The organism is Bradyrhizobium cosmicum, from assembly GCF_032290525.1.
GTDB lineage: Bacteria > Pseudomonadota > Alphaproteobacteria > Rhizobiales > Xanthobacteraceae > Bradyrhizobium > Bradyrhizobium cosmicum_A.
Genome location: NZ_JASXTA010000002.1, coordinates 393,087 through 450,581, shown reverse-complemented (window position 1 = coordinate 450,581; position 57,495 = coordinate 393,087). Strand labels below are relative to the sequence as shown.

Sequence of the window (57,495 nt, the reverse complement as noted above, 5' to 3'; positions counted from 1 at the left end):
TTCCTGTCGAGGCTGAGGTCGAGCTTGAGCCGCGTCGCGCCTGCTAGTGGCGGGATGGCGTCGAACCGTGCGCGCACCGAAGGCGCAAACGGCTCGATCAGCGCGGTGAGCTCGCGCAGTGAATTGGCGGAGGATTTCAGCGCGAGCTTGCCGGTGGCATGAGTGCGGTCGAAGCTGCCGGTCGCCTCCGTGGTCACGCCGCTAGCCTGGCCGAAGCGCAGTTGCTCCAGCGAGAGCGCCGCCGGACCGTAGCCGAGCTTTGCCGTGAACGGCCGCAGCTCCTGGCCGGCGGAGATCGCGCGGCCGACATCGAGCGAGAGTTTTGCTTCCTCCGGCCATTCGCCTTGCGGTCCCGCGAGCGCACGCACAAAACTTGCGGCGGCATCGAGGTCGAGACGGTCGGCCTTGAGCTCGGCATCGATCCGCGAGCCCTTGCTCGCGCCTGTTTGCACGAAGGCGATGCGGCCCTCCACCGCGCCGCCCTCGATCTCGGCTTTCAGCCTGTCGACGGCGAAATGGTTGGCGGCGATGGTCACGTCGGCGGCAAGGCGCAGCGGCCGCGTGCTGCGGCGATTGACCTCGGTGCGGCCCTGGAGCCAGGCCACCAGTGTGTCGGGATCGGAGGATTCGACGCTGAGACGGCCGCTGAAGCTGTCGGCGCCGGGCGCAGAGCCGTTGAGCGAGAGCTGCGTCATGCCGGGCGCGCGCAGTTCGAGCCGCTGGAACGTCCAAGACCTTCCGTCGGTCGCAAGCTCGGCCGTGATGTTCTGGAGCGGACGACCGCCGAGCATGATCTGGTCGGAGTTGAACTCGATCTGCGCCGGGATCGGTGCCTGCGGGATCGCCGCCAGTCCTGCGCGTAGCGCCGACATGACGCGCTGCGGATCGGCATCGTCCTTGGCCGCGAGTTTGTCGGCGTCGACCTGCCGCGCCGACAGCACCGCGCGCAGCAGCGGCGAGGCGCCGAACCTGAGATCGCCGACGCCGCCGAGCTTGAGCGCATTGTCCTCCGCACCGAAACTCGCGTCGATCTGGTCGAATTTGGCGCCGGCCGGATCGGCCTTGAGCTTGGCCGTCAGCTTCCAGGGCATCGGCCCGGCCTCGCCCGCCTTCTTCGCCGCGGGCACGGCGAGGGTCAGCGCGCCGTCGAATTTCGGCAGGCGATTGTCGAACGCGAGCACGCCTTCCAGATCGGCGAGGATGGCGCGCTCGCCGGGATCGATGTTGAGGTGGAGGCGGGTGGCGCTGCCGTCGGCGCTCGGGCCGGAGGAGATGCGGAACGGGTAGCGCGTGCCCGCGGCGGTGAAACGGCCATCGCCCCGCACCGAGCCGGCCAGCGAGCGGACGTCGCCGGAGAAGGCGATGTCGCTCAGCTCGAGCGTCGAGCGGCTGGCGGCATCATGCAGGGCGATGCGGCCGGCAAGATTCAGGCGCTCGATCGCGAGCGAGGCCAGATTGAAGGTGCCGCTCGCGGTGGAGGGCAGATCGACCCGCCCCCTGGCATCGAGGCCGAGATCCACCGCCATGCCGTTGACCGAAAGCTCGGTCGCGCGCCATTCGCCGCGCATCAGCGAGCCCAAGCTGAACTCGACGTCGAGCTTGTCGGCGCGCAGCCGGCCGAGATCGTTGTTGCCGCCGAAGGTCACCGCGCGCAGCCGCAGCGTCGGCGCCGGCAACAGCCGCGCATCCAGCTCGCCCGCCACCCGCACCGGTACGCCGATGATCCTGCCGGCCTCCGCCTCGAACTGGGGCCTGAACTGGTTCCAGTCGATGAAGTAGGGCCCGATCAGCGCGGCCAGAAGCGCAATGATGAAGGCAATCGCCAATCCGAGCAGCGTCGTCTGCACGGGTCTCCCCTCGGCCAAACCGGCACCCGGGCCAAACCCTGACCTTGAGAGGCTTCAGGCGTACCGGAACAGCCCCTTATATAGAGGCAAGTGTGGCGAAGTCACAGCGACTGTTGCGCGCGGAGGTTAACGCGTCCCCCGTCCCTACCAGCTCGCCGGCAACCTCTTGAGGCCGCGCAGCACGAAGGTCGGCCGCCATTCCGGGTTCTCGACCTCGTCGATCCGCAAGCCCGGCAGCCGGCGCAACAGCGTCGCGATGGCGATCTCGGCCTCGATCCGCGCCAATTGGGCACCGAGGCAGAAATGGATGCCGCCGCCGAACGACAGCGGCTTCACATTCTGGCGGGTCACGTCCAGCCGGTCGGGCCGGTCAGGATAGACCGCCGGATCACGGTTGGCCGAGCCGAGCAGGCAGAGCACGGTCTCGCCCTTGGGGATGCTCTTGCCGCAGAGATCCTCGATGTCCTCCAGCGCGACGCGGCCGGTCATCTGCACCGAGGAATCGTAGCGCAGGAACTCCTCGATCGCGCCCACCATCAGTTCCGGCCGCGCTTTCAGGAGCGCGAGCTGGTCCGGATTGCGGTGCAGCGCCAACAGGCCGTTGCCGATCAGGTTGACGGTGGTCTCGTGGCCTGCGCCGAACAAGAGGATGATGTTGGCGGTCAATTCCTCGTTGGTGAGCTTGTTGCCGTCCTCCTCGGCCTGCACGAGCTGGGTGATGAGATCGTCGGCGGGCTTGCGGCGGCGCAGCTCGAACAGCTGCTGGAAATACATCTGCGCCATCATGTTGCCAGCATTGCCCTTGGCGATCTCCTCCGGCGTGAGCGGCACGGGATCGAGCAGCCGCCCGCCGTCGCGCGAGCTGTTGTAGAAGACCTCGCGATGGTCCTCGGGAATGCCGAGCATGTCGCAGATGATGGTGACGGGCAGGCGGAAGGCAAAATCCTCGATCAAGTCCATGTGGCCGCGATCGATCACGGCATCGATGGCCTGGTCGACGATCTCCTGAATCCGCGGCCGCATGTCCTCGACCCGGCGCGCGGTGAACGCTTTGACGACGAGACCGCGCAGGCGGGTGTGATCGGGCGGATCGGCCTGCAGCATCCAGTGGCTCATGCTGCGGAACACCGGCTCGTCCATAATGGACGGGCTGTAGCGGCGCTTGGAGCGCTCGACGAAATCCTTGCCGAAGCGCCTGTCGCGCATCACGAGGCTGACATCGGCATGGCGGCTGGCGACGAACTGGCCGAACGGCGTCACGTGGATCGGATCGATCGCGCGCAGCCGCTCGTAATGCGGGTAGGGATCGCGGATGAAGTCCGGCGACAGAGGGTTGAACAGCGGATCGCCGCCTGCGCCTTGCACTTGCTCGTTCATGGTGACCTCAGATCGGTTGCCGCATGACACGCATACGCCGATCGCAGCCCCACTGCCCGGCGTAACCATCCCCTGAAATTATCAACTCGATACATTGTTGTATCGAGTTGCATTCTGCCCTAACCTGGCGCGATGTCAAGGGTGAGAACCAGGCCGACCAGGGACGATACGCGCGAGGCGCTGTTCGAGGCAGCAGCGCGCGTCTTCGAGCAGGACGGCATCGGCGGCGCCAGCATCGAGGCGATCGCGGCGGCGGCGGGCTTCAGCCGCGGCGCGTTCTATTCCAACTTCAAGAGCAAGGACGAGTTGATCATCGCCATGCTCGAGGACCATGTCGAGCAGTCGATCCGGCGCAACATGGACATCCTCGCGCAGCACGACAATCTCGACGATTTCATCGCCGCGCTGAAGGCGATGGACCGCACGCGGCAGGATCCGCTCGGCCGCTCGCCCCTGCTGCACATGGAGATGATCCTGTTCGTCGCACGCGCCGAGAAGCGCCGCCCGGAGCTTGCCAAGCGCCTGCGCGCGCGGCGCAAGCTCATTGCCGACATCATCGAGGCGACATTGAACAGCAACGCGAGAGGCGACACGCTGAACCCGCCGTGGATGGCCTCCGTCGTGCTGGCGCTGGAAGACGGCTTTCGCCTGCACCGGCTGATCGATCCCGAGACCACGCCGGCCGACAGCTTTCTGCGCGCGATCACGGATTTGCGGCGGAGGACGGGGTTGGCGTCGGGCTAGCGTCAAGGACCCTCCATCGCCCGCCCCCATCGTGCATTCGTGAAAACGCACGCCTGCCTGGAGCAGGATCAGGCAACGCAAAGCCGTTTCAGGCAAGACCACGGGCCATTGCAGCGCATAGAAGGCACCCTGGTCCGTACAAACACGGACGACAAATCAGCGATCAGGTGGAGCCACGCAATGACCGGGAGCACCGCACCCATGCGCAATCCCTCGCACGAGGGCTTGCCACCCACATCCAGCGCACATCAGGACGATCGCGCAACGTCCGAGCGGCGCGCCGCCGATTTGGAAATGGCGCGCGTGCTCAGGACCGAACCATTGCGCATCGCATTGGACTCCCGGGGTGTCGGGATCGCCCACTGGAAACACGATCCCTTGCACGACGTCGTCGAGCCCATGAGCCACCACGTGATCATGGCCTATAACGGCGTGATGCAACGGATGGAGCGGCGGTCCGGAAAATCGGTTGCGATCGGCACGTTTCGTCCCGGGGTCGTGATCATCATTCCGGAAGGATCAAGCTCCCGATGGGACATTCCGAAGCCCGTCGACGTGGTTCAGCTCTATCTTCCCGACGCAACGCTGAAGCGCGTTGCGGACGAGGCCGGGACCACCGGGCCGGCCCACCTGCTGGAGCGAACGGCGCATCCCGACCCCATTACGTCCCGTCTGCTTCTCAGCGCGGCGGATTCGCTGGAGGGCAATGGACCCCTGGATGCGCTGTTCAGGCATCAGCTGACCGATCTTCTGGCCACGCGCGTGCTGGCCGCGCACACCGGTTCGCCAACCACGTTCCAGCCGACCATGGGCGGGCTGTCGCCGAAGGTGCTGCTCCGCGCGATCGAACGGTTGCGCTCGGACAGCGATGCGGACGTGTCACTCGATGCGCTGGCCTCCGATGCCGGTCTGTCCCGCTTTCACTTCTGCCGCGCCTTCAAGGAAAGCACCGGGCTGTCGCCGCACGCCTGGCTGCGCCAGCACCGGCTCGAGCAGGCCATGAACGTGCTGCGGGACACCGACGAGCCGATCGTCTCGGTCGCCGCGGCACTCGGCTATGCCTCGCAGACCGCCTTCGCCGCGGCGTTCAGGAAGCTGACGGGCGAGACGCCAAGCGATTGGCGCAGGCGCGTGCGTTAGCAGCAATCTCTCGACAGGGACGGCAATCGCTCTGGGGCAGTCGACGATCCGGTTCGCTACACATCACAACGTCAAATGATGCGGACGGAGGCGAACGATGAACTGGAAACGTCTTGCGATTGCACCGCGGCGGAAGGCCGTCTCGACGGCGCTCATATACGGGCTCTCACTGACCGTACGCTTGACCTCGCCAACAGCGGAGGAGGCCGGGCACCAGGCAGCGCAAAGCGCCAATCCGTCGCCATCGATCCTGATCGATCGGAGCTGGCCCAACAAACCCTCGCTGCCGGTCGCCCTGCGCGGCTGGCCAGCGAGCCCGCGAAGCTGCCGCGCTGGATGTGAAGGCCCGGCGCTGCTGTCCTCGCTGCCGAACTGCACCGCGCCGTAGCGGCTAGGTACTCTCCGTCTCACCTCTCCGCGTCATCATCGTTTGCACCAGGCTTTGCTCGCATCGGGCGGCGGCGATGACGCGCGCGTTTCGAACCAGCAAACTCAAGGAGTCTATCACATGCGACTGCTCATCATCGGCGCCGGCTTCGCCGGCATGTACGCCGCCCTCTCCTCCGCCCGCCTGCGCGACATCCAGGGCGCTACCCCGCAAGACCTCGAAATCGCACTGATCGCACCGGAGCCGACCCTGGTGGTCCGTCCGCGGCTCTACGAGCCGAAGCCGGAAACCTTGACGGCGCCGCTGCTCGACCTCCTCAAGGCGATCGACGTCGACTACATCAGGGGCAGCGCCGAGACCGTCAACACCGAAGCGCGAACGGTGCAGATCGCGACTGCAACGGGCACGCGAAAGACGCTGTCCTACGACCGTCTCGTGGTCGCCACCGGCAGCCGCCTGTTCCGCCCCAATATTCCCGGGCTTGCCGAGTACGGTTTCAGCGTCGACTCGCTCGATGACGCCATCGCGCTCGACAAGCATCTGCATGGTCTCGCCGAGCGGCCGGCCGTGAACGGGCGCGATACAATCGTCGTCGCCGGCGGCGGCTTCACCGGCATCGAGGCGGCAACCGAGCTGCCCGCACGCCTGCGCGCCATCTTAGGCAATGATACGCGGGCGCGCGTCATCATCGTGGACCGCAACAGCGCGATCGCGCCCGACATGGGCGAAGGCCCGCGCCCGCTGATCGAGGACGCGTTGCGCAAGCTCGGCGTCGAGACGAGGCTCGGGGCCGGCGTTGCCTCGCTCGACAAATCCGGCGTCACGCTGTCGACTGGCGAGCACATCGAGACCGAGACCGTGGTGTGGGCCGCCGGCATCCGCGCCGCGCCGCTGACGGCGCAGATCCCCGCCGAGCGCGACAATTTCGGTCGGCTGCTGGTCGATCGCGACCTGCGCGTATCAGGCGTCGCCGGCGTCTTCGCCACCGGCGATGCCGCGCGGGCCGCATGCGACGACAACGGTAATTACGCATTGATGTCGTGCCAGCACGCGACACGCATGGGCGCCTTTGCCGGCAACAATGCCGCGGCCGAGCTGCTCGGCGTTCCGACCAGGCCATATCACCAGAAGGCTTACGTCACCTGCCTCGATCTCGGCGAAGCCGGCGCGCTGTTCACGCGCGGCTGGGAGCGCACGGTCGAGATGGTCGGCGAAATCGCCAAGAAGACCAAGCGGGAGATCAACACGGTCTGGATCTACCCGCCCCGCGCCGAGCGTGCCGCGGCGCTCGCGTCAGCCGATCCGGAACGCGTGACCAGCCTGTAACGCACGAAACGACGGCCGCGCTCCCCTGGCTGCGCGAACCGTTCAACCACGACCAGCCAGAACCAGAACTGAAACCGGAGACCAACATGAACCTGCACAACACCTCCTATCCCGTCGCATCGAAGCCCGAAGAGCTCGTTCCGTCGCGCTACGCGCTGAAGGTCGGCGAGATCGACGTGCTGGTGGTCAGCGACGGTGTGCTGCCGCTGCCGACCGCCATGCTGGCGCACAACGCCGCCCCGGCCGACCGGGCAACCTGGCTGCACGACATGTTCCTGCCGCAGGACGCCTTCGACTGGGCGCTGAACGCGGTCATGGTCCGCAGCGGCGACAAGACCATCCTCATCGACGCGGGCCTCGGGTCCGATCCGGACCTGCACCTGCCGCGGGCCGGGCAGCTGATCAAGCGACTGGCGGCCGCCGGCATCGATCTGTCGGCCGTGACCGATCTGGTGCTGACCCACATGCACATGGACCACGTCGGTGGGCTGCTCGTCGACGGGGTGAAGGAGCGGCTGCGCAAGGATCTGCGGATCCACGTGGCGGCCGCCGAGGTCAAATTCTGGGAGGCGCCCGATTTCTCCCGCGTCTCCATGCCGCCGGGATTCCCGGATGCGCTTCGGGCCGCCGCCAAGCAGTTCGTGAAGGAGTACGGCAGTCACCTGCGGCCTTTCGATGAGCAGCACGAGGTCGCGCCGGGCGTCGTGGTTCGTCGCACCGGCGGTCACACGCCCGGACACAGCGTGGTTCGCATCGCCTCCGGCGGCGAGGCGCTGACATTCGCCGGCGACGCCGTGTTCGCCGTCGGGTTCGAGCAACCCGAATGGTACAATGGCTTCGAGCACGACCCCGAGGAAGCCGCGCGGGTTCGCATCCGCCTGTTGCGACAGTTGGCCGAGACCGGCGAGATGCTGGTCGCCACGCACCTGCCGTTCCCGTCCATCGGCAGGGTCGCGGCCGACGGCGACGCCTTCCGTTGGGTCCCGGCGTTCTGGGACTATTGATCGCTTGGTGAGCTAGGACCGTACCGGGGCGCGGACTCATGGTCGATGAGTTCGCGCCCTGGTTCTGTGCGGCCGATCGAGTCAACGAATAATCGCTGGCGTGCAGTCGAGCACCGTCAGCGCGAGTCCAGGCCCTGCTCTCTATTTCCTGCCCGCGAGACGGCTCTGGATTCACCACTGGCTCGGTCGGAGGCGACCAAGACACTTTGCCGGAACGGCGGATGGGCAGGCTGCGACACCGACAATTCCTGGCAATACATTCGATCGATGTTGTGCTCCATGAGCGCATAACAATCGCATGCGACCATCTCAAGCCGAGCGCGATCTATCTTGATAAACCCGCGCCGGTCGGACGGGACGGCACCGGCCTCGCGTAGCTTGTTCATCGTCAGAGTCACGGTCGTGCGCCGCACCCCGAGCAATTGCGCAAGGGCGTCCTGCGTCACCGGAAGAGGATCATCGGGAACGCGGTCATGAAGCTGCAGGAGCCAGCGCGCCAAGCGGCGATCCACCCGGTGCAGCGCGTTGCAAGCGGCTACATGCTGGAGCTGCAATAACACCGCGCGGACGTGGACCTGCACGACATGCCTGATGGCTGCGCTTTGTGCATAGGCAGCCCTGAATTTGGCGGCGGAAATCAGCGACGCTGTGCCGGCCACGCGAGCAATCGCGGTCACGGATGAAAGCGACGGGCCGAGCGCGGAAAACGAGGCCAAAGCGCCTTCCCGTCCCATCAAGGTGGTTGCGACCGATTGCCCGTCCGGCATATCGAGCATGAAGGCGATCGCGCCGCTATGGGGAAAATAAACCGGGTCGAGCTCATCGCCCGACCGCACCAGGACGGCATCGGCTTCGAACGAGACCTTCTGAAAGTAGGGCGTCAGCAGACCGAGATCCGCCGGCGGCAACGCCGCCAGAAGCCGATTCCCGATGCCAGTGGGGTGGACGGTCGCGCTGCTTTCCCGGGAACGAGCATCCAATGAACGACGGAAACCGCTGATTTCATCCACTATGATTTATCCGAAATACGCCTGCCGAACTGAATCCATCCAAACAGAGCCATCTGGCGAGATCAAGCACGGATAATTGCGGAAAGCTGATTGCGTCTTTGCAGCGAACGCATCTTGCATACATCATACTATACGATCTTTGGCACCCGCGAGGTGCCCGCGAAATTGGACAGGCCGCGGCCTCGGTCGCCCCGAGCAAGCAATCCGGTACGTTCCCGCAACCGAATGCCTGAGCCCGGACATTACCGGCCCAAAGCAGCACCCTGCGCCGACCGCTTCATGGCGCCGCGTCCCGTGGGCGCAACATCGAGCCTTCCCAGCATCGCCCTCGCCTGCTCGGCGCAGTGCTCGATCAGCCAACGCTCGAATGCGACGGGGGCGAGCGCGGGGGCGTAGAGGAAGCCCTGCACGACGTCGCAGCCGAGTTCGGCCAGCGTCTTGCGCTGCCCTTCGGTCTCGACGCCTTCGGCGACGACGGTCATGCCGAGACCCTGACCGACGCGGACCACGGCGGTGGCGATGGCGAGCGCGCCTGCGTCCGTCTCGATGTCGCGCATAAAGCTGCGGTCGATCTTGAGCTCTCGGATCGGCAGATGCGCGAGCCGGCTGAGGCTTGAATAGCCGGTGCCGAAATCGTCCACCGAGAGCCCGACACCAAGCTCGCGAATGGCGTTCATGGTCTCGAGCGCGGCGACGCTGTCCTGCATGAACGCGCCCTCGGTGATCTCCAGCATCAGCGCGTCCACCGGCAGGTCGTACTCAGAGAGAATGTCCTTGAGCCGCGCGGCCAACGCGACATGGCGGAAATTGATCGGCGACAGGTTGACCGAGACGGACGGAATATCGAGCCCGGCGCGGCGCCAGCTCGCCATCTGCCGGCAGGCCTCGCGCACCGACCAAAGGCCGATCTGCTCGATCAGGCCGCATTCCTCGGCGAGCGGGATGAACTTTGCCGGTGAGACGTCGCCCAGCACAGCGTCGTGCCAGCGCGCCAGAGCCTCGACGCCGTGGATCGCGCCGTCGCAGCTGCGGATCTGCGGCTGGTAGCTGAGCGTCAGCGCGCCCTCGGCGATGGCGCGGCGTAGCGCGGCGATCAGCGTCAGCCGCTGCTCGGTAAGGCCGTTCATTTCGGCGCTGAAGACGCGGTGAGTCGAGCGGCCGGCCTGCTTGGCCATGTACATCGCCGCGTCAGCCTGCTGCATCAGTGTGTCGATATCCGTGGCATGGTCCGGATAGAGGCTGATGCCGACGCTCGCGGACATCTGAATCTGCCTGGATCCGAGGCGAAACGGCACGGCCAGCGCATCGATGATCCCGGCGGCGGCGCGCTCGGCGCCTTCGGCGTTGCGTTGCGGCAGCAGGATGACGAATTCGTCGCCGCCCAGCCGACCAAGCATGTCCTCGGGACCGATATGCTCGCGCAGACGCTGTGCGAGCTGGACCAGAAGCTCGTCGCCGGCGGCGTGACCGAGGGTGTCGTTGACGTCCTTGAAATGATCGACGTCGAGAAAGGCCAGCGCGACGTGGCTGCCGGTCGGACAGGCATCGATCGCAGTCGTGATCAGGTTCCGCAGCTGCGCGCGGTTCGGCAGGCCGGTGAGGATGTCGTGATAGGCGAGCCGCGCGATCTCGGCGCGCGCCTCCTTACGCTCGATCGCGAACGCGCCGAGGTCGACGCAGGCGTCGACGATGCGCCGGTGCCAGTTGCTCGGCGCGCGCGGCTCCCGATAATAGAAGGCGAAGGTGGCGATGACCCGGCCGTCCTTGGCCTTGACCGGGGTCGACCAGCATGCGCGCAGGCCAATCCCGAGCGGCATCGCCTTGTAGGGCTGCCAGCGCGGATCGGTGTCGAGATCTTCAGCCAGGACCGGCTCGCCATAGAAGGCAGCCGTGCCGCAGGAGCCGACGTTGGGGCCGATCGCAACCCCATCCAGTGCACGGGAATAGTCGTCGGGCAGGCTCGGACCGCCCAGCGGGTGGATCAGGCCCGCGGCATCGATGTGAAGCAGCGAGCAGACGACGTCGGGCGCGATCTCCTCGACGCGGCGGCATAGCCGGTCGGCGATCTCGGCGATCGGAACCTCGTCGGCCAGCGCGCTCATGATGAGCTGCTGGAGCGAGCGCAGCTGCCTGGTCTCTGTGATGTCCTCGAGCAGCGCGAAGATGTGCTTGACCCGGCCCTTCCTGTCGCGGACGGCGTCGATCCGGGCGCAGACCCAGATCTCCCCGCCGTCCTTGTCGTAGGCGAGCACCTCGGCTTCGCCGCGGCGACCGCCATGCACCAAGCGCTTGACCAGCTTTGCGACGACCGTGCGATCGGTATGGCGACCGGCGACGAGCTCGGCCGCATTGCGTCCCTCCGCCTCGCCGCTGGTGTAGCCGAACAGCGTCGTGAACGCCGAGTTGACGTAGCGGATGTTCTGCTCGACGTCGGTGATGATCACCGCGCGACTGGTTTGATCGGAGACCGCGTTCAGAAGCTTGATCTGTGCACGGCGATCGGCCTCCGCGGTGACGTCGCGGGCGAACACGATGTGATGAACCGCGCCATCAACGGTCGCCGAGGAGAGCGCGATGGACGCCCTGATGCGACTGCCGTCGGGCCGCAGCAGGCTAATCTCGTCGCGGAATTCGGTAGCCGGAGCCTGAAGACATTTGAGGGCAAGAATTTCGGCATCGCAACCGAGCACCTCGTTGCGCGCGAGCAGCCAGATCCGCTCCGCGCCGACGTTGAAATGCGAGATGCGATGAGCGCTATCGATGATGACGACGCCATCGTCGGCGCGTTCGAGCGCGGCCAGCAGCACTTCCGGAGTTTCCGTCGCAAGACAATCGGAGGCAGACATGGTTGGACCCGAAGGCAGCGGGATGATGTGGCAATCGGCTCGAAGCTAGCGCTGCGATGGTGTCCAAGACGTTTTTGCAATCTGGTCGCGCCGCGCCAAGACTTGGCATGCTTAACGGTCCGCGAAAGCATCCAAGGTAATTGAGTGCGCCCGGAACCTATCCAGCACCGGTTCCGGCATGGAGCTTGTGCAGCCGGCCGGCCACGGCGCGCACTTTGCGCGGCGCGGCCTGCCAGACCGAGAGCGCCGACAATCCGCTCACGACGATGGCGATGGCGAAGGCGAGCGTGTAATCGCCGGTGCGATCATGGAGGAAGCCCGTCACCCAGGGGCCGGCCGCGCCGCCGGCCAGGGCCGCCAGCATGATCATGCCGAAAATGCTCCCCTGGTGCTTGCCTTGGAAAATCTCGAACACCACCGCGCCCATGATCGAGGTGAGGCCATAGCCGAGCGCGCCTTGTGTGAACACCATGAGATAGACGAGCCAGAACGAGGACTGATACTTCAACGCGATCAGCGCCGCGAAACAGATCGCAAACCCTGCGCAGCTGATCGCCCACACCCATTCCCGCCCGATCCGGTCGGAGACGTGGCCGAGCAGGATCTGGCCGGGAATGCCGAGCAGGCTGACGATGCCGAGCGCCCAGACCGCAACGCTCGGGCTGAAGCCGATGTCGAACAGGAACTTGGTCTGGTGCACCTGCACGGCGTACCAGATGTACAGGCCGCAGAAGTAGCCGAGCGCGATCCACCAGAACCGCGTCGTACCGACCGCACGCCGCAGCGTCCAGTCGGTGCCGACCCAGACAGGGTCGACGATGTTCGAGACCGGCGCTGCCGCACCCGCGACCGGCGCGGCGTCACCATCCGCCTGGAGCCCTATATCCTCGGGGCGCTTGTGCAGGAATAGATTGATCGGCGCCAGCACGACGAGGATCAGCAGCCCCATCGCGGTGCAGGCGGTGCGCCAGCCGGTCTGCTCGATCATGTGCTGTACCCACGGCAGCAGCGTCACCGAGCCGATGCCGACGCCGGCAAAGGCAATCCCGATGGCGAAACCGCGCTTGCGGATGAACCAGTTCGGCAGGAACAGCGACTGGCCGGAATAGCCGAGACACACCGAGCCGGCGCCGACCATGACCCCGATGGTGACGTAGAGATGCCAGGGTTGGCTCGTGAGCGGGGCCAGCAGCAGCCCGCCGCCCATCAGCACGACACCGAGCTCCATCACCGCGCGCGGGCCGGCGCGGTCCATCAGGCGACCGATCAGCGGGCTGACGATGCCGGATATTACGAAGCCGAAGGAAAATGCGCCGGCGGTGACGCCGCGTTCCCAGCCGAACTCCGAGATAATGGGAGGAAAGAACAACGAAAAGGCGGTGCGCGCGTTGACGCCGATGGCCATGGTGACGAAGGTCACGGCGACCACGACCCAGCCGTAGAAGAACGGAAGACGCATGTTTTTCTTATTTCATCCCTAGATGGTGCTACCGACCATCCGGGGCCGCCCGGGTCAAGCGATTTTCGCGTATGTGTTTCTTGACGGGTGCAGAAGCTGCCACATCGTCATGGCCGGGCTTGTCCCGGCCATCCACGTCTTCGCTGGGCGGAACAAAGAACGTGGATGCCCGGGCCTTCGCCTCGCCGAAGCGGCTTCGGCCGCGCAGGCGGGACAAACCCGGGCATGACGACCTCTCTTCAATGTTCAAATGCTGCCAACGCGCGCGCTCAAGCTGCGTCGCGTTGCGAACTCTGAACGGACTCGCCGAACGCGATCTGGTCGACCGGCTGCGGGCGGCCAAACAGGTAGCCTTGCGCAAAGTTGACGCCGAGCGCCGTCAACCGCTCGAACTCCTCGGCCGTCTCGACGCCTTCGGCGGTGACCGACATATCCAGCCCGCGCGCCAGCGTCACGATCGAGGCGATGATGGCGGAGCTGCGCGGCTGATGCGTGAGGTTGCGAATGAAGGATTTGTCGATCTTGATCTTGTCGAACGGGAACACGGTGAGATAGCTCAGCGACGAATAGCCGGTGCCGAAATCGTCGAGCGCGAGCTCGATGCCGGTGTGCTTCAGCCGCTCCATGAAGGCGAGGTTCTCGATGCCGCGTTCCAGCAGCACGGATTCCGTGATCTCGATCTCCAGCCGCTCGGGCGCCAGGCCTGAATCCGCCAGCGCCGCGCAGATCGTCTCGAACAGGTCGGCCTCCTTGAACTGGATCGGGGACAGGTTCACGGCAACGGTGAGATCGCAGGGCCAGGCGGCGGCGTCCGCGCATGCGCGCCGCAACACGAATTCGCCGAGCGGCACGATCAGCCCGGTTTCCTCCGCAAGCGCGATGAACTGGTCCGGCGGGATCAGGCCGCGGCCCGGATGCCGCCAGCGCACCAGCGCCTCGAAGCCGCGACGAGCACCGCCTGCGAGGTCGACGAAGGGCTGATAATGCACCTCCAACTGGCACTGCGCGATGGCATCGCGCAGATCCCCTTCCAGCGTATTGCGTGCCTCGAGCTCGGCCGACATGGCGTCGTCGTAGACGGTGAAGCAGTTGCGGCCGGCCGATTTCGAGCGGTACAGCGCGAGGTCCGCCTTCTTGAGCAGCTGCTCCTGGTCGCTGCCATGGTCCGGCGCGATCGCGATGCCGATGCTCGTGCCGATCTCGACGCGGTGGCCCGGCAGCAGGAACGGTTCAGCAACCAGCTTGGCAATCCGCGCGGCAAGCTCGGTCGCGCAGGCCCGCTGATCGTCGCAACTCTGTTGGATGCAAGCCTCCTGGATGATGGCGAACTCGTCGCCGCCGAGCCGCGCCAGCACGTCGGTTTCACGCAGCGCGGATCTCAGCCGCAGCGCCACCTGGCGCAGCAGCGCATCGCCGGCACCGTGGCCGAGCGAATCGTTGACGTTCTTGAAGCGGTCGAGGTCGAGCATCAGGATCGAAAACGGCAGCCCCCTCACGCTCAACTGGCTGTTCATCAGGTCGAGCCGGGTGAGGAAGAAGGCGCGGTTCGGCAGCCCGGTCAGGATGTCGGTCTGGGCGAGCTCCAGCACGCGCCGGTTCGCCAGCGACAGCCGCCGCGAGTTGCGGCTTGCGAGCATGAGGTAGGTCGACAGCGACAGCGTCAGCAGCATGCCGACGGTCAGCACCGCGCCCGCACGATCGTAGGTCGTCTCCAGCGGACCGCCGGCGGTCGGAACCGCCCGGACCTGCCAATCGGTATCGCCGATCCTGAGACTGCCCGACCAATGCGGGGCCCGTGCAACGTCCCGCATCGACTGCGGCGCGGTGGCGGCCGACGAATAATCCGGCAGCGTTTCCGCCAGGCTGACGATCCGAGCGCTAAATGGCGGGTAGACGTTCACACTGACCGCGGGGCTTGCTCCCGTGGTCACGCGAACGGACTGGATCAGCAGCGGCAGGTCGAAGATGCCGACGACGAAGCCGGCGAGATTGCGGCGCCGGTCGGCGACGTCGTCGCGCGAGGTACCCTTGGCGTAGACGGGAATGGCGACGAGGACGTCGGGCAGCCGGCCGCCCTCCCTCGGCTCGTAGAGGCGCGTGCGAATGGCAGCGACCCGATCGTTGTCGCGGGCGCGCTCCAGCACCGCGCGGCGCTCCGGAACGGTCGCATAGTCCATGCCGTAGACCGGCGAGGTCTTCGGCTGGGTCGAGTAGAACACCGGAAAATATTCATCGTTCTGCGGCGCGGTCGCGAAGCCATCGCCCTGGAGCGACTTGATGCGATAGCCTGATACGCCGTCCGTGATCGCAGCGGCCTCGTATTCGGCGCGCTCCTTGCGGTTGACGCGCGGCAGCCAGCCAATGCGCAGCATGCCGGGATGACGCTCGAACAAGCGGGCGCTGAAGGTCTCGAATTCGCTGCGGGTGATTTCGTCGTTGGTCGATTCGAACAGCGTGCGTAGCGCGACCAGCCTGGAGATGTACTCGTTCATGCCGTTCTGCATGACGATCGCCTGGGTCTCGGCCGCGTTCGCGAACTCGATCCTGTTGACGCGGTCCTCCCAGCGCGCCACGGCGGCAGCGCCCGCGAGCGAGAACAGAAGACCGACCCCGGCTGCGACGAGCGCAGGACGATAGAGCCCGAGCAGCGGCGCGGCACGCCACCATCCCGTCTTCTGCCCCCGATTCTGATCGCGACCGCCCATCTTGATCCGCAAGTCCCCATCGCGCGGTGGCCCACTTCTGGTTGAGCCACCGGAACTGCTATCGGTCAAGGATCGCGGTTAAGAACCGCACAATTTCGCAACCGCGTCGTCACGCGTCATGCGGTTTTAGTTAATGATTACCCCGCAAATTTGCGGGAGTCTGGCGATATCTTGCCGGCTTTTCCCAGAGTCGCACGGACCATCGACGCGGCGCAAATTAGCGTCCTGTTCATCCCGCAGGACCTATCGCTTCCGCAACACGTCCAGCATCCGGCAAACATCCTCATGACACGATCGCCTTTCGCGACATGCGTCGCCTTGACCATCGCATTGCTCGCCGCAGCGAAGCTTCCAGCGAGAGGCGACGAGGCCGGCGTCAGCGACGATGCGATCCTGTTCGGCCAGGCCGCCGCGCTCGAAGGCCCCTCCTCGGCGCTCGGACAGCGGATGCGGCAAGGCATCGTCGCGGCGTTCACCGAGATCAACGCCAAGGGCGGCGTCCATGGCCGCAAGCTCCAGCTCGTCAGCCGCGACGACGGCTACGATCCCGATCGTTCGGTGGCACAGACGCTGCGGCTGATCGAGGACGAGAAGGTGTTCGCGCTGATCGGTGCGGTGGGCACGCCGACCGCGATGGCGACCATCCCGATCACCAGCGCGAGGAACGTGCCGTTCATCGGTCCGTTCAGCGGCGCCGAATTCCTGCGCGACCTCGAACTTGCCAACGTCGTCAACATCCGCGGCAGCTACGCTGCGGAGGCCGAGGTGTGGATCAAGCACCTCACCGAGGATCGCCACTTCACCCGCATCGGCATCTTCTACCAGGACGATTCCTTCGGCCGCGATGGTCTTGCCGGCGTCAAGCGCGCGCTCGCCAGCCGCGGCCTCGAGCTCGCCGCCGAAGGCACCTTCGAGCGCAACACCCGCGCGGTCGGCGGTGCCTGGCGCGCGATCAAGCGCGCCGAGCCCGAGGCCATCGTCATGGTCGGAACCTACGGTCCCTGCGCGGAGTTCATCAAGCTCGCGCGCCGCAGCGGCGCTCGTCCGACCTTCGTCAATATCTCCTTCGTCGGCGCCAATGCGCTCGCCAGGGAGCTCGGCCCCGAGGGCGAAGGCGTCATCGTCTCCCAGGTCGTGCCGTTCCCCTGGGATCGCTCGCAAAAGCTCGTCGCCGACTACCAGGCGGCGCAGAAGGCGTTCGACCCGACGCTGACACCGGACTTCGTATCGCTCGAAGGCTATCTCTCCGGCCGCCTCGCGGCCTCGGCGCTGGAGCAGGCCGGACCGCAGCCGACGCGCGCGAGCCTCCTGCGCGCCACCACGAGGTCGGCCGCTTCGACATCAGCGGCAACGTCGTCACGGTCGGCATCCGCGCGATCGAGGTGCCGCCGAAGGTGTTCTTGACGGTGATCCAGAAGGACGGAACGTTCAGGGCGGTGGATCGACTTTAGGGCCGCCGCGTCCAGCGGTCGGCGTTAACGGCACCAGGCGGAACCTCGCCTTTGACGATCGCGGCCACCTGCCGCACAGTTTCCAGCGACTGATATTCGATCGCCTGCGGCGTCAGCCCGCCGACATGCGGCGTCGCGACGATGTTGGGCAGCTTCGCAAGCTCGGGGCTCGGCATCTGGTCGGGCGCGCGGCCGACATCCATCGCAGCACCGGCGATGCGGCCTTCGAGCAGTGCCCGTGCCAACGCGGATTCGTCGACGAGATTGCCGCGGGAGAGATTGATGAAGACGGCGTGCTTCTGCATGCGGGCCAGCGCCGCCTCGCCGATCAGATTCTCGGTCTGCTCGTTGGCGATCGCGAGGCAGACCACATAGTCCGATGCGGCCAGAAGCTCGTCGAGACCGGTCTGCCGGATCGCAGCGTCGCTGACGGTCGCGAAGGGATCGGTCACCAGCACCTCCATGCGCAGCACTTTTGCGATCTCGGCGAGGTACCGCCCGATGCTGCCATAACCGATGATGCCGATCCGGCTGCCGGCGAGCTGACGGCCCATCCGCGCCTCCGGCTCGCGGCCGGCGTGGTAGTCCGCCGTGGTCCGCGAGACGCCGCGGGAAAGATCGACCATGAAGCCGAGCGCGAGTTCGGCGACGGCCTGCACGAAGCCTGGACCGGCGCGGGTCACGAGCACGCCAGCCGCTGATGCCGCATCGACATCGACGTTGCGGATGTCGACGGCGCAGCGGACGAAGGCACGCAGGCGCGGCAGTTGCGCAAAGATCTCGCCGCGGCCTTCGGTCATGCGATCGGCGACGATGATGTCGACGTCCTTTGCGGCGCGCACGAGGCCGGCTGCATCAAGCGTTTGTTCGCTCTCATGCAGGATCACCTCGACGGCCGCGCGCAGGCCATTGAGGCTGCGATCGCCGTAATAATTGCGCCGCATCTCCGGCGTGTGGGCCAGCAGGACTTTCATGACGATGCTCCGTCAGTAGCGGAATGCCCGCGGCAGCGCGGTCGAGAGCCATGGCACGAAGGCGATGACGAGCAGGCAGACGAACAACAGGCCGAGATAGCCCATGATCGGCTTCACCGTCTGCTCGATCGGCACGTTGCCGATCAGGCACGCGCCATAGAGCCCGAGCCCGAGCGGCGGTGCGAACAGGCCGATGCCCATCGCGATGACCAGCACCACGCCGAAATGCAGCGGATCGATGCCGAGCTGCACGGCCACCGGCAGCAGCAGCGGCCCGAAGATGATCAGCGCGGCGGCGCCCTCCAGCACCGAGCCCATCACGATCAGCACCGCGATCGCGAGCAGCATGAACAGCCAGACGCCCGAGGTCTTGGACAGCCCCAGCATGAAATCGCCGACCGCATGCGGCACCTGCTGCAAGGTCAGCGTGAACGCCAGCGACTGCGCGGCAGCGACGATGAACAGTACGAGCCCCGCGCGCGTCGCTCCCTGGACGAAGCTGTGCGCGGCCGATTTGAAGGTGAGCTCGCGGAACACCACACTGCCGACGACGAGCGCATAGGCCACGGCGAAGGCCGAGATTTCGGTCGCCGTGGCAAAGCCGCTCTTGAAGCCGAAGAAGATCATGAAGATGAGGCCGAACGAGGCGATCGCACCGCTCCACAAGCCCGATACCGGCATCTGCGGCTCGATCTCCTCGGCCGCGGCGGGGCGCTTGCCGAACATGATCGAGACCGCGATCAGGACCAGCGCCATCAGCGCCGCCGGCAGGAGCCCTGCGACGAACAGGCCGCCGATCGACAGGTTGGCGACGAAGCCGAGGATGATGAGGTTGATGCAGGGCGGAATGGTCTCCGCCATCACCGCGGATGCCGCGAGCAGCGCCACCGCGCCGCCGGGGTTCTGCTTCGAACGCCGCGCCGCCGGGATCAGCACGGAGCCGACTGCGGCGACATCGGCCATCTTCGAGCCCGAGATGCCCGAGAACAGCACCATCGAGGCCACCATCACGACGTTGAGACCGCCGCGCATGCGCCCGACCGCGCGCTGCAACAGCTCGATGAGGCGCACCGACATGCCGTTGGCTTCCATGAGGTAGCCGACGAGAATGAAGAACGGGATCGCGAGCAGCACGAAATTGTCGATGCCGCGCGCCATCTGCTGGGCGAAGATCACGCCGGGCAGCGCGCCCTCGACCCAGATGAAAATGAGCGCGGCCAGCGCCAGCGCGAAGCCGATCGGCAAGCCGCCGAACAGGGTCGCAAAGAAGCCGATCAGCATCAGCGTGCCCGCCGACGGCACCGTGGAGGGCGAGAGGTAATCCCAGGCCAGATACAGGCCGGTCACGATCGCGACTGCAATGAGGCCCCTGACGATGTCAGGGAGCGGCCTTGCGCAGAGCTGGTCGATCGCGAACACCGTCATGAACAGCGCGCCGAGGCCCATCGGGTAGAAGGTCAGCTCCAGCGGCAGGCCCGATCCGGTGGTCTGGCCGGCCGTCAATGATCCCAGCTTGATGGCGTTGTAGGCGACATAGCCGGAGATCAGCACGACGAGCACGGCACTCGCGGCATCGACCGGCGCGCGCAGCCGCGGAGGCAGCAGGTCGCGGAAGAAGGACACGCCGACATTCTCGCCGCGCGCGAGCGCGCTCGCCGCACCGAAGAAGGCCGAGCCGACCATCAATCCGCGCGCGACGTCATCCGACCATTCGACCGGCGCATTGAAGAAGAAGCGCAGCAGCACGGAACCGCAGACGACGACCAGATCGGCAGCCAGCAGGATGGCGGCGATCGCGTCGCTCAGGCGCAGCAGCAGCGCGATGCTCCCGTGGCGGCCGCCCGAGAGGGATACGGCGGCTGTCATTGCCATTTCAGGCCTGCGTAGCGCGGATGATGTCGATCACGGCCTTGCTCTCCGGCCGCGCCTTGATGAAGTTGTCGTGCTGCGGCGCCACGCGCTTCCTGAACGCCTCGCGGTCGCATTCGGCGACCGTCACGCCCTTCTCGGTCAAGGCCGCCAGCGCCTCCTTCTCGACCGCAAGCCCGTGAGCACGCGTGTCGGCAGCCGCCTTCTTCGCGGCGTCGAGAAAGCCCTCGCGCAGCTTCGGATCCATGCGGTTGTAGGTCATGTCGCTGAAGTAGACGGCGAGCGGCGAAAAGTTGTGCTGCGTCAGCCCATAGAATTTCGCCGTCTCGAAGAACTTGCTGGCCAGGATCGTCGGCGGATCGTGCTCCAGCCCGTCGAGCACGCCGGCCTGCAACGCCGTGTAGATTTCGCCGAATGCCAGCGGCGTCGCGGCCGCGCCCATCAGGCGCAGGCACTCGGTGATGACGGGATTTGGCAGCGTGCGGATCTTGAGGCCGGCGAGATCCTCCGGCGTCTTCACCGGCTTCTTCGCCAGGACGCTACGCGAGCCGAAATTGTAGGCCCAGGCGATGATGCGAATGTTGCCGCCCTTGAGCAGCGCGTCCTCGATCGGCTTGGCGGCGCCGGACTCGAAGGCCTTGGTCTGCTGCGGGAAGCTCGAGAACAGAAAGCCGAGGTCGAAGGTGCCGACCAGCGGCACCAGATTGGCCGAGATCGAGGAGCCCGACACCATGAGGTCGATGACGCCGAGCTTCACCGAATTGATGACGTCGATCTCCTGCCCGAGCTGGTTGTCCGGGAAGAAGGCGACCTCGACCTGCTCACCGAGGCCGTTGCCCTTCAGGTTCTTGACGAGATTGTCGTAATAGACGCGGCCGTTGGCGAATTTCGGATCGTTCGGCAGCGAGGAGGAGCATTTCAGCTTCAGCGTCGCAGCTTCGGCGCGGCCGATGATGGCGGGGGAGAGCACGATGCCGGCGGTGACCGCCGCCGATGACTTGATGAACGCGCGGCGGTTCACGGGCACGATGGTCATGGCGCGGTCTCTCCCCAATTATTTTTGTTCGCCGCGGTCGTTGCCGCAGCCTGTTGCGCAGACTGTATGGCCAAAGCGATGGCACAGGCAAGGGTGCGGCCGCGCTGCAGCGATGGCGCGTGAAGCAGGCGCTTCGGCAGAGACCGCAGCGGAACGCCTGTATTTATCGGTGTTTTCGTTCACGCCGCACGGCAGCGACAGGGGCCGCCATGCTGGATTGACGCGGATCGATCCAATTCAGGTATGGATCAATGCCGAACGCAGATTGATGGGGTACGCAGATTGATGGGGTACAAAGCAAAGCACGCCGCAGGATTGTGATCCCGCGGCGTTTGCGTTCGGTAGATGCCGAGACCTCAGCGCGAATGCGCGCCGCTGAGCTGGCCGCTTGCAGCCGCGACATCGCGCGACGGACGCAGCGCGTAGGCGCCGTCGCCGAGCAGGGCCTGCGCCGCGAGCGCGATCGTCCAGAAGGCGGGGAATTCCCAGCCGCCCTTCGGATTGGTGAAGAAGAAGCCGGCGGCGCCGTGCACGGTGAAGATCGCGCCGAGCAGGATCGGGATGCCGGCCAACGCCGCATAGCGGGTCCAGACGCCGAGGATCAGCGCGACGCCGCTGAGGACTTCGACGGTCATGATGAGATAGGCGAGCTCGGGCGGGAAGCCGAGGCTGCCGAAGAACTTTGCGGTGCCGGCGGGAGTGAACACGAACAGCTTCAAGCTGGCATGGGCGAGGAACAGCGCACCCAGCGTCACGCGCAGCGCCAGCGCGGCGTAGGGAGCGGTACGGGAATCGATCATGGCGGTCTCCTTTGCTGTACCGCGCTATGATCTATTCCCATTCAAATGATAATCGGCTATCTTGGAGTTATACCTCACACCTACAGAGTGAAGTTGATGCTCGACCGGCTGACCAGCCTGGAAGTGTTCGCCAAGGTGGCGGCGATTGGCAGCCTATCGGGTGCGGCCCGGGCCCTGGGCCTGTCGCAGACCATGGTGACGAAGCATGTCGCCGCGCTCGAGGCGCGCCTCGGAACAAAACTGTTCCATCGCACCACGCGCCGGCTCTCCATCACAGAGGCGGGACGGAGCTATCTGGAATCCTCCGAACGCATTCTCACCGACATGGAGGCCGCCGACGCCGCGGTCGCGCGCGAACGCGTCGAGCCGCGCGGGCTGCTCCGGGTCAACGTCCCCGTTGTGTTCGGCACGCGGCAGATCGCGCCTGCGATCGCGGAATTCTCGGCAGCCCATCCCGAGGTTTCCGTCGAGCTCGGCCTCAACGACCGCCTCGTCGATCTCGCCGAGGAAGGCTGGGATCTCGCGATCCGTATCGGCAAGCTGCGCGATTCCAGCATGGTGGCGCGACGCCTCGCGCCGAACCGCATGGTCGTTTGCGCGGCGCCTTCATACCTGGCGAAGCACGGCACCCCGCGCAGCGTCGCCGACCTCGCCGCTCACAACTGTCTCGGCTACACGCTCTCGCAACAGGCCAGCGCGGCGGAATGGCTGTTCGGCGTCGACGGCGAGATCCGCGTCCAGGTCAGCGGCACCTTGCGCGCCAACAATGGCGATGCGCTACGCGCCGCGACGCTGGCGGGCCTCGGCCTCGCGCGACAGCCGACCTTCATCATCGCCGACGATCTGCGCGCCGGTACGCTGGTCGCGCTTCCGCTCGACCAGCCCGAGATCCAGACCTCGGCGGTGCATGCGGTCTACCTGCCCGACCGCCGTCCGCCGGCGAAGGTGCGCGCCTTCATCGACTTTCTTGCCGCACATTTTGCGCCCGCCCCGCCCTGGGATCGCGGACTGCCGTGACACGGCGCACGGCCTGGCGCTGGCTGCGGCAGATCCCCTGCCCCATTTTGCCGCGGCTCGATGCGTGATCCAGCGCACAGACGGCGTCATGGCGGACACGTAGAAAAGATGACATCATCGTGCGCATTGCCGATGGAGGTGACATCATGCGCCGTCCAGCCCTTTCCAATTTGTTCCTTGCTTCCGGTCTCCTTGCGCTCACGCAATTGATGACGCCGACCGATGCCGCCGCCGAAGCCCGGCTCGCGCTGGTGATCGGCCAATCGGCCTATCGCACCGTGCCGGAGCTGCCCAACGCCGCCAACGATGCCAAGGGCATGACGGAGCTGCTCGGCAATGCCGGCTTCACCGTCACCACGGCAGCCAATCTGGCGCAGAACGAGATGCGCGCGGCGATCTCGGATTTCGCCGGCAAGGTCAGCGCCAGCGGCGCCGACACCGTCGCGTTGGTGTTCTACGCCGGCCACGGCCTCCAGATCGACGGCGAGAACTATCTGGTGCCGGTCGACCTCGATCCCAAGCGCGAGGCCGACATTCCGCTGCAGGGCGTGCGGCTGAACGATTTGCTCAACACGCTCGGCGCGCTGCCGACAAAGGCGCGCATCTTCATGCTGGACGCCTGCCGCAACAACCCATTCCCGGCGCTCAGGGGCGCCGGCCACGGACTCGCGATCGTCGACACCAAGGCGGGCGCGCCCGGCTCCTTCATCTCCTATTCGACCTCGCCCGGCGCGGAGGCCGAAGATGGCAGCGGCATCGACAGTCCGTACACCACTGCGGCGCTGACCGTCGCCAAGCAGCCCAATCTGCCGATCGAGGAAGTCTTCAAGCGCATCCGCATTTCCGTGGCGCAATCGACCGACGGCCGGCAGATCCCCTGGGAGAGCTCGTCGCTGACGACCGACTTCAGGTTCTTCGGCGGCGAGAGCAGCGGCGGTTCGCCGCCTCTTCCCGGCGCATCGTCGATGGCGCTGGCCGGCGGCACGCGCAGCGTCGAGGACTGGCGCCGGGACCTGCAGGGCAAGCCGGCCATGGTCGCCTACGAGCTCGTGATCACCGACGACACCGTACCGGCCTATCAGGCCTATATCGAGTTGTATGCCCAGGACACCCGCACGCCCCGCTTGCGCACCGTGCTGGAACGGCGACGGCAGATGCTGGCATGGGAGCGCGCGACCGCAATCAACACCCGCGCCTCGTTCGAGGCTTATCTGGCGAACTGGGACAACAGCGACCTCGCCGCAACTGCGCGCAGGCTGCTGCTCCGCGTCCAGAACCGCAATTACGGCGTGCCCGTCGCGGCTGCTGCGACGCCCGCCCCGGTCGCCGTCGCGATGGCACCGACCTGCCCGTGCTCAACACCGTCGATGCCGGCAACGCCGGTCAACCCGACGGTGGTGCCCATCATCAAGAAGCGCGTCGACGACACGCCGCCGAAGCGCAAGGTGGTCGAGACGCCTCCGAAGCGCCGGCCTGCTCCTCCGCCGGAGGAAGTGGTCTACGAGCGTGCGCCGCCCCCCGGACCGTCGCCTGCGGCCGTAGGTATTGGCATCGGGATTGGTCTGGGCATGGGCATGGGTCACGGCGGCTACGGACGCGGCGACAATTATCGCAGTCGGTACTGAGGCGATCTCACGAGATACGGAGGACAAATATGTCCTCCGTCATTGCGAGCCACCGGGTCCGCGCGAAGCGCGGACCCGGTGGCTCGCAATGACGACGTGCGTAGAGAAATTGCGTCTGCCGCTTTCCCATACGGAAATGCTGTAGGCTTATCAGCTGACAGCCCGTCCGGGGATTTCTCATCGATGCCGCACGACCCTCACGCGAAGCATGCATGGCCGCTATTCCGCTCGCTCGCCTCCTACTCGCTGCCCGGCGACCTCATGGCGGGACTGACCCTGGCGGCGATTGCGATCCCCGAGCAGATGGCGACCGCGCGGCTCGGCGGGTTCGCGCCGCAGATCGGCTTCTTCGCCTTCATGGCGGGCTCGCTCGGTTTCGCTCTGCTCGGCGGCAACCGCTTCCTGTCCTGCGGCGCCGACTCCACGATCATGCCGATCCTCGCCGGCGGGCTTGCGGCGCTCGCGGCAGCCGGCTCGCCTGACTATCACGGCCTTGCGATTGCGCTGTCGCTGATGGTCGGCGCGATGATGCTCGTTGGAGGCGCCTTTCGCCTCGGCGGCATCGCCAACCTGTTGTCGGTGCCGGTCATGGTCGGCTTCCTCGCCGGCATCTCCGTCCACATCATCGTCTCGCAACTGCCCGGCGTGCTCGGGCTTCAATCGCCAAGCGGGCCGACGCTCGACCGCATCGGCGCGCTCGCCACCGAGCTCGGCCGGGCCAATCCCATCACGCTGTGCATCGGCCTCGGTGTGCTGGCCGTGGTCTTCATCTCGGAGACGATCAGCGCAAAAATTCCCGGTGCGCTGATCGGGCTCGTCGGCGCGACGCTGACCACGATCGCGCTCGGCCTCGAGAGCAAGGGCGTCAACGTCGTCGGCAGCGTGCCCGGCACGCTGCCGCGGCCGACCTTCCCCGAACTCGCGCCGGAGCAATGGGTGGGCCTGGTACCGCTCGCCTTCGTGATCACGGTCGTGGTGATGGTGCAGACCGCGGCGACAACGCGATCGTTCCCGTCCGATCCCGACAAGCCTGCCGATGTCGACCGCGACTTCCTCGGCACGGGTGCCGGCAGCGTCTTGTCCGGCCTGTTCGGCGCCTTTCCCGTCAACGCCAGCCCGCCGCGGACGGGAATCGTCGCGGAGACCGGCGGACAATCGCAGCTCGCGGGCCTTGCCGCCGCGGCAATGGTGCTGGCGCTGCTTGCCTTCGGGACGGGACTTCTGCAGCACGTGCCGGACGCCGCCCTCGGCGGCATCCTGCTGTTCGTGGCGCTGCGCATCATCCGCGTCAAGCAGATCGTCACGATCTATCGCCAGTCCCCAAGCGAATTCCTGCTGATCGTCGCGACCGCCGCGCTGATCATCGTGCTGCCGATCCAGCAGGGCGCGTTCCTGGGCATCGTGTTGTCGCTGCTGCACGGCATCTGGAGCACCATGCGCGCCAGGCTCGTCGAGTTCGAGCGCGTGCCGGGCACCACGATCTGGTGGCCGGCGCATCCACACATCAAAGGCGAGCGCATCGCCGGCGTCATCGTGATCGGGCTCCAGGCGCCGCTGTCCTTCCTCAACGCACCCGATTTTCGCAACGACGTGACCAAGGTGCTCGGCAGCGGGACGCCGCAGCTCCTCGTGCTGGAAGCGAGCGGCATGGTCGAGATCGACTTCACCGCCGCGCAGATTTTGCTCGATATCTTCAAGGCGTGCAGTAAGCAGGGCGTTACGGTCGCACTGGCACGCCTGGAATCGGTGCGCGCGCAGGCCGCGTTCGAACGCTTCAGATTGTTCGACGCGCTGCCGAGAGAGCACGTCTTCCACAGCGTCGATGAGGCGGTGCGAGCACTGGCGAAGAGCAATCACATGGTCACTCCGTCATCCTGAGGGGCTCCGGTTGAGACGCGAACGCGTCGCAAGCGGAGCCTCGAAGGATGATACGGCCACCATGCAGCCGGGCCGTCGTCCTTCGAAGCTCCCCATGCGGCGCTTTGCGCCCCATGGCTCGCGCCTCAGGATGACGGTGATAGATAGGCATGTCGTCGCAATGGGACAGCAACGAACGCTCACTGCACCAACGTCGGATGATCCCGCTGCACCGTTTCGCGAATCCAGCTGGCGTGGATCGCCCGAAACAGGACCTGCGCGGTCCTGATGTCGTTCGCTGTCATGCAGAGATCGACAATGCGATGGACCGCGTCGTCGCGCATCAGGTCGTCGGAAATCTTCATCGCGATTTCCATCGCGACCTTCGCCGCGCGCTCGTAGCGTTCGCTTTCCCGCTTGTCGTTACGCGCCGAACCCGCAGCGCTCACGGCCGCAGCCTCACAGATCGCACGGATACGCTCGGCGGCCTCGATGTCGCCGAGCGGTCCGTCGATCGCCTCATCCCAGACGTCCTGTCGCGTCTTGCGCGCGAACAACTTCATCGCCCCGCCATCCGTGGTCTGCTAGCCGCCGCATTGTCGCGCTTCAACTGCGTCCAGCATAGAGAACCATAGTGAGATCGGCGAGGCGGTTTTTCCGCCACGGCTTTTTGCGACGCGTTCAGGACGTCCGGCGCGGCCCGATCGCCTCGAACTGCGCCTTCTGCTCGTCGGTCAAATTGGCATAGAAATCCTCGAGCGCCGCGCGCACCGATTTGACGCCGTCCAGCATCACGTCGAGCCGCTTGCGGACCGCGGCCATGCGCGCCGGCGGCGTCATCACGTCGCCGGGCTGGCATGCCGCCTTGAGCGCATCTTTGACCCTGGCGCTGGTGTCCTGAAGCACTTGCAGAGCAGCACGCTGGGTCTCGCTGGGATGGAGCCTCGCGTCGATCTCGGCGGCGGGCCAATCGAGTCCACCAGGCGCACCGCAATTTTGGACCAGAGATCCACCGGCATTGTTGGAAGCTGCCGCGCGACGCTGATCCTCAGCCAGCGCGTTGAAGCGCGCCTTCTGCTCGTCGGTGAGCGCTCCATAGAATGTGTCGAGCGCCGGTTGCACCAGCTCGACGGCCTTTTCCATCGCCTCGATCCGCTGCTGCATCGCCGCCAGACGACCGGGCGCCGTAGCCGCGACTTGCGTCGGGCATGACGCGCGGATGATTGCCGCCGCCTGGATCGAGGCATTGCCGAGCGCGTCCAGACTTGCTCCTTGCGCTTCCGTCGGCTGCACCGCGGCTGCGATCTGGTCGATCGGCAGGCCGGTGATCTCGCGGCGGTCGCTGCCGCAGAGCTGATCGAGCGGAGCGCTTCGCGCCTGCCGTCGTCCCTGCGGACGTTGCGGCAGATAGGCCGAGAGGCGATCATAGCCATAGGGGCCGAACATGCCGGCATAGATGTCGGGATAGCCGTAGCCCCAGAAGCCGAGTCCGTCGCCCCAGATCGTGTAGTCGTAGAGGTCGTTGTAGGCGAACGGCCAGAACAGCGGCCCGACCCAGCCGTAGCCGCCACCCGCATGTTGCCACCATCCGCTGCTTGCGCCGCCCCAACCGGCCAGTGCGGCCGCAGTCACGATCTGGGCGCGCGCCGCCGGGTTGCTGATCAGCCGACCGTTGCGGAACGCGCTGGAGTTCAGGCATTGCGAAAGCTCGCCGGCCGGATCGCCGCATTGCGGATCTGACCGAAATTGGCGCCGCCGCGTCGGGCGTGGGTCGTGAACCGCCCGGCGCGATGATGCCCGCCATGCGCATGCCCGCGGCCGTGACCGCGGAAATGGCCGCCGCCGTGGTGACCACCTCCGTGGTGACCACCGCCATGCCCGCCTCCATGACCACCGCCATGACCGCCGCCATGACCGCCGCCATGGCCGCCTTTCGCCAGCGCCGCTCCCGCCAGCATGCAGGCAAATGCCAGCGCGGCAATTCCAATGACCGGTCGCACCATTGTACCCTCCCGCGCAGAATCCTGCCATTGAGGCGTCGGAACTGGCGGGAATTGGAACCGACAGGACTGCCGAAAGTTCCCGGTCGTTAGCCGCTCAGATTCTATGCCTGCGGCACGATCTTGCCGGGGTTGAAGATGTTGAGCGGATCGAGCGCCTTCTTCAGCGCCCGCATCGCGTCCAGCGCCTCAGGCCCGAGCTCGGCCTCGAGATACTTCTGCTTGCCCTGGCCGATGCCGTGCTCGCCAGTGCAGGTGCCGTCCATCGCCTGCGCCCGCTCGACCAGGCGATGCATGAATTCCTCGCCGCGCGCCATCTCGTCGGCATCGTTGGTGTCACACACCAGCGAGCAATGGAAATTGCCGTCACCGACATGACCGACGATCGGCGACAGCAGGTTGAGACGCTTGAGATCCTCCTCGGTCTCGCTAACGCACTCGGCAAGCCGCGAGATCGGCACGCAGACGTCGGTCGCGACCACGCCGATACTATCGCCGGGCCGCAGCGCCTTCACCGACCAGTAGGCATCGTGCCGCGCCTGCCAGAGTTTGGTGCGATCCTCCGGCCTGGTGGTCCAGGAGAAATCGCCGCCGCCGCAGTCCTTTGCGATCTCGCCGAAGGCCTTGGATTGCTCGCCGACCTCGATCTCGCTGCCGTGGAATTCCATCAGCAGCAGCGGGGTCTCGGGCAGCGTCAGCTTCGAATAGGCGTTGCAGGCCTTCACTTGCGCAGCATTGAGCAGCTCGATACGCGCGACGGGAATGCCGGTCTGGATCGCCAGGATCACGGCCTGACACGCCCCGTGTACGGTCTCGAACGACACCGCGCCGGCCGCGATCGTCTCGGGGATGCCGCGCAGACGAATGGTCAGCTCCGAGATGATGCCGAGCGTGCCTTCGGCGCCAACGAACAGATGCGTCAGGTCGTAGCCGGCGGATGATTTCTTGGCGCGCGTGCCTGTGGTGATGATCTCGCCGTCGCCGCGCACCACCTTCAGCGCCAGCACGCTGTCGCGCATGGTGCCGTAGCGCACCGCATTGGTGCCCGAGGCGCGGGTCGAGGCCATGCCGCCGAGTGACGCATCCGCGCCGGGATCGATCGGGAAAAACAGCCCCTGGTCGCGCAAATGCTCGTTGAGCGCCTTGCGGGTGACGCCGGGCTGGATCACGCAGTCGAGATCCTCGGCATGCACCGCCAGCACCTTGTTCATGTCGCGCAGGTCGATCGAGATGCCACCGGCGGGCGCGTTGACCTGGCCCTCGAGCGAGGTGCCGGTGCCGAAGGCGATAACGGGCACGCGATTGTGCGCGCAAATCCGCACCACGTCCTGGATGTCGGCGGTCTCCTGCGCCATCACCACGCCATCCGGCGGCTGGTTGACGATCCATGTGGTGGTATGGCCGTGCTGCTCGCGCACGGCCTGCGAGGTGATGAGGCGGTTGCCGAAGCGTGCGGCAAGCTGCTCCAGCGCGCTCGCGAGGATTTTCGGCTCGACCCGCGGCGGATTATTGGTGATGGTGGTGCCCACGGAAATTCCTCCGACAGAAGGAACGTGGCAAAGGACATCTCACCGGTCAAGTCAAGCGACCGGACGCATAGCTGGGGAAGGACACATGCCAGAGACTGCCACCGCCGAGCCGTTCCGCGCCTCGATCATGCAGATCGAGCCGCAATGGATCGACTATAACGGCCATCTCAACATGGCCTATTACAACGTGATGTTCGACCGGGCGATCGACGAGCTCTGGCTCGAGCTCGGGATGGGGCCCGCTTACAAGAAAGAGCGCCACGGCTCGACGTTCACCGCCGAATGCCATGTGCGGTATTTGCGCGAAATCCACCTCGGCGATCCCGTGCAGATCTTCGTCTGGCTGCTTGAAGCCGACGACAAGCGGCTGCACACGTTCGAAGAGATGCGGCATGCCACCGAAGGATGGCTGTCGGCGACCTCCGAAAACATGTCGCTGCACATGGACATGAGTGCGCGCCGCGTCGCGCCGTTTCCGCCCGACGTCCAGCAGCGCATTTCAGGAATCGCCAAGTCTCACAGCGCCGTGCCGCGGCCCGAGGGCATCGGCCGGAACGTGGCGATGCCCTCGAAGCGGTAGCGCACGATCCGGAAAAGCGTGAAGCGGTTTTCCGGTTAGATCATGCGTCGTCAAGACCGCGCTATATCCTGTTGCGGCCCCTGGCGAGGCCGACCACGGCCGAGACCAGGAACAGGACGACGGCGATGAAGAAGATGATCTTGGCGATCTCGATCGAAGCACCGGCGATGCCGCCGAAGCCCAGGATGCCAGCGATCAGTGCGATAACCAGAAACGTCACAACCCAGCCAAGCATGGTCAAATCCTCGTCTTGATGTCTGTCTGCGTTCGGCGCGGCTGCCGCGCCGCCTGACCAGACAATCTCGACGCGGAAACGATGGTTCCGTGGCGTGCGGGAACGAAATTCGCGCCGGCGTCAGGAACAAAAATGACCTGCGGCGCACGTGGAAAACCTGTTCCGGCCGCCCCATATAGGCACCAATCCCTGTTAAGAAGGCTCCCTTCCGCCACCCCGCGGTGCCATCGTGGGGCCAATGATTCGCATGACCGAGCCGAGCAAGATCACGTCCCAGAGCGTCCCCGACCACCAGCCCTCAGCCGGCGGCATTGCCGCGCGTGCCCGCGCCTCGGTGGGCCCGAAATATCTGTCTGGGCTCAATCCGGAGCAGCGCGAGGCTGTGGAGACGCTCGACGGCCCGGTCCTGGTGCTGGCCGGCGCCGGCACCGGCAAGACGCGCGTGCTGACCACGCGCATCGCCCATATCCTGAGCCAGGGCCGCGCCCGCCCCGCCGAGATCCTGTCGGTGACCTTCACCAACAAGGCCGCGCGCGAGATGAAGCACCGGCTCGGCCAGATGCTTGGCCATGCGGTCGAAGGCATGCCGTGGCTCGGCACCTTCCACTCCATCGGCGGCCGCATCCTGCGCACCCATGCCGAGCTGGCGCAGCTCAAGTCGAATTTTACCGTGCTCGATACCGACGATCAGGTGCGGCTGTTGAAGCAGTTGCTCCAGGCCGACAACATCGACGACAAGCGCTGGCCGGCGCGCATGTTGGCCGGCCTGATCGACGGTTGGAAGAATCGCGGCCTGACGCCGTCGCAGGTGCCATCAGGCGAGGCGGCCGTCTTCGCCAATGGCAAGGGCGGCAAGCTCTATGCGAGCTACCAGGAACGGCTGAAGATTTTGAACGCCGCCGATTTCGGCGATCTGCTGCTGGAAGATATCCGCATCTTCCGCGAGCACCCGGACATCCTGCTGCAGTACCAGCAGCGCTTCAAATTCATCCTGGTCGACGAGTACCAAGACACCAACGTCGCGCAATATCTGTGGCTGCGGCTGCTGTCGCAGGCGCCGACTTCCAACCCGTCATTGCCGGGCTTGACCCGGCAATCCATCGATTCACGAGATGGATCACCGGGTCTCGACGCTTCGCGTCGGCCCGGTGACGACGAGAATGATGACGTGGCGCCGACTCCGGCGAACCAAAAAGCCCACGTCAAGAACATCTGCTGCGTCGGCGATGACGACCAGTCGATCTATGGCTGGCGCGGCGCCGAGGTCGACAACATCCTGCGCTTCGAGCACGACTTTCCCGGCGCCAAGGTGATCCGCCTCGAGCGCAACTACCGCTCGACCGGCCACATCCTCGCCGCCGCCTCGCATTTGATCGCGCACAATGAAGGCCGGCTCGGCAAGACGCTGCGCACCGAGGACCATGACGGCGAGAAGGTCACGGTAACAGGCTCGTGGGATTCGGAAGAGGAAGCCCGCGGCATCGGCGAGGAGATCGAGCAGCTCCAGCGCCAGGGCGACAAGCTCAACGAGATCGCGATCCTGGTGCGCGCCTCCTATCAGATGCGCGAATTCGAAGACCGCTTCGTCACGCTCGGCCTGCCCTATCGCGTCATCGGCGGCCCGCGCTTCTACGAGCGCGCCGAAATCCGCGACGCGCTGGCCTATCTGCGCGTCATCAATTCGCCCGCCGACGACCTCGCCTTCGAGCGCATCGTCAACGTGCCCAAGCGCGGCCTCGGCGATGCCACCGTGCAGATGCTGCACGACCACGCCCGCAAGCGCCGCATTCCGCTGTTCGAGGCGGCGCGCGCGGTAATCGAGACCGACGAGCTGAAGCCGAAGGCGCGCGGGTCCTTGCGCGAGGTCGTCACCCAGTTCGACCGCTGGCGCGCCCAGCGCGAGGTCACCGCGCACACGGATCTCGCCCAGATCGTGCTCGACGAGAGCGGCTATACCGAGATGTGGCAGAAGGACCGTTCGGCGGATGCCGCGGGCCGGCTGGAGAACCTCAAGGAGCTGGTGCGCTCGATGGAGGAGTTCGAGAACCTGCAAGGGTTTTTGGAGCACATCTCGCTGGTGATGGACCGCGACAGCGGGGCCGATGAGGACGCGGTGTCGCTGATGACGCTGCATTCGGCCAAGGGCCTCGAATTCGACAACGTGTTCCTGCCCGGCTGGGAGGAAGGCCTGTTCCCGAGCCAGCGCACGCTGGATGAACAGGGCCGCGCCGGCCTCGAGGAAGAGCGCCGGCTCGGCCATGTCGGCCTGACCCGTGCCCGCCGGCGTGCAAAAATCTATTTCGCGACCAATCGGCGGATCCACGGCACCTGGTCGACCACGATCCCCTCGCGCTTCCTCGACGAATTGCCGGCGGCCAATGTCGAGATCACGGAATCCAAGGGCGGCTCGGCCTGGGGCGGCACCGGCGGCTACGGCGCCTCGCGCTTCGACGACATGGAGGCTTTCGGCTCGACCTACTCGACGCCGGGCTGGCAGCGCGCCCAGGCCAACCGCAACCGGGGCGGCGGGCGCAATGGCGGTGGCGGCAGAAGCGGCGGCTTCGAGGAAGAAGCCGCAACGTTCTCGTCCTCCTCGTCGGCCGGGCCCGATTTCGGCAGCTTCTCGTCGCGCCGCCGCGGTCCCCTGACGATCGAGGGCGAGCTGGTCGCCAAATCCACCGGCACGACCTCGGAATTCTCGCTCTCCGACCGCGTCTTCCACCAGAAATTCGGCTACGGCCGCGTCACCAGGATCGACGGCAACAAGCTCACCATCGCCTTCGACAAGGCCGGTGAGAAGAAGGTCGTGGACAGCTTCGTGCAGCGGGCGTGAGGGCCGGCACCACACTCACTTAACGTCATGCTGACCTCAAGCCGTGACATTATTCGTCGCCTGGAGCGAGAGGGCTGGAAACTCATGCGTGTGACCGGCCCGCATCACGTGTTTAAGAGCCCCGCTTCAGGCGAAACGATCGTCGTTCCGCATCCCAAGAAGGACTTGGGAAAGGGCTTGGTCCGTGCCATCTATAAGGGGCGGGCTCGACTGAGGTCGATATGGCTCACTACATTGCCATCATTGAGGACGCTGGCCCGGACCATGCCGTTGGAGTGTGGTTTCCGGACCTGCCAGGCTGCATTTCCGGCGGCGATGACATCGACGAAGCCTTGGAGAATGCCCCGGAAGCGCTTGAGCTTTACGCGCAGGAGCTGATCGGGGACGGCCGCCAGCTTCCTCCGCCGAGGACGTTGACCGAACTTAAGGCCGATCCGGAGGTTGCCGAAGACCTCAGGAATTATATGGTCGCTCTGATCGAATTGCCTCCCCGCGCCGACGCGGCCGAGTGAGGACTGTTCGCCGCACCGGCGGGGCTGTCGACAGTTCTCGCCCGCTCGCCCCTTGACCACCGCGAACTTCCCCGTATCAGATATCGCCATGGTCCGGGGCTCCATCACACTGATCTTGCTGACATTGGGGATGCCGTCGCTCGCGGCGGCGGAGACCATGAGCTTTGGCGATTCGATCGGGCTGCTGGCCAAGAGCTGCAGCGCGGAGATCGTCGCCAATTGCCGCGGCGTCAATCCGGACTCGGCCCGCCTGAAGGAATGCCTGTCCCGCAACCGCGACGTGCTGTCGCCGCAGTGCGCGAGCGACTATCTCGGCGCCTTCGACGCCATCCAGAAGCGCGTCGCCGCACGTGTCACGGTGGCGAACGCCTGCCAGCGTGAGATCGTCAAGGTCTGCGGCGGCTCGACCAAGGAGACCAGCAAGTCGATCCCCTGCCTGGTCTCGACGCCCAAGGGCATCAGCAACAACTGCCTGAAGGCCGTCGATGATGCGGGGTATCGCTGATGCGCGCGTCCAGGCTTTCCACTGTCGGAACCGCCATCGCGCTCGGCCTCGCCTTGCTCGCAGGCACCGCTGGCGCACAGACGGCGCCGCCGACCCGTGACGATATCGTCGGCAAGCTCAACCATTTCGAGGAAGCCGCCGAGGTCGACCTTCCCGCGCTGAAGCAGCAGGTGATGGAGCGCGCCAAGGCCCGGATCAAGAACGATCCGGGTCCGGTGAACCGGCCGCTGATCGCGCCTGATCTGGCCAGGCTGCCGACCTTCAACGCGCAGATCCAGTTCGATGCCGACACGCCGATCATCCAGCCGGCGTCCTACCAGACCGTCGGCCGCATCGCGGACGCGCTGGTTCATTCTTCGTTGCTGCCCTACACGTTCCTGATCGTCGGCCATGTCGAATCCAATTCGAAGACGCGCGAGGCCAATGCGATCCTGAGCCAGCGCCGCGCCGACGCGATCCGCGACGTGCTGGTCAACACGTTCAAGATATCGACCAAGCGGCTGCACCCGATCGGCCTCGGCGAGGAGCAATTTCTCGACCGGGCCAAGCCGACCTCCGCCGCCAACGGACAGCTGCAAATCCAGACCTATGCCAAGGTACCGGAGGAGGCGCATCCGGCTGCGACCCCTGCGCCTGCGGCGAAAAAGCCCGCCAAGAAGCGCTGAGCGAGCCTGCCTCGGCATCTGCCGGAACCCTTTGAAGTTCCGGCTGTTTTGTGACCTGTCTCACAGTGCGGCGGCAGGGTCTTGCGCGACAATAGCGCCGGTTTGTGCACTGCCCTATCAGGTGCTATAGCCTGTGCTCATCCTTTCCGCTCCCATGCTGCACGAGACCGAGATGGCCAGTTATTTTCAACGCCAACTGGCCGACTACGTCGAATATCATCGCGACCCCTGGAACTGCGCGATGCACGTGGTCGGTATCCTCCTGCTCTTTACCGGCGCCGTGCTGCCGCTGACCCTCGTGCATTTTCCCATCTTCGGGATCGAGGTGAGCCTCGCGGTGATTCTTGCTCTGCCGGTGCTGGTTTACTGGCTGATGCTGGATGCCGGAATCGGGCTCGGCATCCTCGCCGCGATGTTCGTGCTGCTTTCGGTCGCAACCGCGATCGGCAATCAGGTCTCGATCGTCATGATGTGGTCGATTTTTGCAGTGCTGATCGGATTTGGCGTCGCCTCGCAAATCGTCGGCCACAGGGTTTTCGAGGAGCGGCAGCCGTCGATGGTCGATCACCCCGCGCATTTCCTGCTTGGACCGATGTTTGTCATGGCAAAATTATTCATAGCATTGGGCTTCCGTCGCGACCTTGCCGCGATTCTGGCGCCTGCTCCGACCAATTCCCTTTCAACCCGATAGCTCTAGACGGCAAACAGCAAACCTTCTGCATGGCTCTCGTACTGGTTACCGGTGGCAGCGGCTTCATCGGACATCATCTCGTAGAAGTGCTCCGCGCCCGTGGGCAGCGGGTGCGCGTTCTCGATGTTCGTCCGCCGGCTGCGGCGAACGCGGACGTTGAACACGTCCAGGGCTCGGTGCTCGATGGCGCCGCGGTCGATGCTGCGGTCGCGGGCGTCGATCAGGTCTATCATCTCGCCGGCCTGCCCGGCATGTGGGTCGCCAACAAGCAGGACTTTCACGAGGTCAATTGCCGCGGCACCGAGATCGTGCTCGCGGCGGCGATGAAGCGCGGTGTCTCGCGCTTCCTGCACTGCTCGACGGAATCGATCCTGTTTCCCTATTCGGACCTGGGCGGCGTTGCCGCCGAAGAGGCGCTGCAGCCGGCCGACGCGATGCCCGGCGCCTATACGCGGTCGAAGTCGCTCGCCGAGCATCATGCCGCGAAGGCCGCGGCCGCGGGCTTCCCGCTCGTGATCGGCACGCCGACCATGCCGATCGGCGCCGCCGACCACAACCTGACGCCGCCGACCGCGATGCTGTGGTACTTCCTCCAGAAGAAGGTGCAGCCGCATCTCAACTTCCTGGTCAATCTCGTCGACGTGCGCGATGTCGCGACGGGGCTCGTGCTGACCATGGAGCGAGGCCGCCTCGGCCAGCGCTACATCCTCGGCGGCGACTGCGTCCCGCTCGGCAACATCCTGCGGATGATGTCGGCGATAAGCGGCCGCCGGCAATTTCCTGTCGTCGTGCCCGGAAAAATTGCCGAGCTCTCCGCGATCATGCTCGAATCCATTTCCGATCACATCACCCGGCAGCCGCCCAACGGCACCGCCGAGGGCGTGCGCATCGCGCTTGCCGCGAGCGATCTCTCGATCGGCAAGGCGCGCACCGAGCTCGGCTATTCGCCGCGCCCGATCGAGCCGGTCTTGCGCGAGACCGTCACCCATCTTCTCGCCCGCAACGGCCAGCAGCCCTCCGGCGCCATCGAACATCACGCGCTCTCCTCGCGCGCGAGCTGAAGCCGCCGCCCAACGCAAAGAACCTTCATGTCCTTCGATTTCAGCAAGCTTCTCTCTGTCGCCTGGGGTGGCTGGACCACCACCTGGCCGACGCAACTGCTCGCCCTGATCTGGCTCGCCTGGCTCGCAAGCTGGGTCGGCGCCTCGTTCTGGCAGGGCCGCACGCAAAAGCAGGTGATGACGCTGGAGTCCGGCCGCTATCGCATCCCGATCCTGGTGGGCGGCATCCTGTTCACGCCGTGGACCGCCGAAGTGCTCGGCGAGAAGCCGCTCTGGGTGTTCAGCAACCTGGGTGTCTACATCGTGGCGCTGATCGTGCTGGCCGGCATCTCGTTCACGTGGTGGGGACGGCTGCATCTCGGAAAATTCTGGTCCAACACCATCACCCACAAGGAAGACCATCGCGTCGTCGATACCGGCCCGTATGGCATCGTGCGCCATCCGATCTACACCGGCCTGATCGCCGGCATGCTGGCGACCGGCATCGCGGTCGGCACCGTGACCGCGATCCTCGGCGCGATCCTGATCTCGCTCGGCATGTGGCAGAAGGGCCGAATGGAAGAGGTGTTCCTCTCCAAGGAGCTCGGCGAGGACGCCTACGGCGCCTATTGCCGCCGCGTTCCGATGATCATTCCGTTCCTGTCGCCGCGGTGAGGGCGGAACATTCAGCCAGGAACCGTCGCCGCATCAGCCCGTTAACAGCTCGAAACATGCAATAGCCGCAGAGCATCGAGCCATGTCGGACGCCTACGATTATTTTCGCGAGCACGCGATCACCGCCATCCGCAGGGCGCGGGCGCTGCCGGCGGGGCGATCGAAGCAGAAGCAGCGCACGGTGGCGCGGGTCTATCATCTTCTGTCCAGGGAGGCCGCGCTCGCGCCGAACGTCCATCATCTGGATGATTTTCGTGCAGCCCGGCGGCTGGAGCGGCAGATCAGCCGCTGATCTTCGGGCACAGCCCGCCGGCCCTCGTCCCATGCAAATTCGATCGGCTGCCATTCCGCGGGAATAAGCCCCGGCGGTGTGCCGCACAGGTTGACGTCTGCCCCATCAGCCAGTTGGATGCGCGCGCAAACGGGGGCCTGTCATGACTTTTTCCAGCATCTTCGCGCAGTTCGTCGCATTCCTTGGCGGCATCGCGCTGCAATGGCGTAAGCTCTCCGGCACCGAGCATGCGCCTGCGTGGGGCCAGACGCCCGCCATTCCCGAAGCCAAGCCGCAAGGCGCGATCCCGACCTTGAAGATGCCGACCGCGCGGGGCTGGAGCGGGGGCCAGAAGCCGACGGTCGCGCCCGGGCTCAAGGTCAATGCGTTCGCGACCGGCCTCGACCATCCGCGCTGGATCGAGGTGTTGCCCAATGGCGAGGTGCTGATTGCGGAAGCGACGCAGATCGCAGGCGCCCCGCGCAGCGTATTTCACTACGCGATGCAGGCGACGATGCGGCGCGCCGCGGCGCTCGGCGTGTCCGCCAACCGCATCACGCTGCTGCGCGACAAGGACGGTGACGGCGTTGCCGAGTATCGTGGCGCCTTCATGGAAAACCTCAGCCAGCCGTTCGGCATGGCGCTGATCGGCGACACCTTCTATGTCGGCAACACCGACGGCGTGATGGCCTTTCCTTACGTCGTCAATGCCGACAGCATCACCGCACCGGGCAAGCGGCTCACGACGTTCAAGCCGGGCGGCCACTGGACGCGCAGCCTGCTCGCGAGCCCCGACGGCAAGAAGCTCTATGCCGGCGTCGGCTCGCTCAGCAACATCGCCGAGATGGGCATGGAGGTCGAGGAAGGCCGCGCCGCGGTCTACGAGCTCGATCTCGTCGCCGGCACGCATCGCATTTTTGGCGCCGGTCTGCGCAACCCGGTCGGTCTTGCCTGGGAGCCCAATACGAACGTGCTCTGGACCGTCGTCAACGAGCGCGACGGTCTCGGCGACGAGACGCCGCCGGATTACCTGACCTCGGTGCGCGACGGCGGCTTCTACGGCTGGCCCTATTGCTACTGGGGCAAGACGGTGGACGACCGCGTGCCGCAGGACCCGGCCATGGTCGCCAAGGCGCTCACGCCGGACTATGCGCTCGGCGGCCACACCGCCTCGCTCGGCCTGTGCTGGATGCCCGCAGGGACCCTGCCCGGCTTCCCCGACGGCATGGTCATCGGCCAGCACGGTTCGTGGAATCGCAGCAAGCTCTCAGGCTACAAGGTCGTGTTCATCCCGTTCGAGAACGGAAAGCCTTCCGGCCCCGCGCGCGACATCCTGTCGGGCTTCCTGGCGCCGGACGAGAAGGAATCCTACGGCCGTCCGGTCGGCGTCGCGATCGGTCCGGACAAGTCGCTGCTGATGGCCGACGACGTCGGCAACGTGATCTGGCGCGTCACGGGCGCGTAAGACTCACGTCCCCACACACAACGTGGCGCGCTGCTTGCGCAGCAGCGCGATTACAGACAGCGCGGTGATGATCCCGGTCTTGGGATTTTCGGACGGGATGTTCTCGATCGACATCGAGAACCGCGCCGAATCCGCCTCGACCTCGATGCGGTGAACGTTGCGCGTCACGGTCGGATCGGCCCAGATCTGCACCTGGGTGCGGTCGGGCCCGACGCCGGCCAGCGACAGCGCGACCGCGACATTGAGGTTGGCCGGGAAACCCTTTGCGGCTTCGCGCGCGGTGCCCTCGAACAGTTTCAGCGGCTCGCGCAGCTGATCGATGTCGATGTCGTTCTGAACGATGAACGGCGCGCCCTTCAGCCCGTCGATCGGCTTGCGCGTGACCATCCTCACCGAATGGATGGTGCCGATGGCGGCGGCGTTGACGGCGTCGAGCCCGATCAGCGCGCCGGTCGGCACGATGATGCGGCCGCCATTGGCGCGGGCGAGATCGACCAGGTCGAAATTGTCGAGCAGTCCGCCGACGCTGACGACGACAGCGGATTTGCCGCGCTTCACCGCGGGCTCGACGATCGCACGCAGCTGGCTGCTCGGCGCGCATTCGACGACGATGTCGGCGACGTCACCCAGCTGATCGATCGACGTGATCTGCGGCGGGCGGCGCAGGCTCTTGAGGAAAGCCTGATGCCTGGCAGGATCGCGCACGGCCACGCCCGACAGCGTCAATCCCTCGATGCCCTGATCGAGCGCGGTTGCGATCTTGCTGCCGATCGAGCCCAGCCCCGCGATGGCCACCCGCAACTCATTCGACGTTTTCCGTTCAGCCATCGCCATCACCTTTATCCAGCTTACGTCATAGCCGCTCACGCCTCCCGCGCATAGCTGCGCAGGCGCTTCTCCAGCACCGCCAGCATGGCATCGCGGGCCGGATCGCGCGAGCCGCGCAGCCAGGCGGCGGCGAGCGGCAGCCGGCCGACGGGGCCGTCTTGCTTTGGCCGCAGCGGCACGAAGCGCACGCCGGTGACCGCCATCCGCATGGTCCAGCGCGGCACGATCGCGACCCCGAGCTTCGTTGCCACCAGATGGATGATGGTCTGCTTTTCGTCCGCGACCTGCACGATGCGCGGGGTCAATCCGGCCTGCTCGAACAGTTTTACCGTGAGGTCGTGGCTGTGCGGCCGCGAGCGGCGGTCCGGCACCAGCATCGCCTCGTCGGCGATCTGCGCCAATGCGATCGACTTGCGCGCGGCGAGTGCATGCCGCTGCGGGAACGCCACGATCGCGGTCTCCTGGAGCAATTCGCGGAATTCGAGCCGCTTGTCCGCACGATCGGGCGGACGCACGAAGGCGAGATCGAGCGCACCGGTCAGAATCTTCGGCAGCAGCCGGACGGTCTTGTCCTCCAGAAGCTGCACCGCGATCTCAGGATGCCTGGCGCGAAAGTCGCGCAGCAGCGGCGGCAACAATCCCGCAGCGGCGCTGTCGATGGCGCCGACCCGCAGCCGCCGCGCGGCCCCCGCGCGCGAGCGGTTGCGCAGATTGCTCTCGACCGCCTCGACCCGGGCAAGGATGGCACGGGCATCGCGCAATAGTGTCGCGCCGTCCTCGGTGAGCGACACCGCACGCGTGGTTCGCGCGAACAGCCGCGTTCCCAGGTCTTCTTCCAGCAGCCTGATCTGGCGGCCCAGGGCGGACGGCAGCATCTGGAGCTGCTGCGCCGCATGGCCGAAATGCAACTGCTCGGCTGCGGCCACGAAGCATCGAAGCTGATGCAATTCCATCCCGGATCCTCTCGTCTCAGCCAGCGAGGATTATATCATTTTTTTGTATAAACCAGCGCCAATTGAGTCTGCCTGCACCCCCGCCTAAATTCGCCGACGACGCAGACAGCCGAATATACCGGCGCGATCTCTCACACGGAGCACTCTCATGCGCACCTATTCGATCGCAGCCATTCCCGCCGACGGCATCGGCCCCGAAGTCATCTCGGCCGGCGTCCGCGTGCTGGAGGCGCTTGCGAAACGCAGCGGCGATATTGCCTTCACCATCAAGACGTTCGATTGGGGCTCGGACTACTACAAGAAGCACGGCGTCATGATGCCGGCCGACGGCCTCGCCGAGCTGAAGAAGTTCGACGCGATCTATTTCGGCGCGGTCGGCGCCCCTGATGTGCCCGATCACGTCACGCTGTGGGGGCTGCGGCTGCCGATCTGCCAGGGTTTTGACCAATACGCCAATGTGCGGCCGACCAAGATTTTGCCAGGCGTCGCCTCGCCGCTGCGCAATGTCGGCGTCGGCGATCTCGACTGGGTGATCGTGCGCGAGAACTCGGAAGGCGAATATGCCGGCATGGGCGGCCGCGCCCACAGGGGCCTGCCGGAAGAGGTCGGGACTGAAGTGGCGGTGTTCACCCGCGTCGGCGTCACTCGGATCATGCGTTACGCGTTCCAGCTCGCGCAGTCGCGGCCGCGCAAATTCCTGACTGTCGTGACCAAGTCCAACGCGCAGCGCCACGGCATGGTGATGTGGGACGAGATCGCCGCCGAAGTCGCAGCCGAATTCCCCGACGTGACCTGGGACAAGATGCTGGTCGATGCCATGACCGTGCGCATGACGCTGCATCCGAAGAGCCTCGACACCATCGTGGCGACGAACCTGCACGCCGACATCCTCTCCGATCTCGCCGGCGCGCTCGCGGGAAGCCTTGGGGTGGCGCCGACCGGCAACATCGATCCGCAGCGCCGCTTTCCCTCGATGTTCGAGCCGATCCACGGCTCGGCCTTCGACATCACCGGCAAGGGCATCGCCAATCCGGTCGCGACGTTCTGGACCGGCGTGCAGATGCTCGAGCATCTCGGCGAAAAGGACGCGGCATTACGGCTGATGAAGGCGGTTGAGCAGGTCTGCGCGGCCGGCGTGTTGACGCCCGACGTCGGCGGCAAGGCGACGACAAAGGAAGTGACGGACGCCGTGATCGACGCGATTCACGGGTCGAACGTCTAGCAGGCCAACGCCAATTTGGGTGGGCCAATCCTGACGTCACTGCACTCCGTAGCGCGCGAACTCGTCGGCGACCTTGACGTCGATGAGCTTTGCTGCCGAGACGTCGCGGTCGCCGCCGGAGTTATCGCCCTGCCTGAGCTTGGCAAGTCCGCGTCCATAGAGCGCGCTTGCCAGGTTTGGCGCCAGGTGCAACGCGAAACCGTAGTCGTCAATCGCCGCGGAGAGCTGGCCCATCTTCAGATGGATCAGCGCGCGTGAATCGTATGTCGCCGCATCGTTCGCCCCCGACTGGATCGCCCTGTTGCAGTCGTCGAGCCCGGCCTGCAGCGCGCCGATGATCGCTCGGGCCCAGCAGCGTCCGCTCCTTGCAAACGCCAAATTCGGATCGAGGCGGATGGCCTCGTCGAAATCCAGCGCGGCCCGATCATACTGGTTCAGCTTCAGGTGCGCTTCCGCGCGGTTGGCGAAAGCGCTGCCATAAGCCGGGTTGAGCCTGATTGCTTCGTCGAAGGACTTGACCGCGTCCTCATATGCTCCCTTCCTCAAATAGGCGACGCCGCGATTATTCACCGGCTTGACATAGCCTGAGGCAAGTTCGATCGCTCGATCGAAATCGCTGAGCGCCCGGTCGTACTCCGCGGCTGCGGTATAAGCGTTGCCACGATTGTTGTAAGCCACGGCCAGCGCCTCAGGCCTGGCATCACCCGAATTGATGAGCGCCGTACAGCCGGCGATCCGGGCTTGGGCCGGAATGCGGTCCGTACCGTTGCACTGCTCAATGCTCTTGAGGTGACTATTTTTCTGGAGCTGCTGCGCGGCCGCCGGCGAACCGAGCGACAGCAACACGAGAATGGGCGCGACGCTGTCGATGATGGCGGCCCTGATAGCCATGTCCGTATCGCTTCAGCATCCTCTGCAAATGTTCAGCCTGGGAGCGCTGCCCTGATCGGGCACTGCAGCAGTCACGCGCTTCTTCACCAATTTGCTCTTGCCCTCTTCGATGAGAGTCGAAAATTTGACCGCGCCGTCATCCAAAATTTCGATGTGGGGCGTGGTGCCCCGGATTCCCAACGTTGCAACGGGCGTATCAACCTTCATATCGCCGGTCTTCGCGACCTGGCCCGCGACAAATGTCGCCGTTCCTCTGGCCAGATTAAAAAACGTCGCGTTGGACTTGCCGTCCGGCTCGTACACATACTCATCCAAGGTCATCCGCGCGTTGCTCGACAGATTGAATGACGAGCCATCGCTGAAATTGATGCTGACCCGGCTGTCCGCCCCGGTTCGCACCACGTCGCGCAGATACACGACATCGCCGGCCTTGGCTTGAGCGGCCGGATCGCCGAGGTTCGCCTGGACGAGGACCGCACTTGCGTGCTCGATCGAGACCGAACCGGTAGCGGCGACGACTTTTCCGATTGGTTTTGACGTAACGTCTTCAAGGCCGCCTTTATTGACTTGAGCCTGCGCTGGCACAGCAAGAACACTCGCGGATGCCCAAACGAAGCCAGTCACCAAAGCTGCAATCGTATGCCTGCACATGACCTGCCCTTTCCGAGAAGATCTTGTTCGCGTGCCGCTTGATGAGCGCTCTGAGCTCCGGCCGAGCCCGCAAGTCGTGCGTGAGTATCTACAACGTGGATCTGGCCTGCGGACCAGCCCTCCAAAAGAAGTACTCCTATATTTCTTGATCGTAGTCCCAAGCTGTTTGCCTGGCCAGCGGAAGTGAGTTAAATTTTCGCGCAGCTCAGTCGTCAACTTCTTGAGAGCCAAATTGCGGTCCCGTCGAGAGGGGCCGCATCGCGCTTGAACCTGCCATCATCGACGCTGTACCGATAGAGATCATCTTTTTCATCACACGTCTTCGGCGCGCAGGCCTGGGGTTGCTACCGCCAAAAATTGCCCCCGTGGCGTAGGCAAAACCGACAAGAGGACCGCGGCACCGCGCCAAGCCCGAATTATTCGGCACGCGAGACCAGAGCCATGTTAGTTGTTTCAGGCGTTAGACCCCGGGATGGGGTTGTTTCGGCTTTACCTCTCCAGATCATCGGCATCGTTCAGAGTGCGTTGGGTTACGTCACCCTCACGCACGAGGGCGGCGCGGCAACTCAGGTCAGCATTGGCGACCTTGTCTGCCGCCATGATGTAATCGAAACGGCTGCGGACGCGCAGATCGGAATTCGGCTTCTCGACGACACTGTATTCAACGTCTCCAGCCGGGCGCACATCGAGCTGCGCGAGTTCGCCTCCGATTCCGACGACACGTCGTGCTCGACCGTGGTTGCGGTCACCCGTGGAAGCTTTGCGTTCGCTGCCGGCCGGCTGGCAAACAGCGGTACTTTGACGGTCGACACCCCCCTTGGGAGCGTTCGCTGCCGCTCCTATACGACGGGCTTCGGCATCCTGACGATTGCGGCGTTGACTTTCTCGATGATGCAAGACGCGCGAGCCGCCGACCCGGACGCCACGCTTCTGGATGACGATACGATCACTTACAAGGACCTTCAGCACGGCGTATTCGAGCTCATAACCAAGGAGCCGGTGCCGCGACACATCATCGTCGAAGATCCTGGCGAAACTATCGTTCTGAACAGGATCGGCTCCTCGATCAGCGTGAACCAGGTTGCCAACAGTGCTGCTCGCATGGAGGAGCTGCAGGCGGCTCAACATGACGTGCTCGCCAACCTCACGCGAGGTCCAACAGGATCCAGTACGCCACCTTCCGCGAATCCGCTTTCGCTGCAACACATCAACTTCACGTCGGACAACACGACGGCGCGGCCAAACCTGCTTCCAGCACTGCCGCCGATCGACGTCCCCTTGATCGTGCGGCCACCGCCCACACTGAGCGTGCCGGCCGGGCCGATCGAAATCGACACGATCGTGTTCGACGAGTTCACCACGACAAGCGGCACCTTCGCCGCCACCAGCCCGCTCAATGGTGTGCTCACCTACGGTCTCAGCGGGGGGACGGCCGGCACCACGGTCCTCAATGGAGGGACATACGATATTTCGCAGGCCGGTCCGTATGGCACTCTCTATCTCAACAGCGCATCCGGCGCCTACACTTTTGTTCCGAACGGGGATGCAATCAATGCCCTGTCGTCGCCGACGACCACGAGCTTCGTCGTCACGGTGTCGGACGGCGGCCTCTCGACGAGTCAAACCTTCGTCGTCACCATCAACGGCGTCAACGACACGGCCACCATTTCAGGCAACGCCGCCGGCATAGTGGTAGAGGCGGGCGGCGTCGCCAATGCGGCGCCCGGCACACCGAGCGCAACCGGCACGCTAACTGATACGGATGTCGACAATCCCCCCAACACCTTCACGGCGGTCAGTTCGCCGACCAGGAGCGCGGGCGGCTACGGCACTTTCACGATGACAGCCGGCGGCGTGTGGACCTACACGCTCGACAATGGCAACAGCACAGTACAGGCCCTGAATGTCGGCGACACCCTGACCGACACGCTGACGGTGACCACCGTCGACGGCACCCCCCAGGTCGTGACGATCACGATCCAGGGCAGCAACGACGCCACCGTCATTTCCGGCACTACAACCGGTTCAGTCGTCGAGGCAAGCGGCGCTTCGCCCGGCGTGCCGGTCGCGGCGGGCACACTTGCCGCCGGGGATGTCGACAATCCGGCCAACATGTTCGTGCCGGTCGGCTCGCCGACACCAAGCGCGCATGGCTATGGCAACTTCACGATCAGCGCGGCCGGCCTGTGGACCTACACGCTCGACAATACCAGTACCGTGGTGCAGGCACTCAACAATGGCGACAAGCTGGCCGACAGCTTCACGGTGGTCACGCTCGACGGCACGGCACAGACAGTGACGATCACCATCAACGGCAGCAACGATGGGGCGGTCATTTCCGGAACGGCGACCGGCAAGGTGATCGAGGCCGGGGGTGTAGCCAACGGTACGCCTGGTCTGCCGACTGCGACCGGCACGTTGACCGATGTCGATCCTGACAATACGTCCAACACCTTCATCCCGGTAAGCACGCCAAAGACGAGCACCGGCGGCTTCGGCACCTTCACGATGACGGCGCTGGGCACGTGGGTCTACACGCTCGACAACAGCAACGGCGCAGTGCAGGCGCTCAATGCGGGAGATGCCCTGATCAACCAATTCACCGTGACTACCGTCGACGGCACGCCGCAAGTGGTGACGATCACGATCAACGGCGCGAATGACGCCGCCATCATTTCCGGAATGACAACGGGCTCGGTGCTCGAAGCCGGCGGCATTTCCTCCGGCAAGCCAGTCGCAACCGGCACGCTCACTGATGCCGACATCGACAATCCGGCCAACACCTTCACAGCGGTGACCTCGCCCACTGCAAGCGACGGCGGCTACGGCACTTTCACAATGACCGCGTCCGGAATATGGACTTATACGCTCGACAACAATAATAGCCTGGTGGATGCACTGGATGTCGGCGATACGCTCACCGATCATTTCACGGTGACGGCCATCGACGGCACCACGCAAGAGGTGACGATCGCCATCCATGGCGCAAGCGACGCGGACCCCAATGATTTCGACAATTTGGCAGTAGGAACCACCGTCGTATCCGATCCCCCGTTTGTCTACGGCACTCCCGGACACGACAGCATCGCCGGTGGCGGCAGCATTCCCCAAATCGTCTATGGGGGGGCCGGTGACGACACCCTTAACGGCACCGGCGTGAACGACACTATCTTTGGCGGATCGGGCGACGATACCCTAAAGGGCAATAACGGGGATGACGTCATCTACGGTGGCTCTGGACGAGACAATATCGACGGCAGCAACGAGAACGACACCATCATCGGCGGGCTCGGTCCGGACCAGCTCGCGGGCGGCAATGGCGATGATGTCTTCGCTTATCTGTCGGTGGCAGATTCCCGTGCTGGCCGGTTCGATACGATTACTGGTTTTAGATCAGGAACCGACAGGATCGATTTGACGGCTATCGGCGCGCTCGGGTTCGTGATCCTAGCATTGACCTCGACAAGCGCGTCCGTGCCGCCCCACACCATCGCGTGGATTTACAACAGCTCAGCCAATGAAACTATCGTGTATGTCAATCCGACGGACCAAACCCTCCAGATCGGCGATTCCAATCTGCTGGAAGTTCATCTCCAGGGCATTGCGACCATCGATTCGTCGGACTTCATCGTGGACCAAACCGTGGCACCGGCCTTGGCGGTGAACGACACCATCGATCCGACGGTAGTCACGCAAAGCGACACGGCCGTCATTGCGCTCAGCACTTCCGACACCTCCACCGACGCGACGAGCAGTAGCGGTTCTCTTTCGTTCGACGGAAGCTCAACCACAATCGGTGTGAACTCTTCCTTCGATTTCGATCGGGATTACAGCGGGTGGACCAACGAGCCCACCCCTTCCACCTCGGGCGAGACTGCAACGCAATCCGGCCTCTCGGAACCGGAAATCGGATCGCTATCGACGGAACTTTTCAAATTCGTCTTCGAACAAGCCGGGACCGACGACAGCATCCATCCGACCGGAATCGGATCGCCAGGCATGGCGGAGGACAATCATGCCGCCTCTTTCATCATTTCGGATTCGCTCCTTGCAATCGACCAACATCTCGGTGACGGCAAGTCCACGGAGGCTCATGGTCGTGCGGGCTTTGCCGATCCCGGGAGTGCGCTTGATGACGCCCCCCAGAAAGGCCTCGGGAACGGCGGCAGCGCTCATTCGATTTCTCCTCAAGCAAGCGAACGCAGTCATGCTCCAGCTGAGAAGCCCGGCGGGCCCAATTCCCAACCGCATTCTGTGGCAGATGGCGCGCCCGGCTCACACGGAAACTCGCAGGCAAATCCGCACGAGCCCGATTCCTTCAAGTTCGCGAATCCGGCCACTGAAACACCGAGCATCGCGTTTGTGAACGATGTCCCGTCGCCGCCCGATCATCGCAAAGGCACGACACACGCCGACGGACATGGTGGAGCCGCTGAGAATTCGCAGCTGGATCATAGCACTCACGCTTTGGGCCATTTAGCCGAACATCATGTGCTGCACGATCTACTGGTGTGACCTTGGGCTGCTGAAGATGCACATGCCGAGCATGGAGCGGGGAATGTCTGGGTGGGCTTCCCTGCGTGTGGGAGAGGACACCCTCCATCTTGGCCTGCCAGAGACCGAAACTGCTCTATTTCCGCTGCGCCGGCGGCGGAGTCGCCATCGCAGCCGTCGGCTCAGGCGGCGATAGGTGGCGCGGGACGATGATGGTTTGGCCTGGGGTGAGCTGCGCGTTCTCCGGCAGCGAATTGCTCTGCGCCAGCGTCCACAGCGGCACGCGATTGGCAGCCGCAATGCTCTCCAGGGTGTCGCCGCGGCGGACCGGCAGCCGCACGCCGCTGTCCCACAATTCGACCAGCGTATCGGCGGGCACCAGATAGCGCAGCGGCACGGCATCGGTCTGGGTCTGCGGCGGAATGCGCGGCAACCGCGTCACCATCTCGACGATCTGGCGGTGGATCTCGTCGGACTTCTCGATGTTGATGTGCGAGACGCGCGCGTTTTCCTTGAGATCGTAGCTCGCATAATGGCCGCGATAGCCGGGCACCGCCACGACGTCGCCGCCGCCGAGCACGCTGTCGGACAGGAAGATGTTGATGAAGCGCTCGACATTGAGCGGCACGTCGCCGGTCGCATGCGCGGGATCGATGGCGATGACGAGGCTGATCGGGATGTTCTCCTTCGCCGCCATCTCGGAGATGACGACAGAGCACAGCCCGCCCATCGAGTGCCCGATCAGCACGATCGGGGCCGGGCTCTCCTTGTAGCTGGCGATGGCACGATCGCCGATCCATCGGCAGATGGTGAATTCATAGACGTTGGCCGAGAAGCCGGCCTTCGTGAGCTTCTCTTCCAGCCGGTCCATGCCGGTCGAAAAGATCGGGCCCATGGCGCCGCGGAACAGGTAGATTTTTGGCGGCGGCAGCGGCTCGACGGGAGCTGGAGGCAGAGGCGGCGGCTGCGCGGCGCGAGCGACCCCGCTCGGCTTGGGCTTGGCAGGTGAGGCAACGGCCGTGCCGGGGCCCAAGGCGAGCAGCGCAATTGCTGCCAGCACGACAATTCGCCTTGGATCAAGCATCAGTCCAGCAGTCCCACCATGGGAGGCAGAGGCCTCCCCCGAGGCGCTTAGTGACCACCGATTGGGTAGAATTTGGGGCACGAAGGCGGGCCTCCTGCCCTTCGGAGCTCAATGCCCGTACCGCACATGCGGGACCGGACGGGACTTTGCGACGATTGGCCTCAGGCCGACCTCGCGAACGGCTAAAGCGGCAAAATCCTATTCAGCAGTTCGATCAACATGCGCTGCTCGGCTTCGCTGAGCGGCGCCAGCATTTTCTGATTGTATGGCTCCGTCAGCTTTGCCCCGTCGTGAATGAGCTTCGCGCCCCTTGGCGTGAGCACGAGTTCGACCGCGCGGCGGTCCGCCTTCGAGCGGTTGCGCTTGATGAAACCGGACGATTCGAGCTCATTCAGGATCTTGATCAGGTTCGGCAGGCGCAGCCGGAGCAGGCTGGCGAGGCTGCTCGGCGGGACGCCCGGATTGTCGCGAATGACGGCGAAGATCGCATAGGTCGCCGGCGTGAGGCCGAGCGCGGCGAATTCCTCGTAGAAGCCTTCGAAGAACTTCAACTGCGCGAGCCGCAGCATGAAGCCGGGCGTCCGCTGGAGCGCGCGCAGATCGAGCGATTTCTCCGGCTGCTGACCGGACTTCGCTCCGGGTTTTGCGGGTTTCGAGCTCATGATCCTCAGTCCAAAGCCAGTCGAATTGACACTCTCGAAAATAGATATAAAATATAACTATTATTTAGCGGCACCAAGACCGCCCACGGGAGGGAGACAATGAACAGCAAATTCCTGCATAAATTGTGCATTTCGGCCTTGATGGTGGCTGCGGCGGCGCCTGCGTTGGCCCAGGAAGCGGTGAAGATCGGGATCCTGAACGACCAGTCGGGGCCGTTCGCGAGCTATCAGGGCATAGGCTCGGTCGTCGCCGCCAAGATGGCGGTCGAGGATTTCGGCGGAAAAGCCGGCGGCAAGCCTGTCGAGGTCGTCGCGGCCGATCACCAGAACAAGACGGACATCGGGATCGGCATCGCGCGGCGCTGGTACGAGAACGACGGTGTCGATGCGATCTTCGACATCCCCAACTCGTCGATCGCGCTTGCGGTGGCCGGCATGAGCGCCGAGAAGAACAAGGTCTTCGTCGGATCGGGCGCCGGGACGGTGCTTCTGACCGGCGAAAAATGCACGCCGAACACCGTGCACTGGACCTATGACACCTATGCCTATGGGCGCGGCCTCGGCAAGGCGATCGTCCAGCAGGGCGGCAAGAAGTGGTTCTTCATAACTGCCGACTACGCCTTCGGGCATGACCTGGAGAAACAGGCCGCTGAGGCCGTGAAGGCGTCCGGCGGCGAGGTGCTCGGCAGCGTCCGCCATCCGCTGGGAACGGCCGACTACGCCTCGTTCCTGCTCCAGGCCCAGGCCTCTGGCGCGAACGTCGTCGGCTTCGCCAATGCCGGTGACGATACCATCACGTCGATGAAGCAGGCCGCCGAGTTCGGCCTGACCAAGGACCACAAGCTGGTCGGTTTGATCCTGGGCATGAACGGGCTTCCCGCGCTCGGGCTGAAGTTCGCGCAAGGCGCGCAGATCATGAACCCGTTCTACTGGGATTTGAACGACGGCACGCGGACTTTCGCAAAACGCTTCGCCGAGCGCATTCCGTCGAAGGCCTATCCCAACGACATGCAGGCCGGCGTCTATGCCTCGGTGATCCACTATCTCAAAGCGGTCGACAAGGTCGGCAGTGCCAAGGACGGCAAGGCTGTCGTCGCCGCGATGAAGGAGATGCCCACGGACGACCCGTTGTTCGGCAAGGGCCACATCCGCAAGGATGGCCGCAAGATCCACCCGCTCTACCTGCTCCAGGTCAAGGCGCCGGAAGAGTCGAGCTCGACCTGGGATCTGCTGAAGGTCGTCGCCACCATCAAAGGCGAGGATGCATTCCGGTCCAAGAGCGATGGCCTGTGCCCGCTGACCAAGCAATAGCGGACGGGAGCTGACCATGAGCGGCATTGCAGCCAGTCCCGCCGACCCGTTTGCCCCTGACTTCCTGATGAACCCCTACCCCGCCTATGAGGCGTTGCGCGCGCTCGGTCCTGCGTTCGCATTGGAGCGCTACGGCGTGTGGGCCATGGCTGGCTATGCCGAAGTCGAGCCGGCCCTGAAGGACTGGAAGACGTTCATCAGCGGCGAGGGTGTCGGGCTCCACGGAATGAACCCTGCGCTGCCAAAGCCGCTGACCCTCCAGATCGATCCTCCCGACCACGACAAGGGGCGTCGCGTTCTCGGCCGTACGCTGTCTCCGGGCGTCGCAAGGAAGCTGCGTGAGACGTTTCAGAGCGAGGCGGAGAGGAAGGTCTCCGAGCTGATCGACAAAGGCACGTTCGATGCCGTCACCGATCTCGCCGAAGCCTACCCGATGAAGGTGTTTCCGGACGCCATCGGTATCAGGCCGGACGGTCGCGACAAGCTGCTGGCCTGGAGCACGTTCGTGTTCGACAGTTTTGGCCCGGAGAACGAGACGCTGGCAGCGTCACGACAAGCGGGGCTCGCGGCGCAGAGCTGGATCATGGAATGTTGCGCACGCGATGCGTTGCGGCCGGACGGGCTCGGCATGATGATCTACCAGGCGGCCGACGAAGGCGAGATCAGCGAGCATGAAGCAACGCATCTGGTGCGGCCGTTCCTCACCGCCGGGATCGACACCACCGTCAACGGCATCGGCAATACCCTGCTCGCGCTCGCGACGCATCCGGACGAATATCGCAAGCTGCACGAGAGACCGCAGCTGTCGCGCAACGCTTTCGAGGAAGGCCTGCGCTATGATTCACCGGTGCAGACGTTCTTTCGCACCACCTCGCGCGATGTCGAGATCGGCGGCGGCGTGATTCCCGCTCACCACAAGGTGCTGCTGTTCATGGCCTCCGCCAACCGCGATCCCGCACGGTGGGACGGACCGGACCGCTTCGAGGTCGAGCGGCCCGCGACCGGACACGTCGGTTTCGGCGCCGGCATTCACGCCTGCGTCGGCCAGATGATCGCGCGTCTGGAAGGCGAATTGATCATCGGCGAGTTCGCAAGACGCGTGAAGACCATTGAGCTCACCGCAGAGCCGAAACGCAGGCTCAACAATTCCCTGCGTGGGCTCGCGAGCATGCCGGTACGGGTAACGGCCGCCTAGTTCCTCGCCGGCGCGGTCGCAGCCGCCGCGCGCGCGGGCCGCGGCGCGCCGGGTTCGGCAACGGGGGCTGCCGGGGCACGCGAGCGCATGATGGCGGCGTCGATCTCGGCGATGACGCGGCGCTGGATCGCCTCGTTCTTGTCGATCGAGATATGGCCGACACCGGTGCCGCGCACGTCGACATTGTCGAGCTTGCCGCGGAAACCGTTGGCTGCGCGCACGGGTTCGCCGGGGCCGTCGCCGATATAGATGTTGATATAGCGCTCGGCACCGGTCGTCAGCTTGGTCTTGAACACGGAGTCGAGGCCGATCGCGAGCTTCACGGGAACGCCGAGCTGGTTGAGCTTGGCGATCATGTCCGGTAGCGCGGTCGCGCCGGAGGAATGGCCGACCAGGACGATGGTCTTGACGCGGCCGGCCCGGTAGTTGGCGGCGGCTTCATCGGCGAGCGAGGACCAGGACACGAAGTTCGCCACGGTCACGGGGATACCCTGCGCCTGAAGGCGGGAGCCGATGGTGTCGAGCCCGAGCGAGAAGATGTTGAGCACGCCGCGGAGCAGGTAGACATGCGTGGTCGCGGCCGCTGCCTGGCTCGGCGCCGCCCTGGCGGTGGTCGGGCTGATGGCAATGGCTGACAGCAAGAGCAGGCAGAGCGCCCACACCCGGAGGGCGGGCAACTGGCTGGCGCCGGCGGTGTGACGGCCGTTCGGTCTCATCGATCTTTTCCCTGGGGACAATACGCTTTGCGATTGGCCGGAATCGTAGCCATGCCCTGCTCGCAGACGCAACAAAGAGCCGCGTGAGCGACAATCTTAGCAGCGGCCCGTGGCGATCGCGCAACACTTGCCCGGAACCTGCCACCGAAGGGCCTGTTTTGAGACCATTTTTCTCCGGGCAATTGCGACCGGGCAAGGGCATTCCTATCTCAGGGCTCCGCTGACCTCCCTCCGGGGACGGTTCCAGCCTTCCCTCCCCAGCCTTTGCCCTCAGCCAGCGGCCATCATGTCCTCCATCATTTCCGTAGCCAATTTGTCGAAGACCTATGGGTCCGGCTTCAAGGCGCTCAAGAACGTCAATCTCGACATCAAGCGCGGCGAGATCTTTGCGCTGCTCGGTCCCAACGGTGCCGGCAAGACCACGCTGATCTCGATCATCTGCGGTATCGCCAACCCGAGCGAAGGCCGCGTCCTCGTCGGCGGCGAGAGCATCCAGACCTCCTACCGCAAGGCCCGCTCGCTGATCGGCCTCGTGCCGCAGGAATTGCACACCGACGCCTTCGAGAGCGTATGGGCGACCGTGAGTTTCTCGCGCGGCCTGTTCGGCAAGCCGAAGAACCCCGATCATATCGAGAAGGTGCTGAAGGACCTCTCGCTCTGGGACAAGAAGGACAACAAGATCATCACGCTCTCCGGCGGCATGAAGCGCCGCGTGATGATCGCCAAGGCCCTGTCGCACGAGCCGCAGATCCTGTTCCTGGACGAGCCGACCGCCGGCGTCGACGTCGAGTTGCGCAAGGGCATGTGGGAGGTGGTGCGCACCCTCCAGCAGTCCGGCGTGACCATCATTCTGACCACGCATTACATCGAGGAAGCCGAGGAGATGGCCGACCGCATCGGCATCATCAACAAGGGCGAGATCGTGCTGGTCGAGAACAAGGCGACGTTGATGCAGAAGCTCGGCAGGAAGCGGCTGACGCTGCATCTGCAGGGCAAGGTCACCTCGCTTCCCGAGAGCCTCAACCATTATGAGCTCGACCTCTGCGACAACGGCGCGACGCTGGTCTACGACTACGACACCCAGGGCGAGCGCACCGGCATCACCAGCCTGCTCAGCGATCTGCGCAACGCCGGCATCCGCTTCAACGATCTCGACACGACGCAGTCGTCGCTCGAGGACATCTTCGTCGACCTCGTGAGGACGTCATGAATCACCGCGCCATCCGCGCCATCTATCTGTTCGAAATGGCGCGCACCTGGCGCACGCTGCTGCAAAGCATCGTCTCGCCGGTGGTTTCGACCTCGCTCTATTTCGTGGTGTTCGGCGCTGCGATCGGCTCGCGCATCAGCCAGGTCGAGGGCGTCAGTTACGGCACCTTCATCGTGCCGGGCCTGATCATGCTGTCGGTGCTGACGCAGAGCATCGCCAATGCCTCGTTCGGCATCTACTTCCCGAAATTCACCGGCACGATCTACGAGATCCTGTCGGCCCCGATCTCCTATTTCGAGATCGTGCTCGGCTATGTCGGCGCCGCCGCCACCAAGTCGATCATTTTGGGGCTTATCATTCTCGCAACAGCCGGCCTGTTCGTGCCGCTGCACATCCACCATCCGGTCTGGATGCTCACGTTCCTGGTGCTGACGGCGGTGACGTTCAGCCTGTTCGGCTTCATCATCGGCATCTGGGCCGACGGATTCGAAAAGCTGCAGATGATCCCGATGCTGGTGGTGACGCCGCTGACCTTCCTCGGCGGCAGCTTCTATTCCATCGACATGCTGCCGCCGGCCTGGCGCACGGTGGCACTGCTCAATCCGGTCGTCTATCTGATCTCCGGCTTCCGCTGGAGCTTCTACGAGATAGCGGACGTGAGCGTGGCCGTCAGCATCGGCATGACGACGGCGTTCCTCGTGATCTGCCTGGTCGTGATCTGGTGGATTTTCCGCACGGGCTACCGGCTGAAGAATTGAGCCGTCATTCCGGGTCGCGACGAAGTCGCGAACCCGGAATCCATTGGACAGCAGAGTTGGTGGATGAATAGATTCCGGGCTCGCCTGCGGGCGCCCCGGAATGACGACGGTGGACTCACCGATAGCAATGGAAACGGTGATAACCGTCATAATAGCCGCGACAGCGGTGGCGATAATGACGGTGGGGAATGCCGAGCACGCCCTCGACCGCCCCCACGGCCCCTCCAACACCGGCGCCGACCGCGCCACCGACGACGCCTCCCACGGGGCCGGCGATGCGGTTGCCTTCATAAGAACCTTCCTGGGCGCCGCGCACGATGCCCTGAGCATGACCGGCTTGCGGCAGCGACAACAGCGCCAGCAGGATGGCGGCGCCTGCAAACAGCAAGCGGACGGGCAAACCGGCCGGCAACGACGCGGCGGTGATACGGGCTTTGTTCATTTTGAATCCCAAGGGGTCAAGCGGCGGCGAAAGGCGCCGATCGAAGGCCACCATCAACGCCGGGAGCGGCCAAATGGTTGCGCCTTTGTGACGAATTGTCGGCGTCGTGAACGCGCGTCCGCTCGCGAAAATGTCAGCATTGCCAGAGCCAGCGCGGCACAAAGCGGCCTTGCTTACGCCCGTCATCGCGTTAACGATGGCCTGAAGGATGGCTTGGCGGGCCGCTGGAACGAAAGCCGGATTGCAGGCATATTGCACGCCGGGGGACGGAGAGCCGCGGCGCCTTGCATCAACAGGCCGGAGGCCAGAACTCAAATGCGTTTCCAGATGCGTTCATTCTTTATCGCTTTTACCTCCCTGATGATTTTGAGCGCGGGCACCGCGCAGGCCAAGGTCGAGATCACCATCGACAAGGACAATCAGCAGATGACCGTCGCTGTCGACGGCACCCCGCGCTATCACTGGCCGGTGTCGACCGGCATCCCCTCGCGCGAGACGCCGAACGGATCGTTCCGCGCCTTCCGGATGGAAGAGGATCATTACTCCAAGGAGTTCGACGACGCGCCGATGCCGCATTCGATCTTCTTCACCAAGGTCGGACACGCCATCCACGGCACCGACTCGGTCGGCCGTCTCGGCTCGCCCGCCTCCCATGGCTGCGTGCGGCTGTCGCGCCAGAACGCTTCGACGCTCTACGCGCTGGTGCAGCAGCAGGGCGTGCTCAACACCACGGTGACGCTGGCCGGCTCGGCGCAGGTGGCGCTGGCGCGCAATCCGCGCGGCCGTACCAACAATGCAGTGGCCCGCGCCCCGCAGCCCGCCGAAGAGCAATATGCCACATCAGGCGATCCCGTGAATCTCGTGCCGCCGGCGCAGCCCGCCCGCCGCTACATGCCGCAGGACGACAATTACATCTATCCAGCCGACGGCAGCGACACCGGCGCGCGCTATCCGGCGCCGCGCTCGGCCGGCCGACCGCTCTATGACGCACAGGTCTATCAGCAGCAGCCGCAGCAATATTACAATCAAGGCTATGGCCAGCAGGGCACCTACTATCAGCCGCAGCCCCGGCAGGTTTATCAGCCGCGCGGCTTTTACTACCAGAACTGACGCTCGCGCCGTTTCCGTCAAGCGCCCTCGGCGGCCAGCACGAACGACCGATTGCTATTCGAGGCACTATGCCGTCACGTGCCACGACGATTCTCACTGTGCTCTGGGTTTCGATAGCGGGACCGGCCATGGCGTTCGACCTTGAGGCGCATCGCGGCGGGCGCGCGCTGCTGCCGGAAAACACCCTGCCGGCCTTCGCCAATGCGCTGTCGATGGGCGTGGGCACCCTGGAGCTCGACGTCGGCGTCACCGCCGATGGCGAGGTCGTCGTGTCGCACGAACGCGGGCTCAACCCTGATCTCACACGGGATGCGCGCGGCGCTTATATAACCCAACCCGGCACGCCCCTTGTGAGATTGCGGCTGGCCGACATCAGGGCTTATGACGTCGGCCAGATCCGCCCCGACAGTGCCTACGCGAAGCAATTCCCCGATCAACGCGCCGTGCCGGGAACGGGAATTCCCACCCTGAGCGAGCTGTTCGCGCTGGTGC

49 protein-coding genes and 2 pseudogenes (2 of these 51 running past the window's edge) are annotated in these 57,495 nt (G+C 65.0%); 28 read left to right on the top strand and 23 right to left on the bottom strand.

The annotated features are described in order from the left end of the window. A protein-coding gene (locus tag QSV46_RS05845) for an AsmA-like C-terminal region-containing protein (RefSeq protein ID WP_314947729.1) crosses the window boundary here: on the bottom strand, nt 1–1,847 show its 5' portion. Its footprint begins 1,831 nt before the window's first position; only the first 1,847 of its 3,678 coding nucleotides appear in the window; the start codon lies at nt 1,845–1,847; its stop codon lies beyond the left edge, outside the window. A 144-nt stretch (nt 1,848–1,991) separates the two neighbouring features. Continuing rightward, complete coding sequence (locus QSV46_RS05840; RefSeq protein ID WP_314947726.1) at nt 1,992–3,224, bottom strand: cytochrome P450; 1,233 nt, start codon at nt 3,222–3,224, stop codon at nt 1,992–1,994. A 132-nt stretch (nt 3,225–3,356) separates the two neighbouring features. Here QSV46_RS05840 and QSV46_RS05835 point away from each other — a divergent pair, with 132 nt between their 5' ends. From QSV46_RS05835 to QSV46_RS05815, 5 genes are all read left to right on the top strand, one after another. Further along, complete coding sequence (locus QSV46_RS05835) at nt 3,357–3,968, top strand: TetR/AcrR family transcriptional regulator (protein WP_314947723.1); 612 nt, start codon at nt 3,357–3,359, stop codon at nt 3,966–3,968. A 180-nt stretch (nt 3,969–4,148) separates the two neighbouring features. Then, the gene (locus QSV46_RS05830) at nt 4,149–5,108 is read left to right on the top strand and encodes a helix-turn-helix transcriptional regulator (RefSeq protein WP_409997145.1); all 960 of its coding nucleotides are present in this window, start codon (nt 4,149–4,151) and stop codon (nt 5,106–5,108) included. Nucleotides 5,109–5,205: 97 nt separating this feature from the next. Next, entirely contained in the window at nt 5,206–5,496 is a 291-nt protein-coding gene (locus QSV46_RS05825; RefSeq protein WP_314947720.1) for a hypothetical protein, read from the top strand. A 120-nt stretch (nt 5,497–5,616) separates the two neighbouring features. After that, nucleotides 5,617–6,822, top strand: coding sequence for an NAD(P)/FAD-dependent oxidoreductase (locus QSV46_RS05820; RefSeq protein ID WP_314947718.1), 1,206 nt, complete (start codon nt 5,617–5,619; stop codon nt 6,820–6,822). 68 nt (nt 6,823–6,890) lie between these two features. Continuing rightward, complete coding sequence (locus QSV46_RS05815) at nt 6,891–7,826, top strand: MBL fold metallo-hydrolase (protein WP_314947983.1); 936 nt, start codon at nt 6,891–6,893, stop codon at nt 7,824–7,826. A 116-nt stretch (nt 7,827–7,942) separates the two neighbouring features. On the opposite strand, the gene QSV46_RS05810 is transcribed toward QSV46_RS05815, so the two are convergent. From QSV46_RS05810 to QSV46_RS05795, 4 genes are all read right to left on the bottom strand, one after another. After that, entirely contained in the window at nt 7,943–8,806 is an 864-nt protein-coding gene (locus QSV46_RS05810; RefSeq protein WP_314947980.1) for a Crp/Fnr family transcriptional regulator, read from the bottom strand. Between the two features lie 272 nt (nt 8,807–9,078). Then, the gene (locus QSV46_RS05805; RefSeq protein WP_314947716.1) at nt 9,079–11,682 is read right to left on the bottom strand and encodes an EAL domain-containing protein; all 2,604 of its coding nucleotides are present in this window, start codon (nt 11,680–11,682) and stop codon (nt 9,079–9,081) included. Nucleotides 11,683–11,839: 157 nt separating this feature from the next. Further along, a complete protein-coding gene (locus tag QSV46_RS05800) occupies nt 11,840–13,141 on the bottom strand; it encodes an MFS transporter (RefSeq protein WP_314947714.1) in 1,302 nt (433 codons plus the stop codon). A gap of 269 nt (nt 13,142–13,410) precedes the next feature. After that, a complete protein-coding gene (locus QSV46_RS05795) occupies nt 13,411–15,846 on the bottom strand; it encodes an EAL domain-containing protein (RefSeq protein ID WP_314947978.1) in 2,436 nt (811 codons plus the stop codon). Between the two features lie 285 nt (nt 15,847–16,131). On the opposite strand from QSV46_RS05795, the pseudogene QSV46_RS05790 reads away from it, so the two are divergent. After that, nucleotides 16,132–17,297: pseudogene (locus QSV46_RS05790) on the top strand (ABC transporter substrate-binding protein). Here the strand turns inward: QSV46_RS05790 and QSV46_RS05785 are convergent. The 4 genes from QSV46_RS05785 to QSV46_RS05770 all read right to left on the bottom strand — a co-directional run bounded on the left by QSV46_RS05785 (nt 17,294) and on the right by QSV46_RS05770 (nt 21,976). Further along, nucleotides 17,294–18,271, bottom strand: a complete 978-nt coding sequence (locus QSV46_RS05785) for a hydroxyacid dehydrogenase (protein WP_314947712.1) — start codon at nt 18,269–18,271, stop codon at nt 17,294–17,296. The pseudogene QSV46_RS05790 and the gene QSV46_RS05785 overlap by 4 nt on opposite strands. A 12-nt stretch (nt 18,272–18,283) precedes the next feature. Beyond that, nucleotides 18,284–20,137 carry a TRAP transporter large permease subunit gene (locus QSV46_RS05780; protein ID WP_314947710.1) on the bottom strand — a complete coding sequence of 618 codons (1,854 nt, stop codon included), beginning with the start codon at nt 20,135–20,137 and terminating at the stop codon, nt 18,284–18,286. 7 nt (nt 20,138–20,144) lie between these two features. Continuing rightward, nucleotides 20,145–21,176, bottom strand: a complete 1,032-nt coding sequence (locus QSV46_RS05775; protein ID WP_314947707.1) for a TRAP transporter substrate-binding protein — start codon at nt 21,174–21,176, stop codon at nt 20,145–20,147. Nucleotides 21,177–21,532: 356 nt separating this feature from the next. Beyond that, nucleotides 21,533–21,976 (bottom strand): DoxX family protein, encoded by a 444-nt coding sequence (locus QSV46_RS05770; protein ID WP_314947705.1) that lies wholly within the window; start codon nt 21,974–21,976, stop codon nt 21,533–21,535. Between the two features lie 96 nt (nt 21,977–22,072). Between QSV46_RS05770 and QSV46_RS05765 the strand changes: the two genes are divergently transcribed. The 3 genes from QSV46_RS05765 (at nt 22,073) to QSV46_RS05755 (ending at nt 26,496) form a co-directional block, all read left to right on the top strand. Beyond that, the gene (locus QSV46_RS05765; RefSeq protein ID WP_314947704.1) at nt 22,073–22,993 is read left to right on the top strand and encodes a LysR family transcriptional regulator; all 921 of its coding nucleotides are present in this window, start codon (nt 22,073–22,075) and stop codon (nt 22,991–22,993) included. A gap of 146 nt (nt 22,994–23,139) precedes the next feature. Continuing rightward, nucleotides 23,140–24,618 (top strand): caspase family protein, encoded by a 1,479-nt coding sequence (locus QSV46_RS05760; protein WP_314947703.1) that lies wholly within the window; start codon nt 23,140–23,142, stop codon nt 24,616–24,618. Nucleotides 24,619–24,801: 183 nt separating this feature from the next. Continuing rightward, the gene (locus QSV46_RS05755; protein WP_314947700.1) at nt 24,802–26,496 is read left to right on the top strand and encodes a SulP family inorganic anion transporter; all 1,695 of its coding nucleotides are present in this window, start codon (nt 24,802–24,804) and stop codon (nt 26,494–26,496) included. A gap of 179 nt (nt 26,497–26,675) precedes the next feature. Here the strand turns inward: QSV46_RS05755 and QSV46_RS05750 are convergent, their stop codons facing one another. The 4 genes from QSV46_RS05750 to QSV46_RS05735 form a co-directional block, all read right to left on the bottom strand. Next, a complete protein-coding gene (locus QSV46_RS05750; RefSeq protein WP_314947699.1) occupies nt 26,676–27,038 on the bottom strand; it encodes a hypothetical protein in 363 nt (120 codons plus the stop codon). Between the two features lie 118 nt (nt 27,039–27,156). After that, a complete protein-coding gene (locus tag QSV46_RS05745; protein WP_314947696.1) occupies nt 27,157–28,107 on the bottom strand; it encodes a Spy/CpxP family protein refolding chaperone in 951 nt (316 codons plus the stop codon). A gap of 59 nt (nt 28,108–28,166) precedes the next feature. Continuing rightward, nucleotides 28,167–28,478 carry a hypothetical protein gene (locus QSV46_RS05740; protein WP_314947694.1) on the bottom strand — a complete coding sequence of 104 codons (312 nt, stop codon included), beginning with the start codon at nt 28,476–28,478 and terminating at the stop codon, nt 28,167–28,169. A 101-nt stretch (nt 28,479–28,579) separates the two neighbouring features. Beyond that, nucleotides 28,580–30,004 carry an FAD-binding oxidoreductase gene (locus QSV46_RS05735; RefSeq protein ID WP_314947691.1) on the bottom strand — a complete coding sequence of 475 codons (1,425 nt, stop codon included), beginning with the start codon at nt 30,002–30,004 and terminating at the stop codon, nt 28,580–28,582. Nucleotides 30,005–30,089: 85 nt separating this feature from the next. Here QSV46_RS05735 and QSV46_RS05730 point away from each other — a divergent pair, with 85 nt between their 5' ends. Further along, complete coding sequence (locus QSV46_RS05730) at nt 30,090–30,584, top strand: thioesterase family protein (protein ID WP_314947689.1); 495 nt, start codon at nt 30,090–30,092, stop codon at nt 30,582–30,584. A 61-nt stretch (nt 30,585–30,645) separates the two neighbouring features. Here QSV46_RS05730 and QSV46_RS05725 read toward each other — a convergent pair whose 3' ends face one another. Then, complete coding sequence (locus tag QSV46_RS05725; protein WP_008556598.1) at nt 30,646–30,819, bottom strand: DUF1328 domain-containing protein; 174 nt, start codon at nt 30,817–30,819, stop codon at nt 30,646–30,648. Between the two features lie 238 nt (nt 30,820–31,057). Between QSV46_RS05725 and QSV46_RS05720 the strand changes: the two genes are divergently transcribed. The 10 genes and pseudogenes from QSV46_RS05720 (at nt 31,058) to QSV46_RS05675 (ending at nt 39,476) form a co-directional block, all read left to right on the top strand. Continuing rightward, on the top strand, nt 31,058–33,652 hold the full coding sequence (locus QSV46_RS05720; protein WP_314947665.1) for an ATP-dependent helicase: 2,595 nt from the start codon (nt 31,058–31,060) through the stop codon (nt 33,650–33,652). A 27-nt stretch (nt 33,653–33,679) separates the two neighbouring features. Next, nucleotides 33,680–33,838 (top strand): annotated as a pseudogene (locus tag QSV46_RS05715) (type II toxin-antitoxin system HicA family toxin); the annotation flags it as partial. Between the two features lie 35 nt (nt 33,839–33,873). Next, complete coding sequence (locus tag QSV46_RS05710) at nt 33,874–34,164, top strand: type II toxin-antitoxin system HicB family antitoxin (RefSeq protein WP_314947663.1); 291 nt, start codon at nt 33,874–33,876, stop codon at nt 34,162–34,164. A gap of 88 nt (nt 34,165–34,252) precedes the next feature. After that, nucleotides 34,253–34,669: a hypothetical protein gene (locus QSV46_RS05705; protein WP_314947660.1), complete on the top strand. Its 417-nt coding sequence runs from the start codon at nt 34,253–34,255 to the stop codon at nt 34,667–34,669. After that, entirely contained in the window at nt 34,669–35,334 is a 666-nt protein-coding gene (locus QSV46_RS05700) for an OmpA family protein (RefSeq protein WP_314947658.1), read from the top strand. Before QSV46_RS05705 ends, QSV46_RS05700 begins: the two co-directional genes overlap by 1 nt. A gap of 154 nt (nt 35,335–35,488) precedes the next feature. Further along, nucleotides 35,489–36,025, top strand: coding sequence for a DUF962 domain-containing protein (locus QSV46_RS05695; RefSeq protein ID WP_314947975.1), 537 nt, complete (start codon nt 35,489–35,491; stop codon nt 36,023–36,025). Nucleotides 36,026–36,054: 29 nt separating this feature from the next. Further along, complete coding sequence (locus tag QSV46_RS05690; protein WP_314947655.1) at nt 36,055–37,086, top strand: NAD-dependent epimerase/dehydratase family protein; 1,032 nt, start codon at nt 36,055–36,057, stop codon at nt 37,084–37,086. A 27-nt stretch (nt 37,087–37,113) separates the two neighbouring features. After that, a complete protein-coding gene (locus tag QSV46_RS05685; protein ID WP_314947652.1) occupies nt 37,114–37,740 on the top strand; it encodes an isoprenylcysteine carboxylmethyltransferase family protein in 627 nt (208 codons plus the stop codon). Nucleotides 37,741–37,822: 82 nt separating this feature from the next. Continuing rightward, the gene (locus QSV46_RS05680; protein ID WP_314947649.1) at nt 37,823–38,032 is read left to right on the top strand and encodes a hypothetical protein; all 210 of its coding nucleotides are present in this window, start codon (nt 37,823–37,825) and stop codon (nt 38,030–38,032) included. A gap of 142 nt (nt 38,033–38,174) precedes the next feature. Beyond that, on the top strand, nt 38,175–39,476 hold the full coding sequence (locus QSV46_RS05675; protein WP_314947646.1) for a sorbosone dehydrogenase family protein: 1,302 nt from the start codon (nt 38,175–38,177) through the stop codon (nt 39,474–39,476). A gap of 3 nt (nt 39,477–39,479) precedes the next feature. Here the strand turns inward: QSV46_RS05675 and QSV46_RS05670 are convergent, their stop codons facing one another. Beyond that, entirely contained in the window at nt 39,480–40,304 is an 825-nt protein-coding gene (locus tag QSV46_RS05670) for an aspartate dehydrogenase (RefSeq protein ID WP_314947644.1), read from the bottom strand. Between the two features lie 35 nt (nt 40,305–40,339). After that, nucleotides 40,340–41,257, bottom strand: coding sequence for a LysR family transcriptional regulator (locus QSV46_RS05665; protein ID WP_314947642.1), 918 nt, complete (start codon nt 41,255–41,257; stop codon nt 40,340–40,342). A 148-nt stretch (nt 41,258–41,405) separates the two neighbouring features. Between QSV46_RS05665 and QSV46_RS05660 the strand changes: the two genes are divergently transcribed. Beyond that, complete coding sequence (locus tag QSV46_RS05660; RefSeq protein WP_314947640.1) at nt 41,406–42,479, top strand: tartrate dehydrogenase; 1,074 nt, start codon at nt 41,406–41,408, stop codon at nt 42,477–42,479. 36 nt (nt 42,480–42,515) lie between these two features. Here QSV46_RS05660 and QSV46_RS05655 read toward each other — a convergent pair whose 3' ends face one another. Together QSV46_RS05655 and QSV46_RS05650 are read right to left on the bottom strand one after the other, a co-directional pair. Next, entirely contained in the window at nt 42,516–43,325 is an 810-nt protein-coding gene (locus QSV46_RS05655; protein ID WP_314947637.1) for a tetratricopeptide repeat protein, read from the bottom strand. A 57-nt stretch (nt 43,326–43,382) separates the two neighbouring features. Next, the gene (locus QSV46_RS05650; RefSeq protein ID WP_314947634.1) at nt 43,383–44,021 is read right to left on the bottom strand and encodes a FecR family protein; all 639 of its coding nucleotides are present in this window, start codon (nt 44,019–44,021) and stop codon (nt 43,383–43,385) included. 441 nt (nt 44,022–44,462) lie between these two features. Between QSV46_RS05650 and QSV46_RS05645 the strand changes: the two genes are divergently transcribed. Then, nucleotides 44,463–48,536 (top strand): VCBS domain-containing protein, encoded by a 4,074-nt coding sequence (locus QSV46_RS05645; protein WP_314947632.1) that lies wholly within the window; start codon nt 44,463–44,465, stop codon nt 48,534–48,536. Nucleotides 48,537–48,651: 115 nt separating this feature from the next. Here the strand turns inward: QSV46_RS05645 and QSV46_RS05640 are convergent, their stop codons facing one another. Then, a complete protein-coding gene (locus tag QSV46_RS05640) occupies nt 48,652–49,599 on the bottom strand; it encodes a LysM peptidoglycan-binding domain-containing protein (protein ID WP_314947629.1) in 948 nt (315 codons plus the stop codon). Between the two features lie 182 nt (nt 49,600–49,781). Beyond that, nucleotides 49,782–50,261, bottom strand: a complete 480-nt coding sequence (locus QSV46_RS05635; RefSeq protein ID WP_314947626.1) for a MarR family winged helix-turn-helix transcriptional regulator — start codon at nt 50,259–50,261, stop codon at nt 49,782–49,784. Between the two features lie 99 nt (nt 50,262–50,360). Here QSV46_RS05635 and QSV46_RS05630 point away from each other — a divergent pair, with 99 nt between their 5' ends. Beyond that, entirely contained in the window at nt 50,361–51,572 is a 1,212-nt protein-coding gene (locus tag QSV46_RS05630; protein WP_314947624.1) for an ABC transporter substrate-binding protein, read from the top strand. Nucleotides 51,573–51,588: 16 nt separating this feature from the next. Further along, the gene (locus QSV46_RS05625; RefSeq protein ID WP_314947622.1) at nt 51,589–52,767 is read left to right on the top strand and encodes a cytochrome P450; all 1,179 of its coding nucleotides are present in this window, start codon (nt 51,589–51,591) and stop codon (nt 52,765–52,767) included. Here the strand turns inward: QSV46_RS05625 and QSV46_RS05620 are convergent. Further along, the gene (locus QSV46_RS05620) at nt 52,764–53,483 is read right to left on the bottom strand and encodes a hypothetical protein (RefSeq protein ID WP_314947618.1); all 720 of its coding nucleotides are present in this window, start codon (nt 53,481–53,483) and stop codon (nt 52,764–52,766) included. The genes QSV46_RS05625 and QSV46_RS05620 overlap by 4 nt on opposite strands. Nucleotides 53,484–53,769: 286 nt before the next feature. On the opposite strand from QSV46_RS05620, the gene QSV46_RS05615 reads away from it, so the two are divergent. Then, nucleotides 53,770–54,693: an ABC transporter ATP-binding protein gene (locus QSV46_RS05615; RefSeq protein WP_314947616.1), complete on the top strand. Its 924-nt coding sequence runs from the start codon at nt 53,770–53,772 to the stop codon at nt 54,691–54,693. Beyond that, on the top strand, nt 54,690–55,451 hold the full coding sequence (locus tag QSV46_RS05610) for an ABC transporter permease (RefSeq protein ID WP_314947613.1): 762 nt from the start codon (nt 54,690–54,692) through the stop codon (nt 55,449–55,451). The genes QSV46_RS05615 and QSV46_RS05610 overlap by 4 nt, the downstream gene beginning before the upstream one ends. A 115-nt stretch (nt 55,452–55,566) precedes the next feature. Here QSV46_RS05610 and QSV46_RS05605 read toward each other — a convergent pair whose 3' ends face one another. Beyond that, on the bottom strand, nt 55,567–55,893 hold the full coding sequence (locus QSV46_RS05605) for a hypothetical protein (RefSeq protein WP_314947973.1): 327 nt from the start codon (nt 55,891–55,893) through the stop codon (nt 55,567–55,569). 327 nt (nt 55,894–56,220) lie between these two features. Between QSV46_RS05605 and QSV46_RS05600 the strand changes: the two genes are divergently transcribed. Together QSV46_RS05600 and QSV46_RS05595 are read left to right on the top strand one after the other, a co-directional pair. Beyond that, nucleotides 56,221–57,003: a L,D-transpeptidase gene (locus QSV46_RS05600; protein ID WP_314947610.1), complete on the top strand. Its 783-nt coding sequence runs from the start codon at nt 56,221–56,223 to the stop codon at nt 57,001–57,003. 68 nt (nt 57,004–57,071) lie between these two features. Further along, a protein-coding gene (locus QSV46_RS05595) for a glycerophosphodiester phosphodiesterase (RefSeq protein ID WP_314947608.1) crosses the window boundary here: on the top strand, nt 57,072–57,495 show its beginning. Its footprint extends 560 nt past the window's final position; only the first 424 of its 984 coding nucleotides appear in the window; it begins with the start codon at nt 57,072–57,074; the stop codon falls past the right edge of the window.

Bases quoted from the DNA above. Each gene is read 5' to 3' on its own strand.
- QSV46_RS05840 (WP_314947726.1), bottom strand. From the start codon at position 3,224: ATGAACGAGCAAGTGCAAGGCGCAGGCGGCGATCCGCTGTTCAACCCT.
- QSV46_RS05835 (WP_314947723.1), top strand. From the start codon at position 3,357: ATGTCAAGGGTGAGAACCAGGCCGACCAGGGACGATACGCGCGAGGCG.
- QSV46_RS05830 (WP_409997145.1), top strand. From the start codon at position 4,149: ATGACCGGGAGCACCGCACCCATGCGCAATCCCTCGCACGAGGGCTTG.
- QSV46_RS05825 (WP_314947720.1), top strand. From the start codon at position 5,206: ATGAACTGGAAACGTCTTGCGATTGCACCGCGGCGGAAGGCCGTCTCG.
- QSV46_RS05820 (WP_314947718.1), top strand. From the start codon at position 5,617: ATGCGACTGCTCATCATCGGCGCCGGCTTCGCCGGCATGTACGCCGCC.
- QSV46_RS05805 (WP_314947716.1), bottom strand. From the start codon at position 11,682: ATGTCTGCCTCCGATTGTCTTGCGACGGAAACTCCGGAAGTGCTGCTG.
- QSV46_RS05800 (WP_314947714.1), bottom strand. From the start codon at position 13,141: ATGCGTCTTCCGTTCTTCTACGGCTGGGTCGTGGTCGCCGTGACCTTC.
- QSV46_RS05795 (WP_314947978.1), bottom strand. From the start codon at position 15,846: ATGGGCGGTCGCGATCAGAATCGGGGGCAGAAGACGGGATGGTGGCGT.
- QSV46_RS05785 (WP_314947712.1), bottom strand. From the start codon at position 18,271: ATGAAAGTCCTGCTGGCCCACACGCCGGAGATGCGGCGCAATTATTAC.
- QSV46_RS05780 (WP_314947710.1), bottom strand. From the start codon at position 20,137: ATGACAGCCGCCGTATCCCTCTCGGGCGGCCGCCACGGGAGCATCGCG.
- QSV46_RS05775 (WP_314947707.1), bottom strand. From the start codon at position 21,176: ATGACCATCGTGCCCGTGAACCGCCGCGCGTTCATCAAGTCATCGGCG.
- QSV46_RS05770 (WP_314947705.1), bottom strand. From the start codon at position 21,976: ATGATCGATTCCCGTACCGCTCCCTACGCCGCGCTGGCGCTGCGCGTG.
- QSV46_RS05765 (WP_314947704.1), top strand. From the start codon at position 22,073: ATGCTCGACCGGCTGACCAGCCTGGAAGTGTTCGCCAAGGTGGCGGCG.
- QSV46_RS05760 (WP_314947703.1), top strand. From the start codon at position 23,140: ATGCGCCGTCCAGCCCTTTCCAATTTGTTCCTTGCTTCCGGTCTCCTT.
- QSV46_RS05755 (WP_314947700.1), top strand. From the start codon at position 24,802: ATGCCGCACGACCCTCACGCGAAGCATGCATGGCCGCTATTCCGCTCG.
- QSV46_RS05750 (WP_314947699.1), bottom strand. From the start codon at position 27,038: ATGAAGTTGTTCGCGCGCAAGACGCGACAGGACGTCTGGGATGAGGCG.
- QSV46_RS05740 (WP_314947694.1), bottom strand. From the start codon at position 28,478: ATGGTGCGACCGGTCATTGGAATTGCCGCGCTGGCATTTGCCTGCATG.
- QSV46_RS05730 (WP_314947689.1), top strand. From the start codon at position 30,090: ATGCCAGAGACTGCCACCGCCGAGCCGTTCCGCGCCTCGATCATGCAG.
- QSV46_RS05725 (WP_008556598.1), bottom strand. From the start codon at position 30,819: ATGCTTGGCTGGGTTGTGACGTTTCTGGTTATCGCACTGATCGCTGGC.
- QSV46_RS05720 (WP_314947665.1), top strand. From the start codon at position 31,058: ATGATTCGCATGACCGAGCCGAGCAAGATCACGTCCCAGAGCGTCCCC.
- QSV46_RS05710 (WP_314947663.1), top strand. From the start codon at position 33,874: ATGGCTCACTACATTGCCATCATTGAGGACGCTGGCCCGGACCATGCC.
- QSV46_RS05705 (WP_314947660.1), top strand. From the start codon at position 34,253: ATGGTCCGGGGCTCCATCACACTGATCTTGCTGACATTGGGGATGCCG.
- QSV46_RS05700 (WP_314947658.1), top strand. From the start codon at position 34,669: ATGCGCGCGTCCAGGCTTTCCACTGTCGGAACCGCCATCGCGCTCGGC.
- QSV46_RS05695 (WP_314947975.1), top strand. From the start codon at position 35,489: ATGCTGCACGAGACCGAGATGGCCAGTTATTTTCAACGCCAACTGGCC.
- QSV46_RS05690 (WP_314947655.1), top strand. From the start codon at position 36,055: ATGGCTCTCGTACTGGTTACCGGTGGCAGCGGCTTCATCGGACATCAT.
- QSV46_RS05685 (WP_314947652.1), top strand. From the start codon at position 37,114: ATGTCCTTCGATTTCAGCAAGCTTCTCTCTGTCGCCTGGGGTGGCTGG.
- QSV46_RS05680 (WP_314947649.1), top strand. From the start codon at position 37,823: ATGTCGGACGCCTACGATTATTTTCGCGAGCACGCGATCACCGCCATC.
- QSV46_RS05675 (WP_314947646.1), top strand. From the start codon at position 38,175: ATGACTTTTTCCAGCATCTTCGCGCAGTTCGTCGCATTCCTTGGCGGC.
- QSV46_RS05670 (WP_314947644.1), bottom strand. From the start codon at position 40,304: ATGGCTGAACGGAAAACGTCGAATGAGTTGCGGGTGGCCATCGCGGGG.
- QSV46_RS05665 (WP_314947642.1), bottom strand. From the start codon at position 41,257: ATGGAATTGCATCAGCTTCGATGCTTCGTGGCCGCAGCCGAGCAGTTG.
- QSV46_RS05660 (WP_314947640.1), top strand. From the start codon at position 41,406: ATGCGCACCTATTCGATCGCAGCCATTCCCGCCGACGGCATCGGCCCC.
- QSV46_RS05650 (WP_314947634.1), bottom strand. From the start codon at position 44,021: ATGTGCAGGCATACGATTGCAGCTTTGGTGACTGGCTTCGTTTGGGCA.
- QSV46_RS05645 (WP_314947632.1), top strand. From the start codon at position 44,463: ATGTTAGTTGTTTCAGGCGTTAGACCCCGGGATGGGGTTGTTTCGGCT.
- QSV46_RS05640 (WP_314947629.1), bottom strand. From the start codon at position 49,599: ATGCTTGATCCAAGGCGAATTGTCGTGCTGGCAGCAATTGCGCTGCTC.
- QSV46_RS05635 (WP_314947626.1), bottom strand. From the start codon at position 50,261: ATGAGCTCGAAACCCGCAAAACCCGGAGCGAAGTCCGGTCAGCAGCCG.
- QSV46_RS05630 (WP_314947624.1), top strand. From the start codon at position 50,361: ATGAACAGCAAATTCCTGCATAAATTGTGCATTTCGGCCTTGATGGTG.
- QSV46_RS05625 (WP_314947622.1), top strand. From the start codon at position 51,589: ATGAGCGGCATTGCAGCCAGTCCCGCCGACCCGTTTGCCCCTGACTTC.
- QSV46_RS05620 (WP_314947618.1), bottom strand. From the start codon at position 53,483: ATGAGACCGAACGGCCGTCACACCGCCGGCGCCAGCCAGTTGCCCGCC.
- QSV46_RS05615 (WP_314947616.1), top strand. From the start codon at position 53,770: ATGTCCTCCATCATTTCCGTAGCCAATTTGTCGAAGACCTATGGGTCC.
- QSV46_RS05610 (WP_314947613.1), top strand. From the start codon at position 54,690: ATGAATCACCGCGCCATCCGCGCCATCTATCTGTTCGAAATGGCGCGC.
- QSV46_RS05605 (WP_314947973.1), bottom strand. From the start codon at position 55,893: ATGAACAAAGCCCGTATCACCGCCGCGTCGTTGCCGGCCGGTTTGCCC.
- QSV46_RS05600 (WP_314947610.1), top strand. From the start codon at position 56,221: ATGCGTTCATTCTTTATCGCTTTTACCTCCCTGATGATTTTGAGCGCG.